The 56207-nt window shown below is 54.1% G+C and carries 57 protein-coding genes, 1 tRNA gene, 1 pseudogene, 1 riboswitch and 1 other annotated feature (2 of these 61 only partly in view); of the genes and pseudogenes, 48 read left to right on the top strand and 11 right to left on the bottom strand.

Translation table 11 applies throughout. The features are described from left to right. The 3 genes in view from BLQ99_RS01210 to BLQ99_RS01200 are tightly spaced (at most 31 nt apart) and all read left to right on the top strand, a layout consistent with a single transcriptional unit that may run on beyond the window. A protein-coding gene (locus BLQ99_RS01210) for a sugar kinase (RefSeq protein ID WP_093687325.1) crosses the window boundary here: on the top strand, nucleotides 1-605 show its 3' portion. Its footprint begins 418 nt before the window's first position; 605 of the gene's 1023 nt are visible here — the last part of the coding sequence; its start codon lies beyond the left edge, outside the window; it ends in the stop codon at nucleotides 603-605. A gap of 31 nt (nucleotides 606-636) precedes the next feature. After that, the gene (locus BLQ99_RS01205; protein WP_093687323.1) at nucleotides 637-1389 is read left to right on the top strand and encodes a fumarylacetoacetate hydrolase family protein; all 753 of its coding nucleotides are present in this window, start codon (nucleotides 637-639) and stop codon (nucleotides 1387-1389) included. A 16-nt stretch (nucleotides 1390-1405) separates the two neighbouring features. After that, nucleotides 1406-2431, top strand: a complete 1026-nt coding sequence (locus BLQ99_RS01200; RefSeq protein WP_093687321.1) for a LacI family DNA-binding transcriptional regulator — start codon at nucleotides 1406-1408, stop codon at nucleotides 2429-2431. A gap of 80 nt (nucleotides 2432-2511) precedes the next feature. Here the strand turns inward: BLQ99_RS01200 and BLQ99_RS01195 are convergent, their stop codons facing one another. The 4 genes from BLQ99_RS01195 to BLQ99_RS01180 all read right to left on the bottom strand — a co-directional run bounded on the left by BLQ99_RS01195 (nucleotide 2512) and on the right by BLQ99_RS01180 (nucleotide 5442). Further along, nucleotides 2512-3012 carry a flavin reductase family protein gene (locus tag BLQ99_RS01195; RefSeq protein ID WP_093687319.1) on the bottom strand — a complete coding sequence of 167 codons (501 nt, stop codon included), beginning with the start codon at nucleotides 3010-3012 and terminating at the stop codon, nucleotides 2512-2514. Between the two features lie 136 nt (nucleotides 3013-3148). Further along, complete coding sequence (locus BLQ99_RS01190) at nucleotides 3149-4267, bottom strand: amidohydrolase (protein WP_093687317.1); 1119 nt, start codon at nucleotides 4265-4267, stop codon at nucleotides 3149-3151. Between the two features lie 64 nt (nucleotides 4268-4331). After that, the gene (locus BLQ99_RS01185) at nucleotides 4332-4784 is read right to left on the bottom strand and encodes a YjiG family protein (RefSeq protein WP_093687316.1); all 453 of its coding nucleotides are present in this window, start codon (nucleotides 4782-4784) and stop codon (nucleotides 4332-4334) included. Next, nucleotides 4762-5442 (bottom strand): nucleoside recognition domain-containing protein, encoded by a 681-nt coding sequence (locus tag BLQ99_RS01180; RefSeq protein ID WP_093687314.1) that lies wholly within the window; start codon nucleotides 5440-5442, stop codon nucleotides 4762-4764. The genes BLQ99_RS01185 and BLQ99_RS01180 overlap by 23 nt, the downstream gene beginning before the upstream one ends. A gap of 272 nt (nucleotides 5443-5714) precedes the next feature. On the opposite strand from BLQ99_RS01180, the gene BLQ99_RS01175 reads away from it, so the two are divergent. From BLQ99_RS01175 to BLQ99_RS01165, 3 genes are read left to right on the top strand one after another with little or no spacing between them, the layout of a single operon-like run. Next, nucleotides 5715-5921, top strand: coding sequence for a hypothetical protein (locus BLQ99_RS01175; RefSeq protein WP_093687312.1), 207 nt, complete (start codon nucleotides 5715-5717; stop codon nucleotides 5919-5921). Nucleotides 5922-5956: 35 nt separating this feature from the next. Continuing rightward, complete coding sequence (locus tag BLQ99_RS01170) at nucleotides 5957-6694, top strand: demethylmenaquinone methyltransferase (protein WP_093687310.1); 738 nt, start codon at nucleotides 5957-5959, stop codon at nucleotides 6692-6694. A 15-nt stretch (nucleotides 6695-6709) separates the two neighbouring features. Next, entirely contained in the window at nucleotides 6710-7564 is an 855-nt protein-coding gene (locus tag BLQ99_RS01165; RefSeq protein ID WP_093687308.1) for a UbiA-like polyprenyltransferase, read from the top strand. Between the two features lie 81 nt (nucleotides 7565-7645). Here the strand turns inward: BLQ99_RS01165 and BLQ99_RS01160 are convergent, their stop codons facing one another. Next, on the bottom strand, nucleotides 7646-8776 hold the full coding sequence (locus tag BLQ99_RS01160) for an HD-GYP domain-containing protein (RefSeq protein WP_093687306.1): 1131 nt from the start codon (nucleotides 8774-8776) through the stop codon (nucleotides 7646-7648). A 267-nt stretch (nucleotides 8777-9043) separates the two neighbouring features. Beyond that, nucleotides 9044-9223 carry a hypothetical protein gene (locus BLQ99_RS14705; RefSeq protein ID WP_143005851.1) on the bottom strand — a complete coding sequence of 60 codons (180 nt, stop codon included), beginning with the start codon at nucleotides 9221-9223 and terminating at the stop codon, nucleotides 9044-9046. A 221-nt stretch (nucleotides 9224-9444) separates the two neighbouring features. On the opposite strand from BLQ99_RS14705, the gene BLQ99_RS01155 reads away from it, so the two are divergent. The 4 genes from BLQ99_RS01155 to BLQ99_RS01140 all read left to right on the top strand — a co-directional run bounded on the left by BLQ99_RS01155 (nucleotide 9445) and on the right by BLQ99_RS01140 (nucleotide 13687). Next, nucleotides 9445-10596: a pyridoxal-phosphate-dependent aminotransferase family protein gene (locus BLQ99_RS01155; protein WP_093687304.1), complete on the top strand. Its 1152-nt coding sequence runs from the start codon at nucleotides 9445-9447 to the stop codon at nucleotides 10594-10596. 3 nt (nucleotides 10597-10599) lie between these two features. Further along, nucleotides 10600-12186: a phosphoglycerate dehydrogenase gene (serA, locus tag BLQ99_RS01150; protein WP_093687302.1), complete on the top strand. Its 1587-nt coding sequence runs from the start codon at nucleotides 10600-10602 to the stop codon at nucleotides 12184-12186. 11 nt (nucleotides 12187-12197) lie between these two features. Then, on the top strand, nucleotides 12198-12842 hold the full coding sequence (locus BLQ99_RS01145; RefSeq protein WP_093687300.1) for a histidine phosphatase family protein: 645 nt from the start codon (nucleotides 12198-12200) through the stop codon (nucleotides 12840-12842). Nucleotides 12843-12994: 152 nt separating this feature from the next. Then, nucleotides 12995-13687, top strand: coding sequence for a GGDEF domain-containing protein (locus BLQ99_RS01140; RefSeq protein ID WP_093687298.1), 693 nt, complete (start codon nucleotides 12995-12997; stop codon nucleotides 13685-13687). 146 nt (nucleotides 13688-13833) lie between these two features. Here the strand turns inward: BLQ99_RS01140 and BLQ99_RS01135 are convergent, their stop codons facing one another. Continuing rightward, a complete protein-coding gene (locus BLQ99_RS01135) occupies nucleotides 13834-14250 on the bottom strand; it encodes a bacteriohemerythrin (protein ID WP_093687296.1) in 417 nt (138 codons plus the stop codon). 316 nt (nucleotides 14251-14566) lie between these two features. Here BLQ99_RS01135 and BLQ99_RS01130 point away from each other — a divergent pair, with 316 nt between their 5' ends. From BLQ99_RS01130 to arsB, 3 genes are all read left to right on the top strand, one after another. Continuing rightward, a complete protein-coding gene (locus tag BLQ99_RS01130; RefSeq protein WP_093687294.1) occupies nucleotides 14567-15031 on the top strand; it encodes a GNAT family N-acetyltransferase in 465 nt (154 codons plus the stop codon). Nucleotides 15032-15095: 64 nt separating this feature from the next. Further along, nucleotides 15096-15434, top strand: coding sequence for an ArsR/SmtB family transcription factor (locus BLQ99_RS01125; protein ID WP_093687292.1), 339 nt, complete (start codon nucleotides 15096-15098; stop codon nucleotides 15432-15434). Further along, complete coding sequence (arsB, locus tag BLQ99_RS01120; protein ID WP_093687290.1) at nucleotides 15431-16504, top strand: ACR3 family arsenite efflux transporter; 1074 nt, start codon at nucleotides 15431-15433, stop codon at nucleotides 16502-16504. The genes BLQ99_RS01125 and arsB overlap by 4 nt, the downstream gene beginning before the upstream one ends. Before the next feature lie 85 nt (nucleotides 16505-16589). On the opposite strand, the gene BLQ99_RS01115 is transcribed toward arsB, so the two are convergent. Further along, nucleotides 16590-17021: an EamA family transporter gene (locus BLQ99_RS01115; protein ID WP_093687288.1), complete on the bottom strand. Its 432-nt coding sequence runs from the start codon at nucleotides 17019-17021 to the stop codon at nucleotides 16590-16592. Nucleotides 17022-17179: 158 nt separating this feature from the next. Here BLQ99_RS01115 and BLQ99_RS01110 point away from each other — a divergent pair, with 158 nt between their 5' ends. Further along, entirely contained in the window at nucleotides 17180-18883 is a 1704-nt protein-coding gene (locus BLQ99_RS01110; RefSeq protein ID WP_093687286.1) for an aldehyde ferredoxin oxidoreductase C-terminal domain-containing protein, read from the top strand. 59 nt (nucleotides 18884-18942) lie between these two features. Beyond that, entirely contained in the window at nucleotides 18943-19167 is a 225-nt protein-coding gene (locus tag BLQ99_RS01105; RefSeq protein WP_093687285.1) for a ubiquitin family protein, read from the top strand. A 121-nt stretch (nucleotides 19168-19288) separates the two neighbouring features. On the opposite strand, the gene BLQ99_RS01100 is transcribed toward BLQ99_RS01105, so the two are convergent. Beyond that, on the bottom strand, nucleotides 19289-19633 hold the full coding sequence (locus BLQ99_RS01100; protein WP_093687283.1) for a hypothetical protein: 345 nt from the start codon (nucleotides 19631-19633) through the stop codon (nucleotides 19289-19291). A gap of 33 nt (nucleotides 19634-19666) precedes the next feature. Here BLQ99_RS01100 and BLQ99_RS01095 point away from each other — a divergent pair, with 33 nt between their 5' ends. Beyond that, nucleotides 19667-20539, top strand: a complete 873-nt coding sequence (locus BLQ99_RS01095) for an NAD(P)/FAD-dependent oxidoreductase (protein WP_093687281.1) — start codon at nucleotides 19667-19669, stop codon at nucleotides 20537-20539. On the opposite strand, the gene BLQ99_RS01090 is transcribed toward BLQ99_RS01095, so the two are convergent. Further along, a complete protein-coding gene (locus BLQ99_RS01090) occupies nucleotides 20502-21560 on the bottom strand; it encodes a YkvI family membrane protein (RefSeq protein WP_093687279.1) in 1059 nt (352 codons plus the stop codon). The two genes, BLQ99_RS01095 and BLQ99_RS01090, sit on opposite strands and share 38 nt — an antisense overlap. 209 nt (nucleotides 21561-21769) lie before the next feature. Here BLQ99_RS01090 and BLQ99_RS01085 point away from each other — a divergent pair, with 209 nt between their 5' ends. The 26 genes and pseudogenes from BLQ99_RS01085 to BLQ99_RS15350 all read left to right on the top strand — a co-directional run. Continuing rightward, nucleotides 21770-22756: an HD domain-containing phosphohydrolase gene (locus BLQ99_RS01085; RefSeq protein ID WP_093687277.1), complete on the top strand. Its 987-nt coding sequence runs from the start codon at nucleotides 21770-21772 to the stop codon at nucleotides 22754-22756. 147 nt (nucleotides 22757-22903) lie between these two features. Next, nucleotides 22904-24175 carry a serine--tRNA ligase gene (gene serS, locus BLQ99_RS01080; protein WP_093687275.1) on the top strand — a complete coding sequence of 424 codons (1272 nt, stop codon included), beginning with the start codon at nucleotides 22904-22906 and terminating at the stop codon, nucleotides 24173-24175. A 160-nt stretch (nucleotides 24176-24335) separates the two neighbouring features. Next, nucleotides 24336-24519, top strand: a riboswitch (cobalamin riboswitch). Between the two features lie 121 nt (nucleotides 24520-24640). Next, nucleotides 24641-25384, top strand: coding sequence for an energy-coupling factor ABC transporter permease (locus BLQ99_RS01075; protein WP_093687273.1), 744 nt, complete (start codon nucleotides 24641-24643; stop codon nucleotides 25382-25384). Further along, on the top strand, nucleotides 25381-25668 hold the full coding sequence (locus BLQ99_RS01070; protein WP_093687271.1) for an energy-coupling factor ABC transporter substrate-binding protein: 288 nt from the start codon (nucleotides 25381-25383) through the stop codon (nucleotides 25666-25668). Before BLQ99_RS01075 ends, BLQ99_RS01070 begins: the two co-directional genes overlap by 4 nt. A gap of 63 nt (nucleotides 25669-25731) precedes the next feature. Then, nucleotides 25732-26499 carry a cobalt ECF transporter T component CbiQ gene (gene cbiQ, locus BLQ99_RS01065; protein WP_093687269.1) on the top strand — a complete coding sequence of 256 codons (768 nt, stop codon included), beginning with the start codon at nucleotides 25732-25734 and terminating at the stop codon, nucleotides 26497-26499. Between the two features lie 18 nt (nucleotides 26500-26517). After that, on the top strand, nucleotides 26518-27360 hold the full coding sequence (locus BLQ99_RS01060; RefSeq protein ID WP_093687267.1) for an energy-coupling factor ABC transporter ATP-binding protein: 843 nt from the start codon (nucleotides 26518-26520) through the stop codon (nucleotides 27358-27360). 147 nt (nucleotides 27361-27507) lie between these two features. After that, nucleotides 27508-27726 (top strand): FeoA family protein, encoded by a 219-nt coding sequence (locus tag BLQ99_RS01055; protein WP_093687265.1) that lies wholly within the window; start codon nucleotides 27508-27510, stop codon nucleotides 27724-27726. Between the two features lie 24 nt (nucleotides 27727-27750). Next, a complete protein-coding gene (gene feoB, locus BLQ99_RS01050; protein ID WP_093687263.1) occupies nucleotides 27751-29598 on the top strand; it encodes a ferrous iron transport protein B in 1848 nt (615 codons plus the stop codon). A gap of 18 nt (nucleotides 29599-29616) precedes the next feature. Then, nucleotides 29617-29760, top strand: coding sequence for a hypothetical protein (locus tag BLQ99_RS14865; RefSeq protein ID WP_171904560.1), 144 nt, complete (start codon nucleotides 29617-29619; stop codon nucleotides 29758-29760). A 383-nt stretch (nucleotides 29761-30143) separates the two neighbouring features. Then, nucleotides 30144-30851, top strand: a complete 708-nt coding sequence (locus BLQ99_RS01045) for a 4Fe-4S dicluster domain-containing protein (RefSeq protein WP_093687261.1) — start codon at nucleotides 30144-30146, stop codon at nucleotides 30849-30851. 13 nt (nucleotides 30852-30864) lie between these two features. Next, nucleotides 30865-31926, top strand: a complete 1062-nt coding sequence (nrfD, locus tag BLQ99_RS01040) for an NrfD/PsrC family molybdoenzyme membrane anchor subunit (protein ID WP_171904559.1) — start codon at nucleotides 30865-30867, stop codon at nucleotides 31924-31926. Nucleotides 31927-31947: 21 nt separating this feature from the next. Beyond that, nucleotides 31948-35172: a molybdopterin-dependent oxidoreductase gene (locus tag BLQ99_RS01035; RefSeq protein WP_093687257.1), complete on the top strand. Its 3225-nt coding sequence runs from the start codon at nucleotides 31948-31950 to the stop codon at nucleotides 35170-35172. 99 nt (nucleotides 35173-35271) lie between these two features. Continuing rightward, entirely contained in the window at nucleotides 35272-36198 is a 927-nt protein-coding gene (locus BLQ99_RS01030; protein ID WP_093687255.1) for a substrate-binding domain-containing protein, read from the top strand. Beyond that, nucleotides 36195-37607, top strand: coding sequence for a sensor histidine kinase (locus BLQ99_RS01025; RefSeq protein ID WP_093687253.1), 1413 nt, complete (start codon nucleotides 36195-36197; stop codon nucleotides 37605-37607). The genes BLQ99_RS01030 and BLQ99_RS01025 overlap by 4 nt, the downstream gene beginning before the upstream one ends. Beyond that, a complete protein-coding gene (locus BLQ99_RS01020) occupies nucleotides 37604-38254 on the top strand; it encodes a response regulator (RefSeq protein WP_093687251.1) in 651 nt (216 codons plus the stop codon). Before BLQ99_RS01025 ends, BLQ99_RS01020 begins: the two co-directional genes overlap by 4 nt. Before the next feature lie 508 nt (nucleotides 38255-38762). Then, nucleotides 38763-39590: a nitrilase family protein gene (locus BLQ99_RS01015; protein WP_093687249.1), complete on the top strand. Its 828-nt coding sequence runs from the start codon at nucleotides 38763-38765 to the stop codon at nucleotides 39588-39590. An 87-nt stretch (nucleotides 39591-39677) separates the two neighbouring features. Next, nucleotides 39678-41366 (top strand): methyl-accepting chemotaxis protein, encoded by a 1689-nt coding sequence (locus BLQ99_RS01010; RefSeq protein ID WP_093687247.1) that lies wholly within the window; start codon nucleotides 39678-39680, stop codon nucleotides 41364-41366. Between the two features lie 278 nt (nucleotides 41367-41644). Further along, nucleotides 41645-42592 (top strand): EamA family transporter, encoded by a 948-nt coding sequence (locus tag BLQ99_RS01005; RefSeq protein WP_245690202.1) that lies wholly within the window; start codon nucleotides 41645-41647, stop codon nucleotides 42590-42592. A gap of 64 nt (nucleotides 42593-42656) precedes the next feature. Further along, nucleotides 42657-42753: transfer RNA gene (locus tag BLQ99_RS14860), tRNA-Sec, on the top strand. Between the two features lie 205 nt (nucleotides 42754-42958). Then, nucleotides 42959-43309, top strand: coding sequence for a DUF3800 domain-containing protein (locus BLQ99_RS14855; RefSeq protein ID WP_171904558.1), 351 nt, complete (start codon nucleotides 42959-42961; stop codon nucleotides 43307-43309). After that, nucleotides 43287-44591 (top strand): sigma-54 interaction domain-containing protein, encoded by a 1305-nt coding sequence (locus BLQ99_RS01000; RefSeq protein WP_245690201.1) that lies wholly within the window; start codon nucleotides 43287-43289, stop codon nucleotides 44589-44591. The genes BLQ99_RS14855 and BLQ99_RS01000 overlap by 23 nt, the downstream gene beginning before the upstream one ends. A gap of 430 nt (nucleotides 44592-45021) precedes the next feature. Next, the gene (locus tag BLQ99_RS00995) at nucleotides 45022-46419 is read left to right on the top strand and encodes a GntP family permease (RefSeq protein WP_093687243.1); all 1398 of its coding nucleotides are present in this window, start codon (nucleotides 45022-45024) and stop codon (nucleotides 46417-46419) included. Between the two features lie 177 nt (nucleotides 46420-46596). After that, nucleotides 46597-47337, top strand: a complete 741-nt coding sequence (fabG, locus tag BLQ99_RS00990) for a 3-oxoacyl-ACP reductase FabG (protein WP_216093611.1) — start codon at nucleotides 46597-46599, stop codon at nucleotides 47335-47337. 80 nt (nucleotides 47338-47417) lie between these two features. Further along, the gene (locus BLQ99_RS00985; RefSeq protein ID WP_093687239.1) at nucleotides 47418-48710 is read left to right on the top strand and encodes a thiolase family protein; all 1293 of its coding nucleotides are present in this window, start codon (nucleotides 47418-47420) and stop codon (nucleotides 48708-48710) included. A gap of 39 nt (nucleotides 48711-48749) precedes the next feature. Then, complete coding sequence (locus BLQ99_RS00980; protein WP_093687237.1) at nucleotides 48750-50066, top strand: acetyl-CoA hydrolase/transferase family protein; 1317 nt, start codon at nucleotides 48750-48752, stop codon at nucleotides 50064-50066. A 101-nt stretch (nucleotides 50067-50167) separates the two neighbouring features. After that, nucleotides 50168-50349, top strand: a pseudogene (locus tag BLQ99_RS15350) (CoA-transferase); the annotation flags it as partial. Between the two features lie 189 nt (nucleotides 50350-50538). Here the strand turns inward: BLQ99_RS15350 and BLQ99_RS00970 are convergent. Next, the gene (locus BLQ99_RS00970; RefSeq protein ID WP_093687235.1) at nucleotides 50539-50874 is read right to left on the bottom strand and encodes a YlbF/YmcA family competence regulator; all 336 of its coding nucleotides are present in this window, start codon (nucleotides 50872-50874) and stop codon (nucleotides 50539-50541) included. A 1251-nt stretch (nucleotides 50875-52125) separates the two neighbouring features. Here BLQ99_RS00970 and BLQ99_RS14700 point away from each other — a divergent pair. From BLQ99_RS14700 to BLQ99_RS00945, 6 genes are all read left to right on the top strand, one after another. Then, on the top strand, nucleotides 52126-52383 hold the full coding sequence (locus BLQ99_RS14700; RefSeq protein WP_171904557.1) for a hypothetical protein: 258 nt from the start codon (nucleotides 52126-52128) through the stop codon (nucleotides 52381-52383). Further along, the gene (locus tag BLQ99_RS15385) at nucleotides 52304-52594 is read left to right on the top strand and encodes an SEC-C metal-binding domain-containing protein (RefSeq protein WP_093687233.1); all 291 of its coding nucleotides are present in this window, start codon (nucleotides 52304-52306) and stop codon (nucleotides 52592-52594) included. Before BLQ99_RS14700 ends, BLQ99_RS15385 begins: the two co-directional genes overlap by 80 nt. A 151-nt stretch (nucleotides 52595-52745) precedes the next feature. Then, nucleotides 52746-52982: a binding site (T-box leader), on the top strand. 82 nt (nucleotides 52983-53064) lie between these two features. Beyond that, nucleotides 53065-53322: an ACT domain-containing protein gene (locus BLQ99_RS00960; RefSeq protein WP_093687231.1), complete on the top strand. Its 258-nt coding sequence runs from the start codon at nucleotides 53065-53067 to the stop codon at nucleotides 53320-53322. A gap of 56 nt (nucleotides 53323-53378) precedes the next feature. Beyond that, nucleotides 53379-54374, top strand: coding sequence for a ketol-acid reductoisomerase (gene ilvC, locus BLQ99_RS00955; RefSeq protein WP_093687229.1), 996 nt, complete (start codon nucleotides 53379-53381; stop codon nucleotides 54372-54374). Between the two features lie 19 nt (nucleotides 54375-54393). Further along, entirely contained in the window at nucleotides 54394-56064 is a 1671-nt protein-coding gene (gene ilvB / locus BLQ99_RS00950) for a biosynthetic-type acetolactate synthase large subunit (RefSeq protein ID WP_093687227.1), read from the top strand. Between the two features lie 30 nt (nucleotides 56065-56094). Beyond that, nucleotides 56095-56207, top strand: the start of a protein-coding gene (locus BLQ99_RS00945; protein WP_093687225.1) for an ATP-binding protein. The gene runs 1129 nt beyond the window's last position; only the first 113 of its 1242 coding nucleotides appear in the window; its start codon is at nucleotides 56095-56097; its stop codon lies off the right edge, out of view.

Genomic DNA, 56207 nt, shown 5'->3' with positions numbered 1-56207 from the left:
TGGGCGACAACGTGGCCGAATGCGTGCTTGATGCGGTTAAGGCGGCCAAAGAGGCCGGCCTGACGGTAAGCTGCGACCTCAACTTCCGGAAAAACCTCTGGACAAGCGAAAAAGCCGGCCAGGTCATGGCGCAGTATATGCCGTATGTCGATGTTTGCATCGCTAACGAAGAGGATGCCGAGAAAGTGTTTGGCATTAAAGCGGCCGATACCGACATCATCGGCGGCAAACTCAGCCATGAGGGCTACAAGGATGTGGCCAAACAGCTCGCGGAGCGGTTTGGCTTCAAGGCCGTGGCCATCACCCTGCGCGGCAGCATCTCCGCTTCGGACAATAACTGGGCAGCCATGCTGTACAAAGACGGCGAATTCTACTTCTCCCGCAATTACGCCATCCACATCGTGGACCGCGTCGGCGGCGGCGACTCCTTCGGCGGCGGCCTGATTTACGCCCTGCTCAACGGTTATTCCAACCAGGATGCCCTCGAGTTTGCCGTAGCCGCGTCCTGCCTCAAGCACACCATTGAGGGAGACCACAACCATGTGACGGTGAGCGAGGTTAAGGCGCTCATGGCCGGTGATGGCTCGGGCCGCGTACAGCGGTAAGTATCGCAAAAAGCAAAAAGGAGATGTTGATATGCGGTTTGCCAGGTTTTGCGCCGACGGCGCCGAATACTACGGCGTGGTGGAAGGCGGCGCCTTACGCGTTATCAGCGGCAGCATCTTTGGCGAATACCAAATAACCGGCCAAACTTATGCCATTGACGCCGTTAAGCTGCTTGCCCCGGTAACTCCGTCCAAAGTGGTGGGCGTCGGTCTTAACTATAAGTCGGTTGCTGCCGCCAAAGGCGTTCCCTATCCGGATGACCCCATTTTGTTTCTCAAGCCGTCGACGAGCGTCATTGGCCCGGCCGAGGACATTGTCGTTCCGGACAGCGTCAAGCAGCCGGCTTTTGAAGTTGAATTGGCCGTCGTTATCGGCAAGACCGCCAAAAATGTCAGCGTTGACCGCGCCCTCGACTATTGCTTCGGTTACTGCTTGTGCAACGACGTTACCGCAAAGGACCATATTCCGAAAGGTCAGCCGTGGACTCGGGGCAAGTCCTTTGACACCTTTACACCCGTGGGGCCGTATATCGTTACCGACATCTCGCCTGATGACATCGAACTTGTGCTGACCGTCAACGGGGTGGAAAAACAGCGCGGCCGCACTTCGGACATGATTTTCGGCGTCCGGGAGCTCATCGCGTTTATTTCCAGCATCATGACGCTTAAGCCCGGTGACGTCATTGCCACCGGCACGCCGCCTGGCGGTGACGTTTTCGCCAAGGGCGATACAATCGAAATCAGCAGCCCGGTGCTCGGCGTCATGCGCAACAAGGCCGTTTAAGGGGCTATAGCAGCCAATGCCGATCACCATTCGGGACGTTGCCCAGCAGGCGGGTGTATCCAAGAGCACTATTTCCCGTTATCTCAATGGGCGCTACGAGTGCATGAGCCTTGAGACGCGCCAGCGCATCGCCCGGGTCATCGCCGAGCTTGATTACCGCCCCAACGCCGTGGCCCGCAGTCTGAAGCAGAAACGGACCCATACCGTGGGGGCCATTGTCGCCAATATTCTTAACCCTTTTTCCACCAGTATTATCCGCGGGGTGGAGGACTACTGCAAAAAGCACGGGTTCAACCTGATTTTGTGTAACGCCGACGACGACCCGGTCAAAGAGCGCGAATACATCGAAATGCTGACGGCCAAACAGATTGACGGCCTGATTATCAATACTACCGGCGGCAATAATCCCCTGGTTAAAGAGGTAAACGCCAGCGTGCCTGTCGTCCTTATTGACCGAAAAGCGCCAGAAATGGGCCTTGACACCGTTACCGTGGACAGTGACCTGGGAGCGCGGTTGGCGATTGGCCATCTGGTCGGCCTTGGTCACCGCCGCATTGCCATGTTTACTCTGCCCTGCGACCAGGTAAGTCCTCGGCTGGAACGGGTACGCGGCTATCAAGCCGCCCTGGCCGAGTATAACATTCCTTTCCGGCCGGAGCTGCTCGTTGAGACCGATACGCAGCTGGAGACAGTTACCGCCAAGGTGCGGGAGCTGCTGGCAAGAGCGCCGGGCGAGCGGCCTACGGCGATTTTCGGCGCCAATAACCTTATGACCATGGCCATTGTCAAAGCCCTTAAACGCCTGGGGGTAGCCATTCCCCGCGATATGGCGGTCATCGGCTTTGACGACTGGGAATGGGCCGAGCTTATTGATCCGCCGATCACCGTTGTTGCCCAGCCGGTCTATGACATGGGGATTAAAGCGGCGGCCGTGTTGATCAAACGGATTAAGGCCGGCAAACCGCCGAAAAAACCGGCCACGGTAGTGTTTGCCCCGCAGCTGGTCGTCCGTGCGTCCTGCGGCGAACTCCTAAACGCATAACCGGATAATAATAAGTAAGAGGTCAACCTTTGTGGGTTGACCTCTTAAAATTTATTGTTCCATACTGAAAACCGCATATCTTACTCTTCGCGGTAGCAGGCGACGATTTCGCCAAAGTACAGGGTATGGAAGTCGCCGCTTGCGTAGCACTTGGCCTTGTAGGCCGGGTCAAGGGCGGCGGGGTCCATGGGTTGCTTGTAGACAATTTTGCACTCGTAGTGAAGACCGCAGCCGGCAATGACCGGGGTAGCGACTTTTTGCCCGGGGAGCAGGGTGAGGCCGGCTGCGGCGATCTTGTCTAGATCCCGGCCGGACTTAGTGCCGCACAGGGCAAGGGCCTGCTGCATGTCCTGCAGGGGGATGCTGACCGTAAACTCGCCGCTCTGTTCAATTAATTGGTAGGTATAGCGGGAGGGACGGACCATGACGGTAAATACCGGCTTGCCCCACATAAAGCCGATGTTACCCCAGGCAATCGTCATGGTGTTGGTTTTGCCGCCGTGGGCGGTGGTCAGAAAGGCGCCCTTGCTGAGGATTTCAATGGCTTTAGTTGCATATTCGGTATACGGAACTTCGCGCATAGCATCGACCTCCTAAAAATTTTTATCGGTTAAAGTTATATTATCAAGTTATTCTAAACTTATTGTCCAATTTCCTTTTTTTCATATACCCATAGATAAAAGCCCTCACTCCGACCAACTGAGTGAGGGCTTAAAATTAGGCTCTAATGCCGACTAATTTATCTACCATGTAGAGCAGGATGTTTACCCCATTAATCAGGGCGTCGGGATTAAACTTCATTTCCTGATGGTGCAGGCCGGGGGCGGCATCGGCGCCAAGGCCGATGTAAGCAGCTTTGATACTCGGCTTATGCTTTACGAAAAAGTGAAAATCCTCACCGCCGGGCGTGGTGATGGGGGCCAGCAAGCCGTCCGGGCCGAGGACGGCGGTAATCGCTTCTTTCGCCAGCTCGACCATATCCTTGTCATATTCGGCTGCCGGACAGCCGCCTGATACTTTTACCTCGGCGGTGGCGCCGACGGTAGCGGCGGCCGCCTCGATGGCCCGGGTGGTTTTCTTGATCAGGTCGTCCATTAGGCCGTTGTCCTGCGAGCGCAGGTCGAGGGCCATGACGGCCTTGTCGGGAATGGCGTTTAGCGCCGCGCCGCCGGCATGGAGTTTAGTGACTTTGACCGTCGCCGGAATCGTCGGGTTCATATGGATGGCATTTACGGCATTAACCGCGGCTGCTGCCGCGTCAATGGCGTTTATGCCCAGGTGCGGGCGGGCGCCGTGGGCAGTCAGGCCGTGAATGGTCGCCTCCATGATGTAGCTGGCGCCGTGGTAGAGGGCAGGCGTAGCCTGGCCGCTCCGGGCTTCCTGAATGGGGCGGAGGTGGATGCCTACCACCATCTCGACATCGTCGATGGCGCCGTCTTCAATCACCCGCAGTGCGCCAAACAGTTTTTCTTCGGCCGGTTGGAAGAGAATTTTGAGCTTGCCCCGTTCAATGCCTTTACGGGCCAGTTCTTCCGCCACCGTCAGCACCATCGCCGAATGGGCGTCATGGCCGCAGGAATGGATGGCGCAGGGCTTGCCTTCAACCATATGGCCCAGGGCGTCCATATCGGCGCGGAGCGCCAAAACCGGGCCGGGGTTGCCGCTGTCAAGGACGCCGACGACGCCGGTGCCGCCGACGCCGGTCTGGACCTGATAGCCGGCCGCGCGGAGCGCATCAGCCAGAAAAGCCGAAGTTTTCACTTCTTCGAAGCCCACTTCCGGCATTTCGTGCAGGGTGGCCCACACTTCTTTCACTCTTGTCGCTAAATCGGTCATAAAATCCCCTCCTTAGGTTAAAGGCTGCTTGGGCCTTGTGCGCAAAGCAGCCGGGATGGCGTTATCAGGCAAAGAAACGCATAATCAGCATGGCGATGAGAGCGTTGACAATACAAATGCCGAACAGCATGGGATAAAAGCGGGGCTGGACGCCGGCGGTGCCGAGCAGACGGCCCATATATTGGATTTGGGCGCCCATCAGAATAATGGCCGGCAGGAGAATAGTGACATGGGTATTGTTCAAAATTCCCTGCGAATACAGGCTGGCCGCGACGCCGACGCCGCCGCCCATGGACAGCCAGGCGCTGATAAGCACCATCACGGCCTGGCCGGGCAGGCCAAAGATCGCCATGACCGGCGCAAAGACTTTCCCCAGGACATCAAGCAGGCCGGTGACCTTTAAGACCTGAATAAGGGCAAACGCCATCAGTACGTTGGGCAGGAGGCTGTTGACCCCGATATTCCAGCCTTTTTTCGCACCGTCGACAAAAACATCAGCCAGCGATTTGTTTGCCATTGTCGAGGTCCTCCTTTACAAACTTGTTCAAGTACAGCCGCATAAGGTTTGCCCCGAAAACTTTCATTACGAAAATAACGGCCAACGGCAGAATAATGGGGACGGTAAGGAAGGAGAAGAGCGCGCCGCCGGTAGTCAGGTAGTTGGTGATAGTGCCGCCGGCAGAAAACTGGAAGGCGCAGAAGACCGTCTTTTCTTTTTCGGTGATCGCGCCTGCTTCGCGCAGTGCTTTGGTCATACCGGCGCCGGCGTCAGTGCTTTGCAGGCTGGAGATGAGCGCCAGGCCGGCGATGCCGGGGATGCCGAGCAGGGGGCGCAGGACGGGAGTCAACAGCTTTTGGGCGGCTTTCAGACCGCCGAGATGGTCGATGATTTCAATGATGCCAAGAGCGAGCATGACCCCGGGGATGAGGCCGAGCGCGAACAAAAAGCCGTCTCTGACGCCGGAGCCGCCCATACCGGCAAAAGTTGCCTTGGCGGCGTCTTTCATGGTCCCGAATTTACCGTTGATGGTATTGAAGTCAAGCGCCGATTGCCACCCTTTGGCGTTGGCAAAAATTCCGGAGAAAAAGATAATGGCGAAAATGAGGGCCAGGTAGCCCATGACCGGCACTTGCAGTTCTTGCTTGGCGCCTTGGTTCTGGTTATCTTGGTTCATTTTAATCCTCCTTTGAGCTTGAATATTGCATACAAAATACCGTGCACCTACCTGCTGTATCGCCTGTGCTGCTCACCTACCCTTTCGCAAAAATTTACGGCAAACGGACGGGCCTACCGTAAGGGGCCTTGGGTAGTGCCTGCCAGCCCGGCGCCTCGCTGTAGATAAATGTAAGTTCATGTCAATAACAATATTCTTGGTAGGTGGACAATTTTCCTGCATCGTTCTTGGACAAATGTTAACTATACAAAGTAAGGACGAGGCGGCGTCTATTGCCAGGCGCCGCCTCGCCCTCACAGCAGGACCGGCGTAATCTCAACGACGTCGCCGTTTACTTTCACCAGGACGAAATGGTACACGCCGCCGTTGACGGCAAACTCGGGCCGAAGGCCGGCTGCCTAAGTCATTCGGGCTGGCCGGGCCGGCTCCCGGCCAAAAAGCAGGGCTTGGCGAAGCGGCGCCGGCGGTATATAATTTAGGAATGACACCAACAACACCAAAAGGGGGCGCGGCCATGGCGGAGACTTTCCGGCCCAAGGACAAGCTCTACGGCAAAGAGAAAGAAGCCTTTGTCTATAGCGTATTTTCGTCGATTGCCCACCGCTACGACCTGCTCAACACGGCCCTTAGTTTCAACCAGGACAAGCGGTGGCGTCGTTTTGCCGCCGCCAAGACCGGACTGGCGGCCGGCGGCACGGCGCTTGATGTCTGTTGCGGCACCGGCATGCTAACTCTCGAACTGGCAAAGCTGGCCGGGCCGGTCGGCCGGGTGGTGGGGCTGGACTTTTGTGAAAATATGCTGGTCCAGGCCCGCGAAAACATCGGGAAAACACTCTATGCCCAAACGATTGAGCTCGTACAGGGCAACGCCATGGACCTGCCCTTTGCCGACAATACTTTTGATTGTGCGACCATTGGCTTTGCTCTCCGCAATGTGCCGGACGTTGAGCGGACGGTAGCGGAAATGCGGCGGGTAGTGCGTCCCGGCGGGACGGTGGTTTCGCTGGAACTGGCCAAGCCGAGCGCGCCTGTTTTCAAGCAGCTCTATTATTTTTATTTTGAACAGGTATTGCCGCTCCTTGGCAAATTGGGCGTGGGTATTGACGGTCCTTACCGCTGGTTGCCCGAGTCGTTGCGGGTGTTTCCCCACCAGCGGGAGATTTGCGACTTGTTTGCCCGCACCGGCTTGAAAGAAGCCTGTTATTTCGAACTAACCGGCGGCATTGTGGCTGTCCATGTCGGTATTAAGTGAGAAGGAGGGGCTGGTGTGAAGGCTGGCAAAATTGCCGTTTTTTTGGAAATGATTAAGTTTGAGCATACCATTTTTGCCCTGCCGTTTGCGTACATGGGGGCGCTCCTTACCGAGCAAAAGGTGCCGTCAGCCTATCACTGGCTGTGGATTACCGTGGCAATGGTGGGAGCGCGGACGGCAGCAATGTCCCTTAACCGCCTGATCGACCGCCATATTGATGCCCGCAACCCCCGCACGGCAGGAAGGGCGTTGCCGCGGGGACTGATCAGCGTCGCCGAGGTGTGGCTGTATATCATCGTTTCCTTCGCGCTGCTCGCCCTCGCGGCCTACACGCTCAGCCCGCTGGCCTTTAAACTTTTTCCCCTGGTCGTTTTTGCCCTGACTTTTTACTCCTATACCAAACGGTTCACCTGGACCTGCCACTTTTTTTTAGGCGGGACGCTGGGGCTTGCGCCCCTGGGGGCGTGGATCGCCATCGCCAACGAAATCGCGCCGGTGCCAGTGCTATTGGCTCTGGGCGTCATGTTCTGGGTGGCCGGTTTTGATATCATCTATGCTTGTGACGACTACGACTTTGACCGGCAGGCGGGCATCTACTCTATTCCCGCCCGGTTCGGCATTGCGGCGGCGCTCAAAATTTCCACAGCCCTCCATGTGGTGGCGCCGCTGTTTTTCGCTGCCGTAGGTATTATTCTCCGGCTGGGAGTCTTTTATTGGCTGGGGCTAGCCGGGGCGCTGGCGCTGCTTTACTACCAGCACACACTGGTAGCGCCTGATGACTTGTCGCGGGCAGGCGTCGCCTTCTTCAACCTCAACGGAGTTTTAAGCGTGGTGATGTTTGTCTGCACCTTTCTCGACATTTTGCTGTAGAATACATAAGGCCTGCGGTTTGGTGAAACCGCAGGCCTTATGTATCTTGGTGATTCCCTTTGCCGGTGGGCGGGGCAAAGGTCAGTAGTTGAAGGCCTGACTTAAACCTTGGACGCTTAAGCGGTTGCCGAGGGCGATAATTTCCTCTTCGGCCAATACTTTGCAGATAAAAGTAGAAAGCTCTTTTGTCAAATCAATCTCGTGCTGCGATGATACGGCCTGGCCTTCGCGGTCAGTCAGCAGCCGGACGGTAGGCCGGAGGGGGAGGTCGGGCGGGACATGGACGATCACGCCCACTTCGCCGCTGCTCAGCTGAACAAAGCTGCCGACAGGATAGCAGGCAATCCGGCGGAGAAACTGGTCGAGCACTGCGCCGTCAAAATGTTTGTTGTGGAAAACGAGAAGAGTCTCATAGGCTTCATGGGGCGGCATGGCCCGCCGGTAGGGACGGTCGGAGGTAAGCGCGTCGTACACGTCAGCGATGGCGGCAATCCGGGCATAGGGGTGGATTTCATCGCCCTTAAGGCCGCGGGGGTAGCCGCTGCCGTCCAGCCGTTCGTGGTGCTGGAAGGCGATATGGGCCGCCAAAAGAGGGATTTCGGGATTCTGCTTGTGCAGGATTGCAAAGCCGGTGGCGGCATGCTGCTGCATGACGGCCATTTCTTCCGCCGCAAGTTTGCCCGGTTTATTGAGGATGGCTGGCGGTATGGCAATTTTCCCCACGTCGTGCAGCAGGCTGCCGAGAGCCAGCTCTTCCAATTGGCCGCGGGCGAAGCCCAGACTAAGGCCGGTAAAAACCGAGAGGATGCTGACATTGACCGAGTGGCCGAAAGTGTAATCGTCATAGGTACGGATGTCGGTGAGGTGAATAAGGGTTGCGCGATTCTTCAGCAGCTCGTCAACGATAGCCTGCGCCGCCGACTCCAGGGCAGCCAGGTCAAGCCGCTGTTCCAGGCGGAATTTGGCAAAAGATTGCTGGACGGTCGCGATCGCCTGTTGTCTGGTTTCTTCTCTGATGGCCTCTGGCACTTCCAGGTCGTCGGTGTAAGGATTGGCAATATAGATGGACGTAATGCCCAGGTGGCGCAGGCGGTCGATATAGCGCTTGGTGAGAACACAGCCTTTGCATAAAAGCAGCTGGCCCTGGGCGCTGAAAACGTTTCTGGCAACTACCATACCTGGCCGCAGGTGGGCTATGGAAATACGTTGCATCGAGTTCTTCCCCCAGTATCTGTTGATCGCTAGTTTAGCAAGTTATTGTAAAATATATATTTTTTTGGCTATTAAAATGGTTTTTCCTGCCGAATTATGTATTTTTGTGGCAACATTATTATCGTAAACTGGCTGCTTGTTTTTATGGACAAATTGCACAAGATGTATATTCGAAAAATACACTTGACTGTATGAACGGGAAACTGTATAATCAAACTAGCTGCATAAGGTTAACGCGATGACAGGGAAGCAAATGCTTTGAGGCCATCAGAGAGCCGGCGGGTGGTGCGAGCCGGCGGCCGGGGCAGGCGTTCCGCCCTTGAGCGGCTGGTGACGAATCATGACGGGTACCGCCCGATACAGCGGGTAAAAGTTGGCCTGATGGCAACTAGGGTGGCAACGCGGGAGCAACCTCTCGTCCCTGCTGGGACGAGAGGTTTTTTGCATGCGGGATGGCCCTGCCTTGACGGTCAAAAAGTGGGTGGCACCGCGGGACTAAATCTCGCCCCAAATCAGGGGCGGGATTTTTTATTAGGTAAACGGAAAGTGGAAAGCGGTAAATGGTAAGTGGTAAACGGAAAGCAAAGCTAGCGGTTTCACTAAAAGGCGCACCAGCGCTTCTTTATAAAAAATAAAAAATAGGCAATTGGTAAGGGGAGGATTTAATCATGTTGCAAAAACCGTATTTGATGGTTCCTGGGCCTACGGCTGTGCCGGAGCGGGTGCTGCAGGCCATGCACCGCCCGGTCATTAACCATCGCGGCCCGCAGTACGAGGCCTTGTTTCGCGATGTCAGCGACCGGCTGAAAACTGTCTTCAAGACCAAACAGGATGTGCTTACCTACCCGTCAGCCGGCACGGGCATGATGGAAGCGGCGGTGGTCAATATCTTGTCGCCCGGCGACCATGTCCTGGTGGTCAGCATTGGCGTCTTCGGCGACCGGTTCGCCGAAATTGCCGCTAAATTCGGTGCTGTCGTGGAAAAGCTGGATTTCCCCTGGGGAGAAGCGGCCGACCCGCAGGTTTTGGCTGAGCGCCTGGCTGGTGACAAAGAAGGCCGGATTAAAGCCGTTTTTCTCACCCATAATGAAACGTCGACCGGCGTGACCAACGACGTTCGGGCCCTGGCGGCAGCGTGCAAGGGGCATCCCGCCCTGGTCGTGGTAGACGCCGTTAGCTCGCTCGGCGCCGTGGACCTGGCGATGGACGAGTGGGGCCTGGACGTGGTTATCACCGGCGCCCAGAAAGCGCTGATGCTGCCACCCGGCTTGGGCTTTATGGCTTTGAGCGAGCGGGCCTGGGCAGCGTGTGCCCAAAGCACCATGCCGAAGTTCTACTGGGACGCCCAGGCGGTTAAAAAAGCGCTGGCGAAAGGGCAGAATCCGTACACGCCGCCGGTTAGCCTCTTGTTCGGCCTGGCGGAAGCGCTGCGGCTGATTGAGGAAGAGGGGCTGGACAACATCTTTGCCCGCCACCGGCTATTGGCAACGGCGCTGCGGGCCGGCGTCCGGGCCATGGGGCTTGGTCTGTTGGCCGACGACAAGGTTGCCTCGCCCGGTGTGACCGCCGTGCTACCGCCGGCAGGAATAGAAGCCAAAAAAATTCAAAAGACCATGCGCGAGCGGTTCGGCATCACGCTGGCCGGCGGCCAGAAAAAGTTGGAAAACCAGATCTTCCGTATCGGCCATCTCGGGTATGTAGCCGAAACCGATATTTTGGTGACCTTGGCCACCCTGGAAATGACGCTGACCCTGCTCGGACACAAAGTCGAGCTGGGCGCTGGGGTGCGCGCCGCCCAGATCGTAATTTTGGAGGGATAGTGAATGAGAATTTTAGTTGCTGACCCTGTTTCCGCCGAAGGGGTAAAGCTTTTAGAGCAGCACTTTGAAGTCGATGTCAGGCACAAATTGCCGCCGGAGGAACTTATCCGCGTGATTCCGGCCTACGACGCCCTGGTGGTGCGCAGTGAGACCAAGGTCACCAAGGCGGTCATTGACGCCGCGGCTAACCTGAAAGTCATCGGCCGGGCCGGTGTCGGCGTTGATAATATAGACGTCGAGGCGGCTACCAAACGGGGCATCATCGTCCTCAACGCCCCGGAAGGCAACACCGTGGCCGCGACCGAACATACCATGGCCATGATGCTGGCCCTGGCCCGCAATATTCCCCAGGCCCACGCCACCATGAAGGCCGGTGAGTGGCAGCGCAGCAAGTTCATGGGAGTGGAGCTCAGGGGCAAAACGCTCGGCATCCTCGGCCTTGGCCGCATCGGGGCGGGGGTGGCCAAACGGGCCATGGCCATGGAGATGACGGTGCTGGCTTATGACCCGTTTATCAATGCCGATAATGCCAAGGCGTTGGGCGTTGAGCTGGTCGAGCTGGACGAAGTGCTGGCCGCCGCCGATTTCCTCACCCTCCACCTGCCATTGACGGCTGACACCAGGGGCCTGCTCGGCCAGGATGCGTTTAAACGCATGAAGCGGGGCGTACGTATCATTAACTGCGCCCGGGGCGGCATCATCGACGAGGGCGCCCTGGCCCAGGCCCTACAGGACGGCATTGTGGCCGGTGCGGCAATAGACGTTTTTGAAAAGGAACCGATTGATCCGAACAATCCCCTGCTCGGTCTGAACAATGTGGTACTTACTCCCCATCTCGGCGCCTCGACCGCCGAAGCCCAGGTCGGCGTGGCCGTGGATGTCGCTCGCGGCATCATTGCCGCCTTGCGGGGCGAGCCGGTGACCACGGCGGTTAATCTGGCGCCCATCCCGCCCCATGTGCTGGAAGTCATTCAGCCCTATTTCAAGGTGGCGGAAAAGATGGGTTGTCTGGCCGTTCACCTGGCCGACGGCCGCATCAGCGTCGTGGACGTGGAGTATAACGGCGACATCAGTGAGGTCGATACGCGGCTTGTCACCACGGCCGTCCTCAAGGGGATGCTCAACCCCATCCTGCAGGAAAAAGTAAACTATGTCAATGCACCCGGCATCGCCAAGGCGCGGGGCATTAAAGTCAAGGAAATAAAAAGCAAAGAAACGGCCAACTTCGCCAACCTCATCACAGTAAGGGTTCGCACCGACAAGACCGCCCATATGGTGGCCGGCACGCTGTTCGGGAAGACGGAAGGGCGCATTGTCATGATTGACGGCTATCGCGTCGACGTCGAGCCGGAGGGCTGGCTGCTGATCGGCCCCCATATCGACAAGCCGGGCATGGTGGGCAAGGTTGGCACCATCCTGGGTGAGCACAACATCAACATCGCGGGCATGCAGGTTGGCCGCACCGAACAGGCCGGCACCAATATCATGGTAATGGCGGTGGAAAGTGACATTCCCACGCCGGTTATGCTGAGGATTAAGGCCGTCGACGGCATTCTCGGCGCAAAATTAGTCAACTTCAATGCCGGTTAAGGAGGGGGACAATGGCGACACGGTTCATTTTGGTACGCCACGGTGAGACGACCTGGAACCGGGAAGGCCGGTATCAGGGGCAGATTGACACGCCCCTTAGCGACTTTGGCAAATGGCAGGGCGAAAGGGTGGCCGCGGCGCTGAAAGATATCCCGATTGACGCATGCTATTCCAGTCCCTTGTCCCGGTCCTACGATACGGCCGTCATGTGCGCCCGTCATCACGGTCTCGCCGTTACGGCTGATGACCGGCTGTTGGAGATCAATCACGGCGAATGGGAGGGGATGCTCGCCAGCGAAGTGGCGGCGCGCTATCCGGACCTGTTGGAGAAATGGCGGACGACAGTAGTCGATGTCAGGATGCCCGGCGGTGAGACCATCGTCGATGTGCGCGACCGGGCCATGGCCGCTTTCCGCGACTATGCGGCCCGCCACGCCGGCCAGACGGTGCTGGTGGTGGCCCATGATGCGGTCAACAAGGCGGTGCTGTGCTCCATCCTGGATATTGACCTGTCCCATTTTTGGCAGGTCAAGCAGGACAATACCTGCATCAATGTCTTTGAGTATCAGGACAATGGCTGCTGGCGGCTGGTGCTGATGAATTCGACGGCACACCTCGGCTTTTTATTCAGCGGTATTGAACAGAAAGGGCTATGAGGATAAGCGCGGGTGCGTATGTGCTTCAGCACGCACCCGCTAAGTAATTTTTAAAGAAAAATAGTTAAATTTTCCAATTAAGCAACCGCTGCTTTCCTCCGATATATATGTTACATTATATTTAGTAAGTCGGAGGGGGGGCTCTGTGGTTGATGGAAGAAATGTTTTGGCGGGTTGTTCATTATGTGTTTGGGTTCTTAGGGGTGTCGGTCACTGCGGCATTATATGCGCTTTCTTCCTTTATGGATAAGGATACAGTTTGGCTTTTGGCGGGTGGGACGGCGGCATTGGCCGGTATTGTTACCGGCAAATTGTTAAAGTACTTCCGGCGGGGCGCCTGCACCGATTCTTTGACCGGATTATGGAACAGAGGCTATTTTAATCGTCGATTGATGGAAGAGATGGAACGGGCCCAACGGTCTCAATCCTCCCTATGCATCGCGATGATTGACACCGATAATTTCAAACGCATCAATGACAGCTACGGCCATGTTGCCGGCGATAAACTGCTTATTGAACTTGCCAGGATGTTAAAGGCCAACACGCGGACGTTTGATGTCGTATCCCGCTGGGGAGGAGACGAGTTTGCCGTAATTTTTCCGGATACGACGGTCGAGGGGGCGTTGGCTGTTGCCGAGAGACTGCGCCTGGTCGTCCAAACTAACCCAGACACTTATGGGGTTACGTTGAGTATCGGGATTTTGCCGGTGGGCAAAGACACGACCGTTATTCAGGCGATAGAGATGGCCGATCAGGCATTATATAAGGCCAAAAGACGAAAAAACGAAGTCGCGGTATGGCATCCGGGCTTATTTCGGAGCGTCTGCCGAGCTTCATTGGCGTAAATGCCATTTAGACCAAACGCCGGTGCGCCGGCATAACAATCGGCATAACAATTTTTATGTATACAGAGTTGACTACCTTCACTGTCCGCTTTGGCGAGGGGAAAGCGGAGCTAATTAACGGTAAATAAGCCGACCATAGGGTCGGCTTATTTATATCCTTTAGCTTTCAATGTTGCGACATACTTCATATCAGTGTCCAAGATATGCGCCTTTATCCAGGCGGTGACGAAGACCAGTAGCTTGGAAACGGTTTGGTGCTGGTTGTCTTCCCAGTCACCGTCAAGGATTTTGCTCACCTTGGCCACGAACGCGTCATGTTCCATTTTGTGATAGGCGTAATCGCGCTCGCTATAGCCGCTTTCCTGCATATACTTTTCTTCCAGACCGAAATGGGCGACGGTATAGTCGGTCAAATCCTTCAAGACCAGCCTAATTTGCTCGTACCTGTCCTCGGTCTTCGCCTTTTCGGCAAGGTCCTGAAGTTCGCCGCAAATCTCGAACAGCCGCCGGTGCTGAGCGTCGATAGTCCCTATTCCGGTAGCGAATTTTGCATTCCAGTTCATGCCGCCATCCCCTCTTTTCGTTAGGTATCTACAATAAAGTATAATGCGGCCAAAAGCCTGGCGGCAATATAATAAAACCTAATTTATTCCAGCGGTGAAGATTGCGGCCAAGACAATAATTTTTACGCTAGGGATTATGGAGATAAATTAACCGAAAAGTGGCTTGACTGAGACAAGCTAAGCGGTTTATCATATAAATAGATTTAAGTTTTTAAATATGTAAAAGTGTTTTGCCTCTTCCGGTTGTTGCCGGCTATATTTACAGCACGCTACGTCTTGCCAGGTCTTATATTTTCATAAGGGAGGAAAGGTTCGCGTGGTCAGCATTACCATAGCTCAGTCCGCCGAGGACCTGGGTTATGTCCGGGACCTGTTGGTCGAGTACGCTTCATCCCGCGATTACGAAACCTGTTTTGTGCGTTTTGAACAGGAGCTGGCCGAACTCCCGGGCGTTTACGCCCCGCCTGACGGGAGGTTGCTGCTGGCCATGAGCGACGGTCAAGCGGCAGGCTGCGTGGCTTTGAAAAAAGCGGCAGCTCAGGCGTGCGAAATGAAGCGGCTTTACGTACGGCCCGGCTTCAGGGGAAGAGGCATTGGGAGAGCGCTGGCCGAAGAGGCGGTCCGCCAGGCCAAAGAAATCGGCTACGCGTCTATGAGACTGGAAACGCTGCCGGTGATGCGGGAAGCGTTGGCGTTGTATCAAGCCATGGGCTTTGTGAAAAAAAACGCATGTTCAGGTTGCTGTTCCGCCGATATTATCCATATGGAGCTAAGAATATAAAAGGGTAATTGGGAAATATAGTGTTAACGCTCCGTAAATTTGGCAAGCGAAAGTGGTGCATGGCGTGAAAGATTTAGTTCAGATTTTCAAGGCGTTAGGTGATGAAACAAGGCTGGAAATCGTAAATATGCTTAGAGGACGCCAGCTTTGCGTGTGCGAGATTATCGATGCGTTTAAATTGTCGCAGCCGGCCATTTCCCACCACCTGAAAATATTGCGGCAGGCCGGCGTAATCGACGATGCCAAGGAAGGCAAGTGGGTATTTTACAGTTTAAACCCGGAAGCGTTCAGGTTGATTGAAGCGTTTTTAACGCAGATTCAGATTAGGCGGCTGGGTGAGGTCGAGGCGAGGGGCAAACCTTGTTTGCCGTACCAAATTCAGCAAGAGGAGGAAGAAGAATGACCAAAACACAAGGTGGGCTGTCCTTTTTGGATCGCTACTTAACCCTGTGGATTTTCCTGGCGATGACGATTGGCGTTGTCGGCGGCTACCTTTTCCCAGGCGTAGCGACATGGCTTGACGCTATGTCTGTCGGTACGACCTCGATACCCATCGCTATCGGGCTGATTGTAATGATGTATCCGCCGTTGGCGAAAGTCAGATACGAAGAGATGGGCAAGGTATTCCGGAACGGGAAGGTGCTTGCCCTGTCGCTTATCCAGAATTGGGTTATCGGGCCGGTGCTGATGTTTGTGCTGGCCGTTTGCTTGCTGCCGGACAAACCGGATTACCTCGTCGGGCTAATTCTCATCGGTTTGGCCCGCTGCATCGCCATGGTCATTGTCTGGAACTCGCTGGCCAGAGGCGATGCCGAGTATGCCGCGGCGCTAGTGGCTCTGAACTCCGTTTTCCAGCTTGTTTTTTATTCGGTTTACGCCTATGCATTCATTACCGTTATTCCTGACTGGATTGGCCTTAAGGGTATGGAGGTTCATGTAGCCATGAGCGACGTAGCCTTGAGCGTGGCAATTTATTTGGGGATACCGTTTGTCGCCGGTTATCTGACCCGTTCCTTCCTCCTTCCCGCCAAAGGACGGGAGTGGTATGAGAAGGTTTTCCTGCCGAAAATCAGTCCTCTTACGCTGATTTCCCTGCTTTTCACCATTGTTGTGATGTTTTCCCTTAAAGGAAGTTATATCATCCAGCTGCCGCTGGATGTCGTCCGGATCGCTATCCCGCTCTTAGCCTACTTTGTCATTATGTTCCTGTTGTCGTTCTTCTTGAGCTGGCGGTTAGGAGTAAATTATGAACAGTCAACTACGCTGGCCTTTACGGCGGCCAGCAACAATTTCGAACTGGCGATTGCCGTGGCGGTTGCCATTTTTGGCATAAACTCGGGGCAGGCGTTCGCCGCCGTTATCGGCCCCCTAATCGAGGTGCCGGTTATGATCGGTCTGGTTGGGGTTGCGCTCCGCTTCGCCGAAAAGTATTTTCAGGCTGACGGCCAGGCAAAAGTAGGCGGAGCAGACTAGTTCATCTACCTTGACCTTGATGGCTGCGACCGGTGTAAGGATACCGAAGCGGTGCTCGATGAGGCGGTTGCCGAGCAAACGGCAGCTACCCTAAGGCTACCAGGACGGCACCGAGGGCAATGAGCGCTACGCCCAGGCCATTCAGGAAACTTACCTTTTCCCCCAAGAAAACGATGGCGATAACCGTCGCCAGGACTACGCTCAGCTTGTCAATCGGCGCTACCTGGGAAACCTTGCCGACTTTCAGCGCCAAGAAATAGAACAGCCAGGAAAGGGCGCCCGACACGCCGCTCAACACAATAAAAACCAAAGTCTTTTTATCGGCGATGATCGCCGGTATGTGGGCGGTATTGCCCTGGAAGAAAACCACGCCCCACAGAAAAGCGGTCATGATGACGGCGCGAATGGCCGTGGCCGTGTTGGCATCAACCGACTGCAGGCCGATCTTGCCGAAGACGGCGACCAACGCCGCCGTTACCGCCGATAGCAGGCCGTAAATTAGCCATAGATAGTCCATTATGCTTCACCTCCTATAACTAACATTTTACACGTTATGTGGCCGCCCCCCAAGGGGCGATTAATTTTTGTTTGAATTATTTGCCAAGTTTATTTATCATTGTTTTTGTAAAGGAAATGCGGTGGTTTCTAGCCGCATGTTTGGGGGAGTGGTAAAAGATGCTTGATCGGATTTTACGGGTTAATATGACGCACTTGACCGTCGCCGGCGAGCCGTTGCCGCAAGAATACCGGTATCTGGCCGGACGGGCATTGACCTCCCGGATGGTGTTTGATGAAGTCGCGCCCTGGGCCGAACCGCTCGGGCCATATAACAAGCTGATTTTTGCCTGCGGACTGTTGGCGGGTACTACCATTTCCTGCGCCAACCGGCTGTCAATCGGGGCCAAGAGCCCGCTGACCGGCGGCATTAAGGAAAGCAATGCCGGCGGGATTGCCGCTTATAAAATGGCCCGGCTGGGCTACCGCGCCATTGTCGTCGAGGGTATCCGGGAGGATGATGGCCGGTATCTGCTGGTCGTGAGCAAAAACGGCGGGGAATTACGCCGCGCGGACCAGCTTGCCGGCAAAGGGATTACCGAGAAAGCGGCGCTGCTGCGCCAGGAGTTTGGTACCAAAGCCGGGCTCGTCCTCATCGGCCCGGCCGGCGAACAGCGCCTGCTGACGGCGGGGATTGCCAATAACGACCCGGAAGGGCGGCCGACCCGCTTCAGCGGCCGCGGCGGCCTGGGGGCGGTCATGGGGGCCAAAGGCCTGGTGGCCATTGTTCTCGACGATACCGGTTGTGTGCCGGCGGAAGCGGCCAGGCCTGATGAACTTGCCGCCAAAGGGCGCGAGTTTCACCAACTGCTACTAAATAATCCTCAGACCGGTGAATATTTTCCCAAATACGGTACGGCGGCTATGATGGAAATAACCAATGCCATCGGCGGCTTGCCGACCCGCAATTTCCGGACCGGCCGGTTTGCCGGAGCCGATAACCTCAATGGCGAGGCGTTATACCAGACCATTGTCAGCCGCGGCGGCGAGGGACGGCCGACCCATGCCTGCATGCCGGGCTGTCTGGTGCGCTGCTCCAACGTTTATCCCGACCGGGAAGGGCGGGAATTGGTGGCGCCGCTGGAATACGAGACGCTTGGCCTCTTGGGCAGCAACTTGGAAATTGGCAGTCTCGACGTGGTGGCTAAGGCCAACCGGCTTTGCAACGATTATGGCGTCGATACCATCGAAATTGGCTGTGCTATTGGGGTAGCGATGGAGGCCGGCGTGCTGCCCTTCGGCGATGAGGCGGCCTTTCTTCGGTTGATGGAGGAAATGGTAAACGGCACCTATCTGGGCCGTATCATCGCCTCCGGCTGCGTGGTGACGGCGAAGGTCTTCGGGGTGCGCCGCATTCCCGCGGTCAAGGGGCAAGGCATGCCGGCCTATGAGCCGCGGGCCATTAAGGGCACGGCCGTCACTTATGCCACATCGGCCATGGGGGCCGACCATACGGCCGGCAATGTCGCCCGGGCAAATGTTAAGCACCATCTCAAAGACGGGCAGGTAGCCCTATCGCGGGGCGCCCAAATCAAAATCGGCATGCTGGACGCGCTGGGTTTCTGCATGATGATTGCACCGGCGCTGAAAGACAGCACTATCCTGGCGGAAATGGTCAACGCCCGTTTCGGCTCAACCCTTTCCGCTCAGGACCTGGAGCAGCTTACCCGCCAATATTTGCAAATAGAAAAAGAATTTAACCGGCGGGCCGGCTTTACTTCCGCCCACGACCGCCTGCCGGAACACTTTTACGACGAAGCCAATCCGGAAACCGGCACCGTCTTTGACATCACCGCCGAAGAACTGGCGGAGCTGGCATATTAGAGGGCGGTTCCTATATAATCACTGTTTGCTAGTTGGGCTTATAAGGCGGAGGTTGAAGGATGAAGCAGATAACCATAGAGATTCAGTGCCGTTTGCCGGCGGATAAGAAAACGCTATCCCTACAGGCATCGCCGGGCGCGACGGTCGCCGAAGTTTTGGCTGAAGCCGGGCTTACCGGTATTAGCGAAGCGATAGTCGTCTATAACGGCCAAGCCGTTTGCCCGGACGACAAGCTGACCGCCGACGGCGTTATTATTATCCTGCCGCTACTGTGCGGTGGGTGATCGCCAGCGCTTTTTTGCGCCAGGGCTTGTCCTATTTACAGTGAGGTGTCGTTTAACCGCGCAGGATTTGTCAAATTAGGGGCAGAATAAAAACAGCAGGACGAGAACAAGCTGATGTTAATTAGCCGGCTGGTCGGTGTTGGCTGCCGGCGTCTGGCGGCCATGCCGTGCCTTCGTCCGTTTCAACCGTTGGCACGCCAGCCGGCGCGGCCAGCTTTTCCGCCTGGACGGCGATGCCGCCGATGAGGGGGGCGATGAGGTTAAAGATTAAGACATAGAACAGGCCGGTCAGGCCGGAACCGATACCGGTGACCAGGCCGAGAAAGGCACCGCCCAACAGGCCGATGGCCTCACGTTCAATTAGACCCAGAACCAGACCGACGATACCGCCGAGGACGGCGCCGGACACAAACAGCAGGCGGAAAACAGCCAGGCCGGAAACACGCGTGATCCGGTAGTTATACATATTTACACCCCTTTCACCGAGGAGGAGTATGCTATGAACCCAAAAGTTTATGACATTGCCATTGTCGGCGGCGGCCCGGCCGGGCTGTCGGCAGCCCTCACCGGCCGCATCCGCAACAAAGAGGTCGCCCTGTTCGAACGGTCGGAGTTCAGCGCCAAGCTGCAGAAAGCGCACTTGGTCGACAATTATCTCGGCATGCCCCAGATTACCGGCCAGGGGATGATGCAGCAGTTTGCCGCCCATTGTTTGGCCCACAACCCGGTACTCATCAAGGAAAAGGTGATCAGCATTTTTCCGACCGGAGAGACGTTTACCCTGATTACACCGGGCAACATGTATCAAGCCAGGGCCGTCATTCTCGCCACCGGCGTCGTCGCCACCGCCTTGTTCCGCGGCGAGCGCGAATTTCTGGGCCGGGGCGTCAGCTATTGCGCCACCTGTGACGGAATGTTTTATAGGGATAAGGACGTCGCCGTCATTTCCTATACCCAAGAGGGCGAACATGAAGCCGAATACCTGGGCGAGTTGTGCCGAACCGTTTACTACCTGCCCCAATACCGGGGAGAACTACCGCCCATGCGGGCCAATGTCATGATTGTGACTGACCGCAAACCTCAGGCCATTACCGGCGACAGCCAGGTTGAGCGGCTGGTCACCGATAAGGAAGACCTCCCGGTGCATGGCGTCTTCATCCTCCGTCAGTCTGACCCGGTGGAAAATATTTTGGCCGGGCTGGAAATGGATGGTGACGTAATTAAAGTGAACCGCGATCTGTCCACCAATATTCCCGGCGTGTTTGCGGCCGGCGACTGCACCGGCAAGCCCTGGCAAATCGCTAAAGCCACCGGTGAAGGATTGGTGGCCGTGCTCAGCGCCATAAACTATCTCGAAACGAAAGCCAAATAAGCCGGACGGTAAAGATAAGGGCGGCATAGCCGAAGAGTGGGTATAACAGGCCGATAAGCTTGGCGAAGCCCAATTGGCCAACAGCCAGGGCGACCGCCGTGAGTATAAGCAGGCTGGGCAAAAAGGCCAGACCGGAGGCGCTCTGGAGTTTGGCCGTGCAGCCGTACAGGCTGGCGATGGCGGTGCTGTACATGGCTTTGATCAGCATGCAGGCATAACCGTAATGGTTCCAGCCTTGCTGGGCCTCCGATATGTACAGCATCGGCACCTCATAGCTTAATACGCGCGGATAATGGAGCATCGTCACAATTACAATAAAAAGACCGAGCAGCGTCAGGACCATACCGCCCAGCACCCCGCCGGCCAGCCGCGCCTGGCGGCTGGCGACCTGGGCGCCAAGGGGGGCAAGGACGGTTGACCCCAGGATAAGGTTATATGAGGCATACAACAGGCTGGCCAGCAGCCAGTTCGGTGCCGGCTGCTGGCCCGGCAGCGGCGGTACGGCGAGGAGGTCGGGACTGATGCCGTGGTATATTAGGGAGTTGACACCGATAATAACCGTTGAGATGACCAGTAGCGGGGTTACAATCATATTGATAAGGGAGATGCCCTTCAAGCCCGTCATGACGGTCACCGCGACAATGATGGCCATGACAACCAGACCGGTATTGTAACTTAGGCCAAAGTAATCGCGGCAGACGGCGCCGGCGCCGGCCAGCATGATGGTAAGGCCGCCGAACAGAAAAAACGCGGTAATATTATCGAGGATTAACCCTGCCGGCCGGCCGCAGGTGTGGCTTAGCACCTGGTGGTAGCCGCTGGCCCGCAGGCGGTGGCCGAGCTGGAGAATATAGGTGCCCAGCCAGGCGAAGAGCACGCCGCATAAGGCGAGACCGGTCAGGCCGATAGTGCCGTAACTTACGAAAAATTGGACCAGTTCCTGTCCGGAGGCAAAGCCGGCACCGATAACCGTGCCGACATAGGTGAACGCTACGCGGGCGGTATCCAGGACGTGGCGCATCACATTCCTCCTTTGCCGTCACTGGTACAAATGTATGATGTACGGCTCGAATTCTGACGTGGATTTTTTTGGGAATAAATCCCGATATGTTGACGTTTTTGGTAAAAAACTGGTACAATGAAGAAGTAATTATTTAGACAAAAGGTAACACTATCCGCTATTTTTAACTTGCAGACTCCGCCCCGGCGCATAAACAAAGGAGCGGCTATATGTTAGAAGATTTATTAAGGGATTCTTTTATCAAAGTTGTGGACAAGCAGTCTACCGGCTGGCTGCTCATTAACCGCAACTTTGAAATTGTCTATATCAATGAAGCGTTATGTCGCCTTTGGCAAAAGGACCGGGAGGAACTGCTGGGTCGGTCTGTTTTGGATTTGTTTTATAACGGAACAAAAAAGATACCGGCCGGTCATTACCATAGCCCGCTGCTCGAGACGATCGAGACGGGGCGGGAGTTTCGCGGCAAGGAAGCTTACCTGTGCCTTAGTGGCGCCAATTTTCCCTGCTGGTTCACGGTCGATACCTACACCTTCCGCGACAGTGAGGGCATAGTGCAGTACGCTCTTGGCACTTATACCCTAATCGACCGGTATAAAGCGCTGGAAACGCAGCTTGAATCGATAAATATCAGCATTATTAAATCTTTTTGCAAAGCTATTGAGGCTCGCGACGCCTACACCTTGCGCCATAATGAGAATGTGGCTGATTTGGCGGTGGGCCTGGCGGAATATCTGCGGCTGCCGACCACGGACATCATGACAGTGTACTTGGCCGGCCTGGTCCACGATATCGGCAAAATCGGCGTGCCGGAAAGCGTCCTCAATAAGCCGGGGCGGTTGACGGATGGCGAATACGCCGTCATCAAGCACCACCCGGTCATTGGCGCCGACATTGTGGCCGAAATCGACGGCTTTGGCGCCATCGCCAAGATTGTCCGCCATCACCACGAGCGCTACGATGGGCGGGGCTATCCCGACGGACTTGCGGGCGAGCAAATTCCCTTTTTCAGCCGTCTGCTGGCCGTGTGCGACGCCTACGACGCCATGACCAGTGTGCGCTGCTATCGTGTTCCTCTTAACATTGAGAGCGCCGTCGCAGAAATCGCCGCCTGCGCCGGTTCCCAGTTCGATCCTGATATTGCCCGCTGCTTTATCGAGTATATCCGGCGTTTCGGCGGCCGCCAAACCGTTAGCTGACTGGAATGACTTTACATTTTTGGCGGTATAATGTAAGATTAAAAAGGAAAACTAAACAATAAACATAAATTTCGTCCCTCCTGATAAAGGCGGGGGTTTTTTTATTGTCGCCCGTTTAGGTACCGACAGGTTTAGGAGGTTTATGCTATGCTTGACATTAAATTTGTGCGAGAAAATCCGGAAAAAGTGGCGCAGGCGCTGGCCAGCCGTGGGGTCGCTGTCAGCCTGGACGAGTTTTTAGCACTGGACAGGCAGCGCCGGGAACTGTTAGTCGAAGTGGAGGGGCTGAAAAATAAACGCAATACGGTGTCGCAGGAAGTCAGCCGCCGCAAAAAGAATGGCGAACCGGCCGACGACCTCATTGCCGAAATGCGCCTGGTCGGCGATCGCATCAGCGCCCTTGACAGCCGGGTGCGCGAAGTGGAAGCAAATTTAACCAACATTTTGCTGAACATCCCTAATATCCCGCATGAAACGGTGCCGGTAGGCAAGGACGAAACCGACAACCAGGAAGTGCGCCGGTGGGGCCAGCCGCGCCAGTTTGCCTGGGAGCCGCGGCCGCACTGGGAAATCGGCGAACGCCTGGGCATTCTCGACTTTGAGCGGGGCGGCAAGGTGACGGGGGCGCGCTTTACTTTTTACAAGGGGGCGGGCGCCCGCCTGGAGCGGGCCCTCATCAATTTCATGCTTGACTTGCATACGCGCGAACATGGCTACACCGAATTTTTTCCGCCCTTCATCGTTAACGCCGACAGCATGGTCGGCACCGGGCAGCTGCCCAAGTTTGCCCAGGACATGTTTAAACTGGAAGGGCTTGACTACTACCTCATTCCGACGGCGGAAGTGCCTGTAACCAACCTCCACCGCCAGGAGATTCTCGATGCCAAGGACCTTCCCCTGTACTATGCGGCTTACAGCGCCTGCTTCCGGGCGGAAGCGGGCGCGGCCGGCCGCGACACGCGGGGGCTTATCCGCCAGCACCAGTTCAACAAGGTAGAGCTGGTAAAGTTTACGCTGCCCGAAGAATCATATAATGAGCTGGAGAAACTGACCAATAACGCCGAACGGGTGTTGCAGCTGTTAGGGCTACCGTACCGCGTCATGCTCTTGTGTACCGGTGACATGGGCTTTGCCTCGGCCAAGACCTATGATCTGGAAGTGTGGCTGCCCAGCTTCAACCGGTACCGCGAAATTTCTTCCTGCTCCAACTTTGAGGACTTCCAGGCCCGCCGCGCCGACATCAAGTTTCGCCGCGACGCCAAGGCCAAACCCGAATTTGTGCACACCTTGAACGGTTCCGGCGTGGCCATCGGCCGCACGGTCGCCGCGATTTTGGAAAACTACCAGCAGGAAGACGGCTCGGTGGTAGTGCCGGAGGTGCTGCGGCCGTATATGGGCGTCGAGGTTATCAAGGCATAACTTGACAATTATGGCAGGATAACGGTAAAATTTTAGGGAAAACCCCCATGTCGTTTAGCACGACACCGACAAAGAATGAAAACTATTATTTAACCTCATACCTCATACATCATACTTCATACTTCTCTAAGCTTCTATTTACCGTTTTCGAAGTAGACAATCATATAATAAAGGGACAGGTGCCCGTCCGGGCTTAATAGGGAAGATTGGTGCAAAGCCAACACGGTCCCGCCGCTGTGATGGGGAGCAAAGCTGCAATAAGCCACTGGGGATAATCGCCCTGGGAAGGCGCAGATTTTGCGATGATCCTAAGTCAGAAGAACTGCCTGTTCAACAATCACCGCTTTGACCCACGAGCGATGGGGAGGGGATTGCGCATGAATACATCATAGCAAAATCTCTACCTTGGCAAGGGGTAGGGATTTTTTGTTTGCGTTTTAACTTCTGGAAAAGGAAGGATACGAAATGAAAGCAATTGGGCTAGTGGGGTATTTTTTGGTTATCGGCGTAATAGCGCCGGCCGTGGCGCACGCCATGCATATTATGGAAGGATTTTTGCCGCAAGAACAGGCGATCATTTGGCTGGCAGCCGTGACCCCTTGTTTGGCGGTGGGGGTAAGGCGCATTCGCGGCCTGTTGGCCGTGCATCCTGAACGCAAGATGATTTTAGGGCTGGCCGCAGCTTTTATTTTTGTATTATCAGCGCTAAAGATTCCCTCCGTTACCGGCTCGAGTTCGCATCCGACCGGTGTGGGCTTGAGCGCCGTACTCTTTGGTCCGGCCGTGTCGTCGGTACTAAGCGGCATTGTCCTCCTTTTTCAAGCGCTGCTTTTGGCCCACGGCGGACTTACCACCTGGGGGGCCAATACTTTTGCCATGGGCGTCGCCGGCGCCTTTGTGGCTTGGGGCATTTTTAAAATAGCCTGCCGGGTGGGTTTGTCCGAAAAATTAGCCATCTTCTTAGCGGCAATGCTCGGCGATTGGGCTACCTACCTGGTAACGGCCGGGCAGTTGGCCCTGGCTTTTCCGGATGCGGTCGGCGGCTTTTGGGCGGCTTATGCGAAATTTCTCAGCATTTTCGCCTTTACCCAGCTGCCGCTGGCGGTAAGCGAGGGGATACTGAGCGTGGTTGTCTATAACACGCTCACCCGTTACAACGCCTTGGGCCTGATTGATTTATGGTGGAACGAGCGGAGGAATAACGCATGATACTTAGACAAAACATTATTCTTTTGGCGTTGGCGATTATCCTCGCCGTTTTGCCGCTGGCTGTCCAGCAAGATGCCGATTTCGGCGGCGCCGACGACAAAGTAAAGGATATTATTGCCGGTATCCGCCCCGATTATCAGCCCTGGTTTACCAGCTTGTGGGAACCGCCGTCAGCCGAAGTGGCAAGTTTCCTGTTTGCGGTGCAGGCGGCGCTGGGCGCCGGGATTATCGGCTACTTTTTCGGCTACCAGCGGGGAAAAGCGGGTAGGAAGTATGAGGTATGAAGTCTGAAGTATGAAGTATGAAGTATGAGGTATGAGGTATGAAGTGGAAGATAGTGATATAATGTGATTTTGCTGCAGCTTGATTATTTTGCTTATAATAACCGCTTGAAACAGATCAGTATCGGCGAAAGGCTGCTCTTAGGGGCCGGTAGCCTTGGTTTGGCGCTGGCCTTGCCCCGACCGGCGACCTTGCTGGCGCTCATCGCCCTTATGCACGGCGTTATGCTTTATGCCAAAATCCCTCCCCGCTATTTGCTGAGGTTATGGTTGGCGCCGCTGACCTTTCTGGCCGTAAGTTTACTGACCGTGGTGGCAAGTGTGAGCGCCAAGCCGTTTCCCGCTTTTTGGGCTGTAAAGGTTGGCGCTTATTATGCAGGCATTACCGCCGAAGGCATTGCTGCTGCCGCCCTCCTGCTCCTGCGCAGTTTGGCGGCAGTGTCCTGTCTGTTTATGCTGGCGACAACCACGCCGGTAGGCCACATTGTCGCTTATCTGTCCCGGGTTCCCGGCATCAGGGCGGTTGCGGAAATTGCCCTGCTCACCTACCGGTTTATCTTTGTCGTCCTGGCTACGGCTGGCCAGATTTTCACCGCTCAACAGTCGCGGCTTGGCTACGCCAATCCCCGGCGGGCTTTAGCGGCGCTCAGCCTGCTCGCCGCCAGCATTGGCCGCAAATCGTTCATTATGGCCGGTCAGCTGCATATCGCGCTGTTGGCCCGAAACTATCATGACCGGCTGGTGTTTCGCCAGCCGACGCTGCAGGTAAGCCCGGTACGCCTGACCGGCATTGCCGCGGTTTTGGCGGGAATAGCCCTAACAGCCTTTATTTAACATGACGAGGAAAAACTTATGTCACAGCAGCCAATTTTGGAAGTGAAAAATATATCCTTTGGTTATCGCAAAGACAAACTGGTTTTGCGCGGCGTCAGCCTGACTGTTCCGGCCGGCGCGCGCATTGCCCTGGTCGGGCCTAACGGCGCCGGCAAGTCTACTTTGTTTTTACATCTTAACGGCATTCTGCATCCTTCGTCCGGCCAACTATTGTTTAAGGGCGAGCCATACCGGTATTCCCGTGCGTTTATAACTCGCCTGCGCCAGAAGATCGGGCTGGTGTTCCAGGATCAGGATACTCAGCTCTTTGCCGGCAGCGTTCTCGATGATGTGCTGTTTGGGCCGATGAATTTGGGGTTATCCCCGGCTGAGGCCGAGCAGCGGGCCGCCGCAGCGTTAGCGGCGGTACAGATGGCCGAATTTGCCGATGAGCCGGTCCATTTTCTAAGCTATGGCCAAAAGAAGCGGGTGGCGGTAGCCGGTGTGCTGGCGATGGATCCCGAGGTCTTGGTCATGGACGAACCGACGGCCGGCCTTGATTACCCTGGCACGACAGTCTTGCGGGCCATTTTGGACGAGCTGTCCCGCGCCGGCAAGACGCTGATCGTGGCAACCCATGACATAGAGTGGGTATGGTCGTGGGCCGACTTGGTCTATGTCCTGGTGCAGGGTCAGATAGTGGCCGGCGGGCCGCCGGAGCTGGTCCTTAACCGCTCCGACCATGCCGCCTTCGGGTTTGCCCGGCCGTTGGTGGGCGAAATCTACAGCGCCCTGGTCGCTGCCGGCTTTTTTAGTAGCAGGGACAAAGCTCCCCGCAGCGTGGCTGAACTGGTGGGCCGCGTGATGGCGAAATATAAGTAAAGCGGTCGGAAAAATTTCCTTGACAGGCATCGGTAGTTTTTTTATAATATGATTGAGAATAAATCTCATTACATAGCGCCATGTTGGCTTATATTATTTTTTTCGATAGCACTGAGAATGATTATCATAGCAAAGGAGGAATGTATTATGACACTTGCCCAAGCTTCACGGGGACAACGAGTTAGCATTGTTTCCATACCTAATGAAACTGTTCGTGCCCAAGCCATCCGCTTCGGCATTTCCGTCGGCGCCGAGGTGGAGTGCGCCGAAAAGGTGCCGGCCGGCCCTATCATCATTTGCAAGGGGAAGCAGGAAATCGCCATCGGCCGTAAATTAGCCGAAAAAATCGAAGTTAAACCGGCGTAACGCTTCCAGGAAGGAGTAATCCGCATGCACTGCTGCCATAATTCTCTTAGTCATATCGAAATACCGGAAGGTGCGAAAAAGATTGTCCTGGTCGGTAATCCGAACGTCGGCAAATCGGTCTTTTTTAACGCTCTAACCGGCATGTATGTCGACGTTTCCAACTTTCCGGGCACCACGGTTGATATTTCCTATGGCCGATTCGGCAAGGACGTCGTTTTGGACACGCCCGGCGTGTACGGCATTTCATCCTTTAATGATGAAGAAAAAGTGGCCCGTGACGTCATCTTGGCCGCCGACCTTATTCTCAACGTCGTCGACGCCGTGCATCTGGAACGTGACCTGTTCCTGACGCTGCAGGTTATCGACACCGGCATCCCGGTTATTGTCGCCGTCAACATGATGGATGAAGCGGCCAAACAGGGCATTCACGTCGACATAGATCTCCTTGAACATCTGCTCGGGGTGCCCGTTATTCCGACCGTGGCTGTTAAGGGGAAAGGCCTTGAAGAAGTGAAAAACCGTCTGTATGAGGCCCGGACCGGCAATATCCCGCCCGCCCTCAAGCGCGACCTGCAGGAAATGCTCAACCGGGCCGGGACATGGGCTGAAGCGCTGCTTATTTTGGAAGGCGATCCCCATGTTGCCGAGCGGCACGGCGTGGCGCCCGGCACGCGCCGGGAGGAAATTTACCATGAGCGGCGTCACCGGGTGAATGATATTGTGCGCCATGTTGTCAAGGAGACCAATGAGGGGACGCGCTTTTCGACCAAGCTCGGCCGCTGGATGCTGCAGCCTCTAACCGGCATCCCTATTTTTGTGCTGGTCTTGGCAATCATGTATTATGTTATCGGCGTGATTGTCGCCCAGGATATCGTCGGCTTCACCGAGGAGACGGTGATGCAGGGGATGTACGAGCCGGCCGTGCGCGCGTTTGTCGGCCGCTTTATAAGCGAAGATTCGGTGCTGGGGACGATTCTTATTGGCGAGTTTGGCCTCTTAACCCTGACGATTACTTATATTGTCGGTCTCATGCTGCCGCTCGTCCTCGGTTTCTATTTCCTGATGTCGCTGATGGAAGACTCGGGCTACCTGCCCCGGCTGGCCGCCCTGGTTGACCGGGCGATGAATGTTATCGGCCTTAACGGCCGGGCGATCATTCCCGTCATCCTTGGCTTCGGCTGCATTACCATGGCCACCATTACCACCCGCATCCTGGGTTCGGCGCGGGAGCGCACCATCGCCACCGCCGTGCTGGGGCTGGCCATCCCCTGTTCGGCCCAGCTGGGGGTTATTGTTGGCCTGCTCGCCGGTATTGGCGTCGAGTACACGGTTATTTATATTTTGACGCTGCTTATCGTACTGGGCATCGTCGGCCGGGTTCTCAGCCGCGTCTTACCCGGCGAATCGTCGGAACTGCTGATTGATCTGCCGCCCATCCGCCTGCCGCGGCTGGAAAACGTGCTGAAAAAGACCGCTACGAAATCCTATGCTTTCCTCAAGGAGGCGTCGCCTCTTTTCATGTTGGGCGCCTTCCTGATTACCCTGCTGCAGGTTGCCGGACTGCTGGAGGTTATCCAAAACGCCCTTGCTCCGGTTACGGAAGGGGTGCTGCGGCTGCCGCGCGAAACGGCTACCGTCTTTATTATGGGCATGATCCGCCGCGACTTCGGCGCTGCCGGTCTCAGCGACATGACCTTATCGCCGGAGCAGACGCTTGTCGCCCTCTTGACCATTACCCTGTTTGTGCCTTGCATCGCCTCGATGATCGTCATGCTCAAAGAGCGGGGCCGGAAAGAAGGTCTGCTCATCTGGATTGGCTCCTGGGTTGCGGCCTTTGTCGTCGGCGGCATCGTGGCGCGGATTATCATGTAAGGACGAGGTGACATCCGCATGGATAAACAAGTTTGCCCCCAGTGCCAATATGTTATTACCCAACAGCAAGCCGTGCGCTGCCCGCGCTGCAACAAGCTGCTGCTTGCGAGCTGCAGCGGCAGCTGCAGCCGCTGCCGGGAAAAAGGCAAATGCGGCGGGTAAAGCACAAAAGAGACAGCCAAGTGCTGTCTCTTTTTGCTATATCGGAAAGTATATTTTAACCGCCAAGTACGCGAAGAGTGCGAAGCTCTGCAAAGTATATTTCTGTTTTGCGCGACAGGCGGCGCGCCCGGTATACCCTTTGCGTCTTTAGCGTCCTTTGCGGTTTTGTTAATAATGCACGCTAGCGCTTTTTCTTACCGTCAGGATTTTCCCCGACAAAATGCAAGGAATCCCCCGATATTCCAAATTGTCAGATAATGAGATAATTATTTTGTACGAAACTATTACTTTTCTCCGAGCTGCGGCATACCCGTAGCCGATAGGGCATTCGTACGGTGCCTGCCCATATTTGGCGAAGGAGAAAGGGCTAAGGGGGAAGGTTTATGGAGAAAGAGGACGTCCTGCTCATTATGCAGCGTGACCTGGCCAAAGCGCTGCAAAAACCGCCGGAAAAGCGGCAATGGGGCATGCTCATTGACACGCGCAAGTGTATCGGCTGCCATGCCTGTACTATTGGCTGCGTGGCCGAGTACAAGCTGCCGCCAGGGGTGGTGTACCGTCCGGTCATTGACCTTGAGAGCGGTAAGTTTCCCAATGTAAAACGGCAATTTTTACCCCGGCCGTGTTTTCAGTGCGAAACCCCGTCCTGTGTGCCCGTCTGTCCGGTTAAAGCCACGCAAAAAGGGCCGGATGGCATCGTCACCATCGACTATACCAAGTGTATTGGCTGCCGCTCCTGCGTGGCCGCCTGTCCTTACGGCGCCCGCACGTTTGACGCCGGGGCCTATTATACTGACGGCACGCCCGCCGTCCAGGAATACGAAAAAGCCGTTGCCTATGAATACGGCAAGGCGTGGCGGCGGGATGCCAAACACGCGGCCGTGGTGGGCAGCGCCCGTAAATGCCATTTCTGCACCAGCCGCTTGGCCAAGGGGCTGCTGCCAGTCTGCGTGGCGACCTGCATCGGGCGGGCAACCTATTTTGGCGACCTGACCGACGACCAGTCGTTGATCCGCCAAGTGATGGCCGCCAATAAGCCATACCGCCTCAAAGAAGAAACGGGCAATAAACCGCAGGTCTACTACATCTGAGGGGGTGGAGCAAGTGAAAAAACATGTTAATATTGCCCTTTTGGCGCTGTTTGCCGCCGGCGTTCTGGCGGCGCTCGGCAAGGTGTTTGTCTGGGGCGAGAGTGTCACCAACTATGGCGCTTATACTCCGTGGGGCCTCTGGGTCGGCCTGTACGCCCTGCTGGTGGGCGCGGCCGCCGGCGCGGTCTGGATCGGTCTGTACAGCTCTGTCCGGCAAGGCGGGCGGTGCGGCGAGCTGACGACGGTGGCCATGGTCGCTGCCGGCGTCAGTCTGGCGATTGGTTTGGCATTTATCGGTACTGACTTGGGCAAGCCGGTTAAAGGGTTTAATATCTTTTTAAGTCCGTCGTTTTCTTCCCCGCTGGCCTGGGCGTCGTGGCTGTACTTGGTCTTTTTTGCCTGTCTGGCCGGTTATCTCTTCACCAATGCCAAAAAGGCATTCATGTACCTGGGCGCCCTGGCCGCCGCCGGTTTTCTCCTGGCCGAGAGCCTGTTCTTCGGCGGCATGGTCGCCCGCAGTCTGTGGCACACCTATTTGACGCCGCTGGCGTTTATCACCTCGGGCCTGGCCGGCGGCAGCGCGCTGGTCTGGTTGGTCGGGCTGACGGCCAGCCCGCAAGCCGTTAGCGAAGAAGGTTTTATCCTGAAAAAAGCGGTGCTGGCATCGTTAGCCGCCCATGTCGCCGTTGAGGCCGTCCACCTGGTGACAGGTCTGGGCGGGGCGGAAAAGGCTTTTGCTATCAAAAGTATGTGGGCGTCCTGGCCGTTTTGGGGCCTGTTTCTTATCGCCGGTGTCGCACTGCCGGCCGGGCTGCTGCTCAAAAAAGATTGCCGCCTGGCCGTAGCGCCGCCGCTTTTGGTCTTGTTAGGGCTAGCCGCTTATAAATACAGTTTTGTCCGCTTCGGGTTTGCGGTCGAACCGCTGCCGGGGCTGGCCACCGCTTTCCACGATGCCCGCTTGTCGCTTGCCTACGTTCCGTCCGCCGTAGAGTGGCTGGTCGCGGTCGGCTTTTTGGCCGGCATTGTCTGGACGGCTAATCTGGTAATCACCAAAATTTCGGCGCGACAGGCGTAAGAGGGGAGAGGAGGAGAAAGGATGGCTAAGGACATTTTGCAAAAAATATGTGAGACAAAGACCAGCCGCCGTGGGTTTATTCTCGGCAGCGCTGCCGGCTGTGCGGCCCTGCTGGCCGCTGACGCTGACCTGGCCGGCTTGTTTGAAAGGGCCCGGGCCGATGCGCTCACCCCGGAGGACGAGTACATCCTCAACCGGGCGGAAAATACCATTTATACCAATTGCCTGAACTGCAACACCGGCTGCGGCATCAAGGCCAAGTTCCTGGACGGCGTTTTGGTCAAGATCGATGGCAACCCGTATTCACCCTGGACGCTCAATCCCCACCTGCCGATGACGACCGGTGTCCGCACGGCCGAAACGGTGGACGGGGCCATCTGTCCCAAGGGCCAGGCCGGCATCCAGATCTACTATGATCCCTATCGCATCCGCAAAGTGCTCAAGCGGGCCGGCAAGCGGGGCGAAAACAAATGGGTAACCATTCCTTTTGACCAGGCGATTGACGAAATTGTCAACGGCGGTAAATTGTTTGCCAAAGTGCCGGGCGAAGAAAACCGCCAGGTCGAAGGGTTAAAAGACCTGTGGGCGCTGCGTGATCCCAAGCTGGCCAAAGAAATGGCCGACTTTGTTGATAAGATCCTGGCGGAGAAAGACAAGGCCAAAAAGCAGGGGCTGGTCAAAGAGTTCCAGGCCAAATTCAAAGACGCGCTCCAGGTGCTGATCGATCCCAACCATCCCGACCTGGGCCCCAAGAATAACCAGTTTGTCTTTTGGTGGGGACGGCTTAAGGACGGCCGGGGCGACCTTATTAAACGGTTTACGCTGGATTCGTTCGGCTCGATCAATGCGCACGGCCATACTACCGTCTGCCAGGGATCGCTGTATTTTACCGGCAAAGCCATGAGCGAGCAGTGGACCTATGACCCCAAGAAAAACGCCATGACCTGGACAGGCGGCGACAAGTTCTACTGGCAGGCCGAACTGGAGCGCGCCAGGTTTGTGATCTTTGTCGGGGCCAACCTGTTCGAGGGTAACTACGGGCCGCCGCTCAGGGCGCAGAAGGTCACCAAGGGACTGGATACCGGACGGCTTAAGTACGCGGTCATTGACCCGGTCTACCGCAAAGTTGCCTCGAAAGCGTGGAAGTGGGTGCCGGTGATGCCGGGACGGGATGCGGCGATCGCCATGGGCATGATTCGCACAATCATTGAAAACAAACGCTATGACGCCAAATACCTGGCTTGCGCCAACAAGGCAGCGGCTAAGGCCGCCGGCGAGCCGACCTGGACCAATGCCTGCTGGCTGCTGAAAATCGTCGACGGCCGGCCGACCGTGTTTGTGCGGGCGCATGAGCTGGGATTTACGCCGGAAGTAAAGGAAAAAGACGGCAAAACGTACGTTAACGAAAAGTTTGTCGTTATCAAGGACGGCCAGCCGGTCGAAGTCGATCCCAACGACGAGACTACGCCGGTATACGGTGACTTGCTGGTCGATACCGAAATTAGCGGTATTAAGCTGAAGTCCGTGCTTCAAATGCTGTACGAAGAGGCCGCCGCCCGCAGTCTGGAAGAGTGGGCCCAAGAGGCTGGTGTCCAGGCGGCGGATATTGCCGACCTGGCGCGCGAGTTCACCAGCTACGGCAAACAGGCGGTAGTCGACATCCACCGCGGCGTTTCCCAGCATACCAGCGGTTACTACAATGTCCAGGCCTGGAACGTGTTAAACCTGCTCATCGGCAATTACGACTATTCCTTTATCAAAGTTTCCACCTTCAGCCACAAGGGCGATAAACCCGGTCAAGCCTTCAATATCGGCAGCCATCCGAAAAAGCTGCCCCAGTTCGGGACGTCCATCATCCGCCACGGCGTAAAATACGAGGATAGCACTATTTTTAACGGCTATCCGGCCAAACGGCCGTGGTTCCCGCTGGCCAGCGACATTTACCAGGAAGTCCTGCCGTCTGCCGGGGATATGTACCCCTACCAGGTAAAAGCCCTGATCCTGTATATGGGCTCGCCGGTGTATTCCTTGTCGGCCACCCAGGGGATTATCGACGTTCTGCAGGACGTCAACAAGCTGCCGTTGTTTATTGCCAGCGATATAACCGTGGGCGAGACGTCGCTGTATGCCGACTATATCTTCCCGGACCTCACCTATCTTGAACGGTGGGAGTTCCAAGGCTCGCACCCCAGCGTGCCGTTTAAGGTCGGGCCGATCCGCCAGCCGGCGGCCAAACCGCTGACGGAGACGGTCAAGGTCTTTGGCCAGGAGATGCCGCTCAGCCTGGAGGCCCTGGTGCTGGGCATCGCCGAAAAGCTTGGCCTGCCCGGGTTTGGCCCGGACGGCTTTGGCGCGGGCAAGCCGCTTACCCATGCTGATCATTTATATTTAAAACAGGTGGCTAACCTGGCGACTGACGGCAAGCCGGTGCCGGACGCCGACGACGAGGAAGTCCGGGTGTTCATGGAAGCGCGTAAACACCTGCCCAAGTCGGTTTTTGACGCCGACCGCTGGAAAGCGGCCTGCGGTGAAGCGTACTGGCGCAAAGTAATTTATCTCCTCAACCGCGGCGGCCGGTTTGACGACTGGAGCGCGGCGTGGGACGGCGACAAAGTTAAGAACAAATACGGCAAATATATCAATATGTATTGCGAGAAGACGGCGACTACCAAGAACGCCATGAACGGCAAGAATTTCTCCGGATTGCCGTTGTATATACCCGATATTACCGACTGTACCGGCAAGCCGATTAACGACGAAAAAGACGGGTTTGACCTGCGGCTTTTGACCGGCCGGGTTATTCAGCATACCAAGTCCCGCACGGCGGTGTGTTATTGGCTGCAGGCGCTAAGCCCGGAAAACAGCGTGGACATAAATCCGGTCGACGCGCAGCGCCTTGGCCTTAAGACCGGCGACACCGTAAAAATAGTGTCGCCGACCAACCCGGACGGCGTCTGGAAGCTGGGCCCTCTCGGCACCAGGCCGATGACCGGCAAGGTGCGGGTAATTGAGGGTATCCGTCCGGGCTGTATTAACTTCTCCCTGGGTAGCGGCCACTGGGCCTATGGCGCCGGCGATATTACCATTGACGGTACGGTCATCAAAGGCGATCCCCGCCGGGGTACGGGCATTCATGCCAATGTCGCCATGCGGGTGGACCCGGTGCTCAAGAATACGAGCTTGGAAGACATGGTCGGGGCTTCAGTCGTTGTCTATGATACCAAGGTGAAACTGGTTAAAGTTTAAGGTTTTTGCCAGCAGGGGACGGCTCCGGCCGTCCCCTGCATTTTTCTTATTGCTTCTTGGCGCCAATTGCTGCGATAATGGGGATAAGGGGGCGGGACAATGCGGAAGGTGCTCATGGCAATTTGGATAGCACTTCTGCCGGTACTGGCAACCGGGTGCGCGGCGACGCAGCCGGCCGTGACCGTGCGGCTCGGTGACCCTGACCCGGCGGTAACGATAAAAAATAAACAAATAGTTGAAGGGCCGGTTCTCCGGGTAGCGGTATCGTCTATCCTATCGCCCAAAGAGACGCTGACGGTATACCAGCCGCTGCTCGACTATCTGTCCGGACAACTTGGCTATCCGGTCGTGCTGCTGCAGCGGCGTACCTACCGGGAAGTCAACGATCTTCTGCAAAACGGCGGTGCCGACGTGGCTTTCGTATGCAGCGGCGGCTATGTGGCCGGCAGCCAAATGTTTGGTATGGAGATACTGGCGCAACCGGAAGTAAACGGCCGCAATACCTACCAATCCTATATTATCGTGCAGGCTGAGAACGCGGCGCGCAATATCTTTGCTTTACAGGGGAAAACTTTTGCGTTTACCGATCCCATGTCATTTTCCGGCCGGATTGCCCCGGTGTATATGCTGGTATCCCGGGGCTTTGACAGCGATAACTTTTTCAGCCGGACGTTTTATACCTATAGTCATGACAATTCTATCAGGGCCGTCGCGGACGGGATCGTAGAAGCCGCTGCCGTTGACTCCATGGTCTACGACCGGGCCGCCCTGCAAAATCAAGAGCTTGCCCAGCGGGTTAAGGTAATCGACCGGTCGCCTTTGGTCGGCAATCCGCCGGTGGTGGCGGGGCCTCACACCGATGAACGGTTGAAAAACCGGCTCCGTGCGTTATTGTTGGCCATGCATGAAGATAAAGCGGGGAAAGCGGCGCTAAAAAGCCTTGGGTATGACCGGTTTGTTCAGCCGGACGAAGCGACCTACGTCGAGCTAAAATCGATATGGCTGATGGTGCGGAATAAACTATGAGGATAATAAAAAGAACAGGCTTTTTTGTAAAAATGATGCTGGCCTTAACCGTCGTGCTTATTCTGTTAGGCGCCACAAGCATTGTTCAGACCAGATTCATGATGAACGACCTATTTAAAGAGCAGCAGGAAAAGCGCGGCATTTCCATTGCCAATACTTTAGCCTTGCGGGCGGCGAATTTAATCCTTGTTAATAATTACTATGATCTGCATGAACTGGTGAAGGATACCCAGCGGACGAATGACGATGTCCGGTATGTATTTGTGGTTAATAACCAAGGCGAATTATTGGCACATTCCTTCCCTGCCGGTTTTCCCAAAGGCCTGCTCCAGGCCAATACCCTGGCAAGTAATGAACAATATAAAATCGTAGAACTTGCCACGGAAGAGGGGTTGGTAAGAGATATCGCCGTCCCCATCCTGGAAGGGCGGTTAGGCATCGTGCATGTCGGTTTAAATGATGCCAGCCTGCAAAATGTGCTTAACCGGACTATTCGCCAAATTATGCTTGATATGGTTATCGCCGTGTTAATCGGTATCATGGCGACGATGTTCCTGACCAGGCGGCTGGTAAAACCGATCCAAGAGCTCGTTCATGTAACCAGCGCGATTACCCGCGGCGACCTGACGCAGCGGGCCAAGGCCACATCGGACGACGAAGTCGGCAAATTGGCGGTCGCTTTTAATGCGATGGCTGATTATTTGCAGCAAACAATGGATGAACTCAAACAAAAAGAAGAAGCCAGGACCCATCTTTTGCAAAAAGTCATCGTGGCCCAGGAAGAGGAGCGAAAGCGCATAGCAAGGGAGCTCCATGACGAAACCGGCCAAACGCTTGCGTCGCTGATGATGGGGCTAAAATGCCTGGCGGCTACCTGTCCGGAAAGTGAGCGGGGGTGCCGCCTGGAAGAGATGCGGCTGGCGGTAAAAAAGACGATCGATGCCGTTCACCGCATGGCAATCGAACTTAGGCCAAGCATCCTCGATGATATGGGCTTAATTCCGGCCGTCGAAAAATATGTCAATGACTTTCGCCATAATTATGGCATCGATACCGACCTTCATATCCAATGGCAGTGCGAAAAGCGGCTAGTGCACGAAATTGAAGTCACGGTTTACCGCATTGTGCAGGAAGCGCTTACCAATATCGCCAAATACGCCAAGGCGGACAATGTATGTATTATCATGACTTGCGACCGGCGCGGCCTGGAAGTTATTGTTGAAGACGACGGGGTTGGTTTTGACGCCGACGCCATTTTGCAGCAAAGCGTTGCCGGAACGCAGTTAGGGCTGTTCGGCATGCAGGAACGGGCCACGCTGGTTGGCGGCGCGCTTACGATCGAATCTACGCCGGGAAGGGGGACGACCCTGTTTTTGCGTATTCCTTTTATGGAGGGCAGACCGGTATGAAAAAAATAAAAGTATTGATCGTTGACGACCATACCTTGATGCGCTCAGGACTCAGGCTGATGCTGTCCGCCCAGGAAGATATCGAAGTGGTGGGGGAAGCGGCGGACGGAAGCGGCGGGATAGCAATGGCGCAAAAAATGCGGCCCGACGTCGTCCTGCTGGATATATCGATGCCGGGGATGAGCGGCCTGGAGTGCCTTAAAGCGCTCTTGGCCAATCAGCCGGACCTAAGAGTAATTCTCCTTACGATGCACGAGGACGCCCGGTACGTTAAAGAGGGCTTTGCGCTGGGGGCAATGGGCTATGTCTTGAAAAAGGCGGCCGATGATGTTCTCTATCAGGCCGTTCGGGCCGTGTATTCAGGGGAAATGTATATCCAGCCCAGCATAACGAAAGCGGTTGTGGCGGAGCTCACGGAACGGCCACGGGCCGGCGACCTGCGTAAGCCGCTAAGCGACCAGGAGAAAAAGGTGCTTTCCCTCATTGCCGCCGGTTATGCCAATCGGGAAATAGCCGAACAACTGGTCATCAGCGTCAAGACCGTTGAGACATATAAATATCGCATTATGGAAAAGCTTAACTGCAAAAAACGGTCGGATTTGGTGAAGTTTGCCTTGGACAACGGGCTGTTAAACAAGAAAAATTAAAGCAAAACGGCGCCGAAGCGCTTAAAAAGAGCGCGGCGCCGTTATCAAGGGATGGAGAAGTGCGACATATCAGTCCGGCATGTAGTCGGGGGAAAACTGCAGCGAGAACAGCCATTCAGCATATAGTTCTTCGATAGCGTCAGGGACGGAGAGTTTCGGCATGGTCTTCGCCTCCTTTGCTTTATAACGATATAGTTACCAATAACTTGGCGACTTAACCCCAGGATTAATTAATACCATTACTTTCCACTTTCCGCTTGCCACTTTCCAAGATGCTCAAAAGACAAAAAGCCTCCGCGCATGAGAGCTGCGCGAAGGCTTCGTTGCCTGACTATTTATTTTATTTTTAATATAGCACTGACGAAGAGGTAAGTCAATCCCTTTTTTGCCGAATTAATTTCCATTTTATCTCCATTTTTTCGTTTCCTCTTTGCCGTTCTCCAATTTCCATTTCCCCTTTCCCCTTTCGCCTTTTCTCCTTACCACTGTCAAATCCGAGGTGCTGCGAATGACGCGAGAAATGAAGATAAGGATCGGGGCGGTGTCTTGTCCGGCCGAAGTCAATAATCTGGCCGCTAATTTAGCCGTCATTAATAATTGGGCCGGTAAAGCGGCCCGGGCTGGGGTGAAGCTGCTGCTTTTTCCTGAGCTCAGCCTTACCGGCTACGCCACGGGGGGCGCGCCGCCGACCGCGCTAAGTCCTGGTGCGCATGAACTTGACGCGGTGGCTCAGCTTGCCCGGCGCTATTGTCTGACCTTGGCTGTCGGCCTGGTCTGGCAGGAAAATCCGGCTAAACCGCCCTATCTGGCCCATGGCCTGTGGACGCCGACCGGCCAGGTGCACCTGTATTACAAGAGCCATCTGGGCGAACGGGAAAGAAAATATTACGCGGCCGGCGACTGCCTGCCCGTCTTTTCGCTGCCTGAGGTCCGGGTAGGGTTTCAACTTTGCCTGGAGCAACATTATCCGGAGATTACCCAGACGCTGGCGCTGCGCGGCGCCGAGATTATCCTTTGTCCTCACGCCACACCACGCCTTACGCCGGCCGAGCGGCGGGACAGCTGGCATATCTCGCTCCGGGCCCGCGCCTACGATAACTGTGTTTATGTTTTGGCCACGAACATGGTAGGGGACAACGGCCAGGGGGTAGAATATCCCGGCGGGCTGCTCTTGGTTGACCCGGCCGGCCAGGTGGTGGCCGAAGACTTTTCGGGCCGGCCGGCCATGATCGTCGACGATATCGACCTTAGCCTGGTCGTGAATGTGCGGTCTACGCCCCAGGGGATGTGCCGCCGGTTTTATGCTCCGTCGCGGCGGCCGGAACTCTATGAGTGAATGGATAATTTATGGAAAACCGCAGGATTTTTGGCGAGTGCTGGCGAAACTTGTTACCAATATGCTTTGGTCGGAGGTAATGAGGCAATGAGGCTAACTATCGGCAAACAAATCTTAGGAGCGTGTATTATTATTGTTTTGGCTTTCACTGGTTTAAATATTTATACATTTTACCAGATTAAGGCTATTGAAGCAGGCTATGAAGGGCTGATAAACCGCAGCGCCCCGCTCGTGTTCGAGGTCAAGGACGTCAACGTCGAACTGCAAAATCAAGCAGCTGAGGTCCGCGCCTATATTCTTACTGGCGACGACCGATATGTTGCTCGTTATAATGCCTCGCGCGAACAGATGGCTAAGGTGCTGGCCAGTCTGGAAAAGAAGCTCACCACGCCTGAGGGACGGCAAAAGTTTCATGATCTTAACGCCGCCCTGCATGAATACCATAAAATTCCCGATGCTGCCATCCAAGCCCGGCGTACCCAGGGAATGGCAGCGGCCGTGGACTATATGAAAGCCGGCAGTTCTAAAATTGACTATGCCGAGCAGCAGGTTGCTGACTTCGTGCAGTTTTTGAGCGAACGAATGGAACTGCGCAAGCAGCAGAACCAGGAAGTGGTAAATCGCCTAGAACGGACGATTCTTATCCTTGACGCAACTATTTTCGCTTTGGCCCTTGGGGCGGCGCTTTGGCTGGCGCGCCGCATCTCCCGCCCGCTGGTCGTGGTGGCGAACGGCGCCAAGCAAATTGCTGACGGTGATTTACAGAAACATGAATTTGCATATAACGGCCGGGATGAAATCGGCGAGCTGGTCGAGGCCTTTGGGACCATGGCCACTAACTTGCGACAACTCGTTGGGCAGGTGGCCCGGGCCAGCGAGCAGGTTGCCGCGTCCAGCGAACAACTGACGGCCAGTGCCGAACAGTCCGCCGTTGCTGCCGGCCAGGTGGCCGAAACGGTTAGCGGCGTTGCCGCCGGCGCCCTCCGTCAGACGGAAGCCGTCAACCAGGCTGTTGCCGTGGTGGACCAGATGGCTGCGGCCATCGGCCACATTGCCGCCAATGCGACCGAAGTCTCCGCTAAATCGGAAGAAACGGCGAAAGCGGCGGCGACAGGCAGTGAGGCCATGACCGAGGCCACCGCCCAAATGGAAGTGATAAGTCGGGCGGTAAGCCAGTCGGCGCAGGTGGTGCAAAAACTAGGCGCCAGTTCCAAACAAATTGGGGAAATTGTTAACGTCATCAGCGGTATTGCCGGCCAAACGAACCTACTCGCGCTCAATGCCGCCATCGAAGCCGCCCGGGCGGGAGAGCAGGGGCGCGGTTTTGCCGTCGTGGCCGAGGAAGTGCGCAAACTGGCGGAACAGTCGCAGGAGGCGGCGCAAAAGATTGCCGGTATTATTAAGGAAATTCAGGCCGAAACAGACACGGTCGTCCAGGTGATGAGCCAAGGGACGGCGGAGGTAGCCAAAGGTTCCCAAACGCTTACCGCTACCGGCGAGCGGTTCCGCCATATAGTGGCCTTGGTACAGTCTTTAAATCAGCAGATCCAGGAAATCAGCGCTGCGGCTGAAGAGTTGGCCGCTTCCAGCAGCGAAGTGGTTAGCGCTGTCGGCGGCGTTAAACAGGTGGCCGACGAAACGGCGGCCCATACGCAGACGATATCGGCTGCCGCCGAAGAACAGTCGGCCTCGATGCAGGAGATTGCAGCGTCCAGCCAGGCCCTTGCCCGGATGGCTGAGGAACTGCAGGCGGCAATCCGCAATTTTAAACTTTAAATTTACATGTAAATTTTTCTTTACTTTCCTCTTTCCATTAACAACTTTCCTGAATACTAACCGCCGAGGACGCGCCAGACGCGATGTTCATCGCGCCGGGGTAATCCCTTTTGCGCCGTGTCCTCTGCGGTTTATTTAATTAGTGCGGCTAAGAACAGCCCGCGATTTATAATTTTGTGGTAGTTTTCGTGTAATTTTATCCCCCGTTAACACAACAGTTGTGCTATAATGGGTACATATCTCTTTTTACAGAAGACCTCGGCAAAGGAGGAGGTCGCATGGCGCTGTCAACAAAAGGGCTCATGCACCTGTTGGTCGTATATGTGGTGTGGAGCAGCACCTATCTCGCCATTCGCGTCGCAGTGGCGCCCGGCAGCGGTTTTCCGCCCTTTTTGATGGGAGGAACGCGGATGGTGCTGGCCGGCCTTATCCTGCTGGCGCTTGCTGCCATAGGCGGTCACCGCTTGAAAATGACCAAGGACGAATTTATCCGGACGGCCATAGCGGGCGTGCTGCTGTGGGTGGGCGGCAACGGCCTGGTAACCTGGGCCGAGCAATCGGCTAATTCCGGTTTTGCCTGCCTAATGGTATCTTCGTCGCCTATTTGGGTGGCATTTCTTAACTCCGTCCGGGTCCGGCGGCTGCCGTCGCTGCTGCTTATTGTTTCGCTCCTGCTTGGTTTTGCCGGGATTGGCGTCCTCATGGCGCCGGCTATTATGAGCGGCAACGCGGCCGAGCTTTCGGCCGGTATCGCCTTAACGCTGGCCGCCGTCAGCTGGGCCGCGGGCTCGGTGTACCAAACGCGCCATCCTGTTAACCTGTCAGCACCAGTTGCCGCCGCTTATCAGCACCTTATTTCCAGCGTAGGTTTTTTTCTGCTGGCCCTGCTTTTGCAGGAGCCTGTCCCGCAGCCAACGATCAGCGCGTGGGCGGCGTGGTCCTATCTGGTTATTTTCGGCTCGGTGGTCGCATTCACTTCATTCGTGTATTCCCTGCGCCTGCTGCCAATAAACATCGCTATGACTTACGCCTATGTCAACCCGGTACTGGCCTTGTTTTTAGGCGCCTGGCTGCTGGCTGAGCCCATTACGTCCTGGACGCTTGCCGGCGCCGCCATGGTAATTGTGAGCGTTTTCGGTATTTTCCGGGACCGCTTCCGCCAGGAACAGAAGCGGGCGGCTGTGGACGACGCGCGGCTCGTGGCCAGTCCCGGTACGAAACGATAGCAATTTACACATTTTCCCATGGTTTTTTTGTGGGAATAGTGGTATACTATATTCTGTGCTAAATGGGAGCGGATGGGGCCTGGTGGCTCCTGCGGTCTTCAAAACCGTTTGCGTCGGCTTAACCGCCGATGGGTGGGTTCGATTCCTACACGCTCCCGCCAGAAAAAATTAGGGCTTCTCAGGGCTTGTGCCTGAGAAGCCTTTTTAAGTTATATATGTTTTTATGTAATGTTGCCGTGAATTTTACCGTGAAAAGATTAAAACGAAAATTTTTAACAATATAATGAATTTACTAGTAGGAATTATTTATAGCAGGGATGTACCTTTTATACAAAAGCACTTTTCCATAAACAAGGGGGCGGATTAATGTATTTTCTTTACGTCGATGAAAGTGGTGATACTGGTATTGTTGATTCGCCTACTAGATATTATGTGTTGGCGGGTCTGGTAGTGCATGAATTGGCCAGTGCCCTGTGCACTTTTTGGCTGCCATTTTATGCATTTTTTACTTGCCAAATACACTCTGGGGGGCGATTCTTTATCGAAGTGATTCAAGTTTATATCGAGACGAAGCGAGGGCGGTTAAGGGCTAAATCTGCTACCTCTCTTAACGTAGGGGAACGTTATATGTTCTGCAAGGAGGTAATCTGGGTTGGCAAAGCACAGCGAGATATTAAAGCAAGTGTTTTCTCAGATGTGGGGTTTAGTTGTCGTTGACCACTTATCGAGGATCGTCTTTGTCGAGGAAAAATACGCCAGATCGAGAGGTTTCGATCCTAAGGCGGTTATAGGGCGGTATGTCAAGGATGTCATACCTGACAGCAAACTTCCCATTGTAGTCGAAACGGGCAAACCCATTCTGGGAGACGTTTTTTACCATCAGGGAAAACCGTTGATCTGTAACCGTTTCCCATTGGTGAAAGACGGAGTTTTGATCGGGGCTATGTCTTTTCAAGTCTTTGATATGCCTGAAATGTTTATTGAATCAATCAAGGAACTTCAAGACCAGCTTCATTACTATAAGGAAAAAGCGAAAAAGTACTCTGGAGCCAAGTATTCGCTGACTGATATAGTCGGTTCTAGTAAAGCATGCGAGGCGTTGCGCGCTGCGATCCTCAAAGCGGCGTCCACAAACGCTACGGTATTGATTCAGGGGGAAACGGGGACAGGCAAAGAATTAGTGGCCCATGCCTTACATCAGGAAAGTCGTCGGGCTCACTATCCATTTGTCAAGTTGAATTGCGCCGCTATCCCCAAGGAACTGGTTGAGTCAGAGTTGTTCGGTTACGAGGAAGGCGCTTTTACCGGGGCGCGAAAGTCTGGCAAAAAGGGCAAATTCGAGCAAGCCGATAAAGGGACCCTGTTTCTTGACGAGATAAGTCAATTGTCAATGTCAGCCCAGGCTAAGTTGCTACGTGTACTGCAGGAAAAGGAAATAGAACGTGTCGGGGGCTCAGGCCCAATTCCGATAGACGTAAGAATTGTTGCTGCGACTAATGACAATCTTGAGGATATGGTAAAGAGAAATGCCTTCCGGGCGGATTTGTTCTATCGGCTAAATGTTATTCCGATCAGAGTACCGCCGCTAAGGGAAAGACGATCGGATATACCTCTGTTAGTAGAAAAGTTTGTGGAAAAATTCGGGGCTCAGGCAGGGTTGGGGGAGATAAAGGTACTTCCCGAGGTAGTGGACCTGCTTATGAAATATGACTGGCCGGGCAATATCCGGGAGCTGGAACACGCCGTGGAAAGAGCTATCAACTTGTGTAACAGTAATACCCTGGAGACGAAACACTTTGAATGGCTGCTCCCGAAAATTCTCGGCAGAAGTCATATAATCCAAGGTCAAAGCATAAAAGACGCGAAAGCTTCTGCCGAGAAGGAAGTTATTTTGGCCGCTTTGCGAACCACACAAGGAAACAAAAAGAAGGCGGCCGAGCTTCTGAATATTGCCCGTCCTCTTCTGTATCAAAAAATGCGCCGTCTTGGCATATTGTAACCAAAGTATAGATGTCAGTAAAAAGAGACAGTGTAAGTGAATGCTTACACTGTCTCTTTTTATTTGATTTCACAAGACGCATCCGCCTCAGATGATAGCGTTAAACAAACGTATGTCATTATATACTTACATGTTGCTAATTGAGATTATGGTCCGAATTGAGCGAGACGCGAACTAGGGAATTACTAGCCTGACTAGCCTTTGGGTCCTCGGCGGAAACCGCAATTCTTCTCTTGCACAGTTATGGCATGGTATTTGCAATAATAGTATTTCGAACCGGTTCAATATTTAGATATATAGGAAAGGAGGAGTTGAGGGCAACAAGCCGATTTGTCTTCTCGGGGGCAAGATCCGTGCACTCCCGGTTTATTTCCCTCGGCTTTATTAGATTCGAAACTAAAGAATGGAGGTAAGGAGGGACTTTAATTTCATGGAAGTGCTAGGAATACTAGTCAGCTTGTTTTTATTGATGTTTTTCGCCTATAGGGGCTATTCCGTTATTTTATTTGCACCGGTTTTTGCGCTGTTGGCCGCTATCAGTCAGGGCCTATCGCCAATGCCTGCGTATACGGAATTGTTTATGGCCAAGGCGGTTGTTTACATCAAATCATTCTTCCCAATATTCATGCTAGGCGCTGTGTTCGGTAAAGTCATGGAAGACACTGGGTTAGCCAAAGCCATCGCTTATAAGATCCTCCAAGCCGTCGGCAAAGAACGTAGCATCTTGTCCGTAATTCTTGCCGGCACTGTCTTAACCTATGGCGGTGTAAGCTTGTTTGTCGTCGTATTTGCCATCTACCCCTTTGCTGCGGCAATGTTTAAGGAGGCCGGCATTCCCAAGCGCCTTATTCCAGCTACTATCGTGCTCGGTGGCTGCACATATACTATGGACGCGTTCCCCGGTACACCTCAGATCCAAAACATTATCCCAACAACTTTCTTTGGCACAAATGTCTACGCCGCTCCAATACTCGGCATTATCGGCGGGATAATGATTTTCCTCGGCGGCACGTACTACCTTGAGTGGCGCCGCAAAACGGCCAAGGCCCGCGGGGAAGGTTATGGAGAAAATCTTATCAACGAGCCTACAGACATCGACGTGAAGGATCTGCCGGACTGGAAACTAGCTCTCTTGCCGCTTTTGGCGGTACTGGTCGTCAATTACATCATGAGCAATGTGTTCACCTGGAATCCGAATATTCTGGCCCCGTTCACAGCGATGAAATTGCCGTTAATGGTATCCTCTGTTAAGAATATTGCCGCCATTTGGGCTCTGATTATCTCCGTAGTCATCGGAATTATTCTGGCTGTCGCCATCGGATTCCGGAATCTGCCGGCAGGGGGGGTGGCAAAAGCCTTGAACGCCGGTACTATCGGTTCTCTTTTAGCGATCATGAATGTCGCTTCGGAGGTAGGATACGGCAACGTCATAGCTAGTTTGCCCGGGTTCAAATCGATTGCCAATGCTCTGCTGGGGATTCACATCGGAGGGACACCGCTAGTGTCCGAAGGTGTTACGATCACTACTCTGGCCGCCATTACCGGGTCGGCTTCAGGCGGTATGTCGATCGCTCTCGACATTATGGCTAAGGACTGGCTGGCCTGGGCAAATTCGATCGGCATGTCTCCGGAAGTTCTTCACAGGGTGGCTTCGATGGCATCAGGCGGCTTGGACAGTATGCCCCACAATGGCGTAATTATTACTCTTCTGGCGATTTGTGGCTTAACTCATAAGCAAGCTTATCCGGATATCTTTGCCATTGTCGTGATAAAAACCATTGCTGCATTCGCGGTCATCGGGATCCATCTGGCAACAGGCATCGTGTAAAGATGGCGATGCACCAGAAAAGACCCTGCAACGACCTGGTGCTAAGGCAAAGTCTGCCGTGCAAGCCGGGGCATCGAGCGCATAGACAGTCCAGGGTACAGTTTTGCGGTTGTTGCCCGGCTGTAGCGGCAGGGATTGGGAAGAAACGCATTATAGAGATAAATAGGAGGAATGGTTATGCGATTTCAAGGTGAAGTAGCTGTTATTACTGGTGCGGGAAGGGGAATCGGAGCCGCCATAGCCCGGAAATTGTTCGTGGAGGGCTGTCGTGTCGCAATTGTCGATATCGACGAAGCGACAGCGATTCAATCCGCACGGGCAATTGATCCAGCCGGTGAAAGAAGTATGGCGGTTTTCTGCGATGTCAGTAATAAGGAATCGGTTGATCAAGCGATGGCGAAAGTTATCGCGAACTACGGGCAAGTGGACATTTTGGTAAATAATGCGGGAATAACAAGCGACGCCATGTTTCACAAAATGTCTCTGGAGCAGTGGCAGAAGGTCATCGACGTTAACCTGACCGGGATCTTCCTTGTGACAAGGGCAGTGGTTCCACAAATGCGCGAGAGAAAACGGGGTCGGATCATCAATATTTCTTCTACTTCCGCATACGGCAATATCGGCCAGGCAAATTACTCAGCAACGAAAGCCGGAGTAATTGGCATGACGAAGACGCTGGCGAAAGAGTTGGGAAGGTACAACATTACGGTCAACGCGATCGAGCCTGGAGTAATCGAAACCGATATGCTGAAGGCTGTACCGCAGAAGATAAAGGATGGGTGGCTCGAAACGATGCCGTTAGCCCGCATGGGACAGCCGGAGGATGTTGCCAACGCTGTGTGTTTCTTGGCGTCCGATGAAGCAAGCTTCATAACCGGCGTGGAATTGCCGGTGTGCGGCGGATTTATGATCATATAGGAAACGACGATATCGGCATCGATGAAAAAATACGGTTGATCCGGCTATGAGATGGAGTATCTCGGGGAGGGGAGAACAACATGAAATACAACGGAGAAGAAATTGTTGTCGTAAGTGCGGTTCGAACGCCTTTCGGCAAATTTGGGGGCCTGATGAAAGACATCGATATTTATGATTTAGGTTCCATCGTCATGAAGGAAGCAATAGAACGAGTAGGTTTAAGTCCCGATGTGATCGACGAGGTGTGGTGGGGATGTGGCGATACCACAAACTGTAAAGATCCTTACACACCGGTCGTGGCGCGACAATCGTTAATAAAAGCCGGGCTGCCTGCTTCCACGCCGTCGATTACTTTTGACAAGGCTTGTGTTTCCGGAATGTCGGCAGTCTATTATGCAATCAGCAGGATAAGAAGCGGCGAGGCCCATGTTGTCCTTACGGGAGGAGCAACAAGTTTTAGTACGGTTCCTTTTCTGGCGCGCAATTTGCGCTGGAGTGGGCATAGAATCGGTGGGTATTCTTTAGAGGATCCACTTTTCCCGCTTGGGTACAAAGATTTTGCGCCGGTAGCGGTTGATTCGGGCAATGTCGCGGTCCAATACAACGTCTCACGGGCACAGCAGGATGAATTCGCCTACAATAGTCATCAGAAATATGGCAGGGCTTATGTCAGTGGTTTTTTCCGGACGGAGATGGTGCCGATTGATGTTACGGTGAAGAAAGGGAAAACTGCGGAAGTTGTCCGGTTGGATATCGACGAACAATATCGCCCCAATGTGAATTTGGCTGATTTGGAGAAACTTCCGACCATTTTCGGCAATCCCACCATTACGGCCGGCAACGCTCCCGGAATGAACGACGGGGCAGCCGCGCAGATCGTTATGGATCGTCGAACCGCCGAGCGACTGGGATTGGAGCCGTTATATACGATCGTTGGCATGTGTTCGATCGCGGCTAACGCAAATCTGCTCCCGGTCGCCCCGGCGTTGGCCATCAAAAAATGCCTGAACGAATTAGATATTTCTATCGATGAGATTGACGTATTCGAAATTAATGAGGCATTTGCCTGTGTGCCGCTCGTATCCGCCAAACTGTTATCCTGTACAGACTTTCTTGAGGAAGATTACAAGGAAACGCTGACTAAAATTGATGACTACCCACTGCACACTTTCAGTGAATCCCGATATAAACAGCTGCTCGGGAAGCTGAACGTTAATGGCGGTGCGATTGCCGTTGGCCACGCAAACACCGCCAGCGGTGCCCGGATTATGATGACGGCGGCAGCGGAATTGAGGCGGCGCGGCGGGGGGTTGGCTGCCTGTGCCATATGTGGGGGTCTCACCCAGGGCGACGCCTGCATCATCCGGGTTTGATTAAATGTAAGTAATTAGCGACAGGGGAGGAGCATGATTATGAGCTGGCAGGAAATTTATAAAAAACGTCTCACGACTGCGGATGAAGCCGTCAAACTTATAAAGTCTGGCGACAGGATAGTTCCGGGCCACGCCGCAAGCGAGTCTAGACTGTTAATTGACGCCTTAATGAAAAGAGCGCCGGAGCTGCGAAATGTTGAAATCTGGCAAGGAGTGACAATAAACAACGATGCACCTTACTACCGTCCGGAGATGCAAGGCCATTTCATCGTGAATACAGCGTTTGCCAGTCCTGGAACACGCGAGGCAATTTGGGAAAACCGGGGTCATTTCACGAGCCTTATGTTTCACAGATTCCCTAGAGCTTTCAGGGAAAAGCGGATCCCAGTCGACGTTTTCATTACGATGGTGTCGCCGCCGGATGTCCATGGATATTGCAGCCTAGGCGTTTCGGTTGATTACTCTAAACAGCTTATCGAGAGTGCAAAGATAGTGATAGCCGAGGTTAACCCAAATATGCCGCGGACTCACGGCGACACATTTGTCCATGTTTCCGAGCTGGACTGCATTGTGGAGGGCAATGGTCCGCTTTTGGAACTTACTCGATTTGCCAAACCCAATCCGGTGTTAGAGCAAATCGGGAAGAACGTCGCTTCGTTGATCCGAGACGGAGACACGTTGCAAATAGGTGCAGGAACGTTGCCGGATGCAATCATGTCCTACCTAAAGGACAAAAATGATCTCGGGATCCATTCAGAAGTGGTATCAGACGGTATAATGGAACTCATAGACTCCGGTGTTGTGAACGGCAAAAAGAAAACCCTCCATCCGAATAAGGCTGTCGCCACTTTCGTGTACGGAACCCGGAAAATATACGATTACGTGGACAATAACCCTTTTTTCCTGCTTTATCCGGTAGATTACGTTAACAATCCATTTGTAATAAGCCAGAACGACAATATGGTGGCGATAAACTCGGCTCTGGAAATCGACCTGTTGGGGCAAGTAGCAGCTGAGTCGATAGGGCCTAAACAATTTAGTGGGATCGGTGGTCAGCTCGACTTTATAAGAGGGGCTGCAGCGTCAAAAAATGGACGTTCTATTATTGCACTGCAATCGACGGCCCAAAATGGTAAAATTTCCCGGATAAGCTGTCAGTTAAAGGCGGGAACACCTGTTACTACTACCAGAAACGACGTTCATTACGTCGTAACTGAGTATGGTGTCGCAGATCTATTCTGCAAGACCAACGAAGAAAGAGCGGCAGCGCTCATCTCAATTGCGCATCCTAATTTTCGCGACCAGCTACGAGAAGAGTATAAGTCTTTGTTCGGAGTTTCTCTACCACAGATCTAAAGGCATAAAGAGATTATCATGAACATTTAAACGGAAGGGGGGAGACGTTGTAGTTTTGATGTCTCCCCCAAAATAATAACCCTTATTATTGTGCGTACCGGCGAATGGTGACTGGAATGGGCAGGACGATGAAACTTGTGTCGGGGGCTAGGAAAGTAATTATTGCTATGGAGCACACCTGCAAAGATGGGGCACCCAAGATATTGAAAAATGTACTCTCCCGCTAACTGGGAAAAATGTTGTGAATCTTATTGTGACCAATCTGTGCGTATTCGAAGTGACCTTGAATTAGAGTCCGTCCTTTATTGGACGGAATTTTTCTTTATCCGTTCAAGGATATTTTCCATTGTGTTTATGACTTTAGTTGCATCGACTTTGTGGCGTGAGTATAAATATCCAGTGTTGTACTGCCCCGGGAGTGGCCTAATTGCCGCGCTTGAGCTCCTCTTCATTAGTTCTTTCGAACACCTTACTATCTGTTACTTCCTGCCAGCGCTTGCTCGAGCAACTCGTCGATAAGCTCATGTAGCTTCATTACCACATTGTCAAATTTTTGCCCCGCCTTAAAATAAGCAGCAATCTCTGGTACTTGCATCAACTCATTAAATCTTCGCTCCAACTCTTCTATCGGAAATTTTCCTCCGCCGTCGGTCCGTTGGTACGCCTTAGCATGGTCAAGGGAGAATTGCTCAACACGTCTCTTCAGTTGGCTGTTTCTTTCAAGGGTGTCTTTGGCTTGTTTCAGCGCCTTAAATTCATTGGTTTTTTTTAATTCCTCTACGATTTCTTTCGCTTTATTTTCAAGCATGGTGATTTTCACCTCGTTAGCAGATTAAATAGCACTCCTTTCAGTATATTCGGGTACGGTGAAATATGATTCGGGCGAAATATACTGTTTAACGGAAAAGGCAGGAGACATCCCGCCTTTTTCAACAAATTATATAATATTGAAATCTTATTACTGCTATCACTTGGCAGGGGTAATACAAGCAGGAGAGCTTTTGGCATCAGGCCAAGTGAGAGCTATATACAATTATGTTTAGAACCGCCGAAACGGGAAGAAGGGAAAGAATGGGAAGAACGGGAAAAAGGGGAAAAACCTAAACCTTGGGAATCTGCGGAATCTACCAAACCTACCGAATCTGCCAAATCTACCGAACCTGCCGAACCCATCCGGGTTGCCATCCGGGTTGCCCCTTGGTTCATCGTCCATGTATGCTGTGTCCGATGGCGCACCGCATCTTGGACATGCCATATAACGTCGGTAGTCATATTCATGGCCGCAGCAAGAACACACCTTACAAACTTCGCAACGGCGCGTCTCATATACTCTGTATTTTGTAGTATAGGTTCCGATATACCGTCTCTGACATTTAGGCATATGATCACAATTGGGCATACAATAATGCTCGGGCATACATTCGCACTCAGGCATACAATCATACTCGGGCATACAATCATAATCGTCCATGCACTCACAATCTCGCATATGGGATCGCATTAATATACCTCCAATAATGTTTTTTTGGTGGGATTCCTGTTATATTGTATGCAAAACAATCGCTAGATGTTATGTCGATTTATTGTTTAGTGCATGGTGGATTTTATGGTATATTTTGTTAAATACTCTTGCGATGTGAGTGGGATTGGGTTTTAGGGTATTTCAGGGTACCTTGTGCTCTGCAGCGGCGGATGTTATTTGGCTTGTTCCCCATGTGCCTGAGCCGTCTTACGGCTTGCCAGACGCTGAAGTTTTCCTTAGCAGCCGTGAGCCTTCTAGGTTCGGCCCATTTTCTCTTTATGGTGTATAAATTATTTTCCCTATCAATATATTTTAAATCAAAAGCCAATTGTAGGAATGACTACAGTCTACCACGGTACTTAACTGGCATAAATTGTTTCTTTAATGCCGATCCAAAACTCATCTGGGCTGTAGAAGAAATATCAAACAGTCGGTAGATATTGGAGAGATTTGTAGCGTATTGGGGATTTGGTTTCAATAGCCTGTTCCGGTCTGCTGTGTGAGCATGTGGTTAGCAATAATCTCGAGGTGAAGGGCATGTCGATAATAAATGCCGACCCCAATGAGCTGACGTTGGTTATGACGCTTATTGCTGTCGCCTTGTCTGATGATATAGGTGCGGACGAGTTAAATGCAATCGGTAGTGTGATTATTGCTATTGGAACGATAATGGTTACTATTGCGGCCATAAAAGCAGCCCAAGAACTGAAACAGGATGAGAAGAAACAAAAAGACGAGATTCAAAAACAATTTGAACATTTGCAAAAGCAGATTGACCAACTTAAAGCCAAATAGCTGTAGGACCCAAGCGCAAAATAGCCGCAATGTCCCCTGTCCATGCGGCAGCGGGGAAAAGTTAAAAAATGTTGCAGACGGCGAAGACAGCTATCTATTCGCAAACGACATTTTTGTAAAAAACCTCTTGCAAAATGACTGGCTTTGCTGGTATAATGTATACACAATCGCGATGGATAACGTAATACTGCCAAGGCAGAAGGGCATCTAGGGTTCCGCCATAAATAAATGGGTCTGGACCGAGCGATGCCGGGCGCAATGGTGCGCTACACCGTGAGGATAAAAAACTCTGCGGAAAGTTCTCGCTTTATTTTTTAAAGTGGACTTTCGGCAGAGTTTTTGTTTTACAACGCTATATGCTGGTAAAAGTGATGATTGGGATCAGAAGCATTACTGAGTCCGCTGCAGAGAGCCGGTGGATGGTGCAAACCGGAGCGGCGCGATGCTTCTACGTCACCCATGAACTCCTGGCTGAAAATGTTCGTCATGGCGAATATCAGTAAGCTAAGGCGTTAGCCCCACGTTACCGGGGTAGCCGGTGATTGGCCGGTGCAAAAAGTAAAAAGCAGGGTGGTACCGCGGAAATTTCCGCCCCTGCCGCGAGTGGTGTCATGCCGCGCGGCAGGGGCGGTTTTATTTTAAGATTTTATTTTAATAAGGATTAATGAGGAGGGGGTTTTAATGAAACACAAGGTTTCTATCCTACTTGCGCGGCAGGATGATTCGCTGGTGCGGCTGACAGGACTTCTGTATCGGAAAGGCTATGTGATTGAAAGTCTTTCATCAGGGCCAACCGAGGAGCAAGGGCATATTCGGGTCACGGCCGTTATTTCCGGTATTCAGAAAACGCCCCGCCTGCTGATGAGTCAAGTCGCGAAACTGTTTGACGTGGTAAGCGTGGATGTCTGGGAAGATAACAACAGCGTCCAAGTCAACTAACTCATCAATAAAGTTTTAATAAATATATAAAAATGAGAACTTAGGGAGGAATTATAATGAAAAAACTTTATTATGACCATGATGCCAATTGGGACATTATCAAAGATAAGCATGTGGCCATTATTGGTTACGGAAGCCAAGGGCATGCCCATGCGCTGAACCTGCATGACAGCGGCGTTAAGGTCACTGTCGGCCTGTACGAAGGAAGCAAGTCCTGGAACAAGGCGCTAAGCGACGGGTTGGCCGTTGCCACGGTCAGGGACGCGGTAGCTCAGGCCGATATTGTCATGATGCTGCTGCCCGACGAAAAACAGGCAGCCGTTTATACCGAACATGTAGCGCCTTATATCAGACCCGGAGCGGCTTTGGCGTTTGCCCATGGCTTCAATATTCACTATAACCAGATCATTCCGTCGACCGACATCGATGTATTTATGGTCGCCCCGAAAGGACCCGGCCACTTGGTGCGTCGCGTCTTTACCGAAGGCAAGGGCGTACCGTGTCTTATGGCGGTTTACCAGGACAGCACCGGCATGGCGCAGGACCTCGCCTTGGCTTATGCCCGGGGCATAGGCGGCACGCGCGCCGGGGTGCTACTTACCACCTTTAAGGAAGAAACAGAAACGGACTTGTTCGGGGAGCAGGCCGTTCTCTGCGGGGGTCTGGCCGAACTGGTCTGCGCCGGTTTTGAAATATTGACCGAGGCCGGTTACCAGCCCGAGTCGGCATATTTTGAATGTCTCCATGAACTGAAGCTCATTGTTGACCTGATGTATGAAGGCGGGTTAGCGGCCATGCGCCACTCGATCAGTGATACCGCCGAGTATGGGGACTACATGACCGGAAAGCGGATTATTACGGAAGCGACCCGGGCCGAGATGCGCAAGATCCTGGCGGAAATTCAGGACGGCACTTTTGCGAAAAACTGGATTTTGGAAAACAAGGCCAATCGTCCGGTCTTTACTGCTTTGCGCCGGCAAAAAGCGGCCCATCCGGTTGAGACGGTAGGGAAAGAACTTAGGGCTATGATGCCGTGGCTGAAAAAGGAATAGTTGACAGGGGATTGATTTTATGAAGTTGACGGGCAGCAGAATTATTGTCGAAAGTCTTTTGCGGCAGGGCGTTGATACGGTATTTGGCTATCCCGGCGGTGCGATCATGCCTTTATATGACGCCCTGTACGATGCCCCGATACGCCATATTTTAACGGTGCACGAACAAGGCGCCGCTCACGCCGCCGACGGCTATGCCCGGTCGTCGGGGCGGGTGGGCGTATGTATCGCTACCTCGGGCCCTGGCGCAACCAACTTAGTAACAGGCTTGGCCACCGCTTACATGGATTCTTCGCCGGTTGTCGCCATTACCGGGCAGGTTGCGACCAACCTCATTGGCCGGGACGCTTTTCAGGAGATCGACGTCATCGGTATTACCATGCCGATAACGAAACATAACTTTCTGGTCAAAAATGTGAATCAACTGGCGGCAACGATCGACAAGGCCTTCGCGATCGCCACCAGTGGGCGGCCGGGGCCGGTGCTGATCGATGTGCCGCGGGACGTTTTGCTTGCCGAAACGGATTACTGCCCTGACCGTCCTCTTGGGATTGAGCCGCACAAAGAGCAGGACAGTGTGCCTGACCATGTGGTGAGCGCCGCGGCTAAAGCGCTTGCCACCGCCGAGCGGCCGGTTCTGGTAATCGGCGGCGGGGTAAAAACAGGGGCGGCGGAGCGTGAAGTTATGGCGCTTGCCGAACAAACAGGCATTCCTGTTGTCAGTACGTTAATGGGGCTGGGGGCCTTCCCTGCCGACCACCGCCAGTTTCTCGGGTTGACCGGGATGCATGGGCATAAGGCAGCTAACCTGACGGTGCACTATGCCGATGTGGTCTTAGCCGTTGGTACCCGCTTTAACGACCGTGTTACCGGCGATCCGGCCAATTATTCTTCCGGCAAAACCATTATCCATTTGGATGTTGACGCTGCCGAACCCGGCAAAAACATGGAAACGGAGATTGCCCTCATCGGCAATGTACGCGCTTCACTAAAGCAAATATTGGCGGCGCTGGCGCGGGCAGCGCGCGCTGACTTAGCGCCCTGGTGGGAAAAGATCGCCCAGTGGCGGCACGCGGTAACAAGCCGCAAAATGTGCCCGGGCCAGATCGACCCTGCCTGGCTGATGCGGCATATGGCCAAGGCTGCGGCCGGGCAACAGGTAGTTTGGGTAACCGACGTGGGCCAACATCAAATGTGGGCGGCGCAGCATCTAAAAATTGACAGTTCGCGCAGTTGGATCACTTCTGGTGGGTTGGGGACGATGGGGTTTGGCCTGCCGGCAGCGCTTGGCGCGCAGGTGGCCTGCCCCGGCAGCCGCGTCATCCTAATTGCTGGCGACGGTGGCTTTAAGATGACCGGCATGGAGCTCTATACCGCCGTAAATGAGAAGCTGCCGCTGATTTGCGTGATTTTAAATAACCAGGCTTTGGGCATGGTGCGGCAGTGGCAAAAACTGTTCTTTCAAGAGCGCTATGCTGCAACCAATTTGGTCCCTTTTGATTTTGTCGGGTTTGTCCGGAGCTTCGGCATTGAGGCCTATAAGGCAAGCACACCGGACGAGTTTGCCGCCGCTTTTCAAGAGGCGCTCGGCGGGGCCGGGCCGACGGTAATCATTGCTGATATTAATCCGGACTGCCTGGTGCTGCCGATGGTGCGGCCAGGCCAGGCCATCCACTGTTTTGTGGAATAGTTTTGGTCATTTTAAGATGGAGGCCTAAAAATGGCGAGGATTTTTTCCGAACTTGAACAACTGTTGGTTTATAGAAATCTGTTGCAAGATGAGGTAATCAAAAAGTTAATGGCTTTTGCCAAGGACGAATGCCCGAAGCTAAG

It is taken from the genome of Sporolituus thermophilus DSM 23256 (assembly GCF_900102435.1).
Lineage (GTDB): Bacteria > Bacillota > Negativicutes > Sporomusales > Thermosinaceae > Thermosinus > Thermosinus thermophilus.
Note: the sequence above shows the minus strand (reverse complement) of the source record. Positions and strands in the feature narration are given on the sequence as shown.

Bases quoted from the DNA above. Each gene is read 5' to 3' on its own strand.
- BLQ99_RS15385 (WP_093687233.1), top strand. From the start codon at position 52,304: ATGAGAAGAAACAAAAAGACGAGATTCAAAAACAATTTGAACATTTGC.
- BLQ99_RS01085 (WP_093687277.1), top strand. From the start codon at position 21,770: ATGTTAGAAGATTTATTAAGGGATTCTTTTATCAAAGTTGTGGACAAG.
- BLQ99_RS01060 (WP_093687267.1), top strand. From the start codon at position 26,518: ATGTCACAGCAGCCAATTTTGGAAGTGAAAAATATATCCTTTGGTTAT.
- fabG (WP_216093611.1), top strand. From the start codon at position 46,597: ATGCGATTTCAAGGTGAAGTAGCTGTTATTACTGGTGCGGGAAGGGGA.
- BLQ99_RS14705 (WP_143005851.1), bottom strand. From the start codon at position 9,223: ATGCAAAAAACCTCTCGTCCCAGCAGGGACGAGAGGTTGCTCCCGCGT.
- BLQ99_RS00960 (WP_093687231.1), top strand. From the start codon at position 53,065: ATGAAACACAAGGTTTCTATCCTACTTGCGCGGCAGGATGATTCGCTG.
- BLQ99_RS01160 (WP_093687306.1), bottom strand. From the start codon at position 8,776: ATGCAACGTATTTCCATAGCCCACCTGCGGCCAGGTATGGTAGTTGCC.
- BLQ99_RS01145 (WP_093687300.1), top strand. From the start codon at position 12,198: ATGGCGACACGGTTCATTTTGGTACGCCACGGTGAGACGACCTGGAAC.
- arsB (WP_093687290.1), top strand. From the start codon at position 15,431: ATGACCAAAACACAAGGTGGGCTGTCCTTTTTGGATCGCTACTTAACC.
- BLQ99_RS01070 (WP_093687271.1), top strand. From the start codon at position 25,381: ATGATACTTAGACAAAACATTATTCTTTTGGCGTTGGCGATTATCCTC.
- ilvB (WP_093687227.1), top strand. From the start codon at position 54,394: ATGAAGTTGACGGGCAGCAGAATTATTGTCGAAAGTCTTTTGCGGCAG.
- serS (WP_093687275.1), top strand. From the start codon at position 22,904: ATGCTTGACATTAAATTTGTGCGAGAAAATCCGGAAAAAGTGGCGCAG.
- BLQ99_RS01105 (WP_093687285.1), top strand. From the start codon at position 18,943: ATGAAGCAGATAACCATAGAGATTCAGTGCCGTTTGCCGGCGGATAAG.
- BLQ99_RS01075 (WP_093687273.1), top strand. From the start codon at position 24,641: ATGAAAGCAATTGGGCTAGTGGGGTATTTTTTGGTTATCGGCGTAATA.
- BLQ99_RS14855 (WP_171904558.1), top strand. From the start codon at position 42,959: ATGTATTTTCTTTACGTCGATGAAAGTGGTGATACTGGTATTGTTGAT.
- BLQ99_RS01010 (WP_093687247.1), top strand. From the start codon at position 39,678: ATGAGGCTAACTATCGGCAAACAAATCTTAGGAGCGTGTATTATTATT.
- BLQ99_RS01205 (WP_093687323.1), top strand. From the start codon at position 637: ATGCGGTTTGCCAGGTTTTGCGCCGACGGCGCCGAATACTACGGCGTG.
- BLQ99_RS00995 (WP_093687243.1), top strand. From the start codon at position 45,022: ATGGAAGTGCTAGGAATACTAGTCAGCTTGTTTTTATTGATGTTTTTC.
- BLQ99_RS01170 (WP_093687310.1), top strand. From the start codon at position 5,957: ATGGCGGAGACTTTCCGGCCCAAGGACAAGCTCTACGGCAAAGAGAAA.
- BLQ99_RS01180 (WP_093687314.1), bottom strand. From the start codon at position 5,442: ATGAACCAAGATAACCAGAACCAAGGCGCCAAGCAAGAACTGCAAGTG.
- BLQ99_RS01195 (WP_093687319.1), bottom strand. From the start codon at position 3,012: ATGCGCGAAGTTCCGTATACCGAATATGCAACTAAAGCCATTGAAATC.
- BLQ99_RS01185 (WP_093687316.1), bottom strand. From the start codon at position 4,784: ATGGCAAACAAATCGCTGGCTGATGTTTTTGTCGACGGTGCGAAAAAA.
- BLQ99_RS01100 (WP_093687283.1), bottom strand. From the start codon at position 19,633: ATGTATAACTACCGGATCACGCGTGTTTCCGGCCTGGCTGTTTTCCGC.
- BLQ99_RS14700 (WP_171904557.1), top strand. From the start codon at position 52,126: ATGTCGATAATAAATGCCGACCCCAATGAGCTGACGTTGGTTATGACG.
- BLQ99_RS01030 (WP_093687255.1), top strand. From the start codon at position 35,272: ATGCGGAAGGTGCTCATGGCAATTTGGATAGCACTTCTGCCGGTACTG.
- BLQ99_RS01055 (WP_093687265.1), top strand. From the start codon at position 27,508: ATGACACTTGCCCAAGCTTCACGGGGACAACGAGTTAGCATTGTTTCC.
- BLQ99_RS01090 (WP_093687279.1), bottom strand. From the start codon at position 21,560: ATGCGCCACGTCCTGGATACCGCCCGCGTAGCGTTCACCTATGTCGGC.
- BLQ99_RS01095 (WP_093687281.1), top strand. From the start codon at position 19,667: ATGAACCCAAAAGTTTATGACATTGCCATTGTCGGCGGCGGCCCGGCC.
- BLQ99_RS00970 (WP_093687235.1), bottom strand. From the start codon at position 50,874: ATGCTTGAAAATAAAGCGAAAGAAATCGTAGAGGAATTAAAAAAAACC.
- BLQ99_RS00985 (WP_093687239.1), top strand. From the start codon at position 47,418: ATGAAATACAACGGAGAAGAAATTGTTGTCGTAAGTGCGGTTCGAACG.
- BLQ99_RS01020 (WP_093687251.1), top strand. From the start codon at position 37,604: ATGAAAAAAATAAAAGTATTGATCGTTGACGACCATACCTTGATGCGC.
- serA (WP_093687302.1), top strand. From the start codon at position 10,600: ATGAGAATTTTAGTTGCTGACCCTGTTTCCGCCGAAGGGGTAAAGCTT.
- BLQ99_RS00980 (WP_093687237.1), top strand. From the start codon at position 48,750: ATGAGCTGGCAGGAAATTTATAAAAAACGTCTCACGACTGCGGATGAA.
- BLQ99_RS01190 (WP_093687317.1), bottom strand. From the start codon at position 4,267: ATGACCGATTTAGCGACAAGAGTGAAAGAAGTGTGGGCCACCCTGCAC.
- BLQ99_RS01025 (WP_093687253.1), top strand. From the start codon at position 36,195: ATGAGGATAATAAAAAGAACAGGCTTTTTTGTAAAAATGATGCTGGCC.
- BLQ99_RS01110 (WP_093687286.1), top strand. From the start codon at position 17,180: ATGCTTGATCGGATTTTACGGGTTAATATGACGCACTTGACCGTCGCC.
- BLQ99_RS01015 (WP_093687249.1), top strand. From the start codon at position 38,763: ATGACGCGAGAAATGAAGATAAGGATCGGGGCGGTGTCTTGTCCGGCC.
- BLQ99_RS01155 (WP_093687304.1), top strand. From the start codon at position 9,445: ATGTTGCAAAAACCGTATTTGATGGTTCCTGGGCCTACGGCTGTGCCG.
- BLQ99_RS01005 (WP_245690202.1), top strand. From the start codon at position 41,645: ATGGCGCTGTCAACAAAAGGGCTCATGCACCTGTTGGTCGTATATGTG.
- BLQ99_RS14865 (WP_171904560.1), top strand. From the start codon at position 29,617: ATGGATAAACAAGTTTGCCCCCAGTGCCAATATGTTATTACCCAACAG.
- BLQ99_RS01115 (WP_093687288.1), bottom strand. From the start codon at position 17,021: ATGGACTATCTATGGCTAATTTACGGCCTGCTATCGGCGGTAACGGCG.
- BLQ99_RS01000 (WP_245690201.1), top strand. From the start codon at position 43,287: ATGTGGGGTTTAGTTGTCGTTGACCACTTATCGAGGATCGTCTTTGTC.
- feoB (WP_093687263.1), top strand. From the start codon at position 27,751: ATGCACTGCTGCCATAATTCTCTTAGTCATATCGAAATACCGGAAGGT.
- ilvC (WP_093687229.1), top strand. From the start codon at position 53,379: ATGAAAAAACTTTATTATGACCATGATGCCAATTGGGACATTATCAAA.
- BLQ99_RS01035 (WP_093687257.1), top strand. From the start codon at position 31,948: ATGGCTAAGGACATTTTGCAAAAAATATGTGAGACAAAGACCAGCCGC.
- BLQ99_RS01140 (WP_093687298.1), top strand. From the start codon at position 12,995: ATGGAAGAAATGTTTTGGCGGGTTGTTCATTATGTGTTTGGGTTCTTA.
- BLQ99_RS01045 (WP_093687261.1), top strand. From the start codon at position 30,144: ATGGAGAAAGAGGACGTCCTGCTCATTATGCAGCGTGACCTGGCCAAA.
- BLQ99_RS01135 (WP_093687296.1), bottom strand. From the start codon at position 14,250: ATGAACTGGAATGCAAAATTCGCTACCGGAATAGGGACTATCGACGCT.
- BLQ99_RS01200 (WP_093687321.1), top strand. From the start codon at position 1,406: ATGCCGATCACCATTCGGGACGTTGCCCAGCAGGCGGGTGTATCCAAG.